The organism is Blastococcus sp. SYSU DS1021, from assembly GCF_054050995.1.
The window spans coordinates 1-45346 of the sequence record NZ_JBJHAL010000034.1; the positions used below are offsets into that span (position 1 = coordinate 1).

The 45346-nt window shown below is 74.0% G+C and carries 45 protein-coding genes; 17 read left to right on the top strand and 28 right to left on the bottom strand.

Annotated features, from left to right (window positions below):
* Window positions 1-187: hypothetical protein (locus ACI8AP_RS19430; protein ID WP_456591014.1), on the top strand; the 187-nt coding region annotated here is incomplete at its 5' end.
* 158 nt (window positions 188-345) lie between these two features.
* Here ACI8AP_RS19430 and tyrS read toward each other — a convergent pair.
* Genes tyrS through argC form a run of 9 tightly spaced genes read right to left on the bottom strand, consistent with a single transcriptional unit; the run spans window position 346 to window position 9657 of the window.
* Entirely contained in the window at window positions 346-1638 is a 1293-nt protein-coding gene (gene tyrS / locus ACI8AP_RS19435; protein WP_456591015.1) for a tyrosine--tRNA ligase, read from the bottom strand.
* On the bottom strand, window positions 1635-2300 hold the full coding sequence (locus ACI8AP_RS19440; protein ID WP_456591016.1) for a DNA-3-methyladenine glycosylase: 666 nt from the start codon (window positions 2298-2300) through the stop codon (window positions 1635-1637). Before ACI8AP_RS19440 ends, tyrS begins: the two co-directional genes overlap by 4 nt.
* Window positions 2301-2302: 2 nt before the next feature.
* Window positions 2303-3745, bottom strand: a complete 1443-nt coding sequence (argH, locus tag ACI8AP_RS19445) for an argininosuccinate lyase (protein WP_456591017.1) — start codon at window positions 3743-3745, stop codon at window positions 2303-2305.
* Window positions 3742-4281 carry an arginine repressor gene (locus ACI8AP_RS19450; protein WP_456591018.1) on the bottom strand — a complete coding sequence of 180 codons (540 nt, stop codon included), beginning with the start codon at window positions 4279-4281 and terminating at the stop codon, window positions 3742-3744. The genes argH and ACI8AP_RS19450 overlap by 4 nt, the downstream gene beginning before the upstream one ends.
* A gap of 28 nt (window positions 4282-4309) precedes the next feature.
* Entirely contained in the window at window positions 4310-5254 is a 945-nt protein-coding gene (argF, locus tag ACI8AP_RS19455) for an ornithine carbamoyltransferase (RefSeq protein ID WP_456591019.1), read from the bottom strand.
* Entirely contained in the window at window positions 5251-6441 is a 1191-nt protein-coding gene (locus tag ACI8AP_RS19460; protein WP_456591020.1) for an acetylornithine transaminase, read from the bottom strand. Before ACI8AP_RS19460 ends, argF begins: the two co-directional genes overlap by 4 nt.
* On the bottom strand, window positions 6438-7409 hold the full coding sequence (gene argB / locus ACI8AP_RS19465; RefSeq protein WP_456591021.1) for an acetylglutamate kinase: 972 nt from the start codon (window positions 7407-7409) through the stop codon (window positions 6438-6440). Before argB ends, ACI8AP_RS19460 begins: the two co-directional genes overlap by 4 nt.
* Window positions 7410-7468: 59 nt before the next feature.
* Window positions 7469-8620 (bottom strand): bifunctional glutamate N-acetyltransferase/amino-acid acetyltransferase ArgJ, encoded by a 1152-nt coding sequence (gene argJ / locus ACI8AP_RS19470; protein ID WP_456591022.1) that lies wholly within the window; start codon window positions 8618-8620, stop codon window positions 7469-7471.
* A complete protein-coding gene (argC, locus tag ACI8AP_RS19475) occupies window positions 8617-9657 on the bottom strand; it encodes an N-acetyl-gamma-glutamyl-phosphate reductase (protein ID WP_456591023.1) in 1041 nt (346 codons plus the stop codon). The genes argJ and argC overlap by 4 nt, the downstream gene beginning before the upstream one ends.
* 124 nt (window positions 9658-9781) lie before the next feature.
* Between argC and ACI8AP_RS19480 the strand changes: the two genes are divergently transcribed.
* Genes ACI8AP_RS19480 through ACI8AP_RS19490 form a run of 3 tightly spaced genes read left to right on the top strand, consistent with a single transcriptional unit; the run spans window position 9782 to window position 12980 of the window.
* Window positions 9782-10906, top strand: a complete 1125-nt coding sequence (locus ACI8AP_RS19480; RefSeq protein ID WP_456591024.1) for an SIR2 family NAD-dependent protein deacylase — start codon at window positions 9782-9784, stop codon at window positions 10904-10906.
* On the top strand, window positions 10903-12762 hold the full coding sequence (locus ACI8AP_RS19485; protein ID WP_456591025.1) for an ATP-binding protein: 1860 nt from the start codon (window positions 10903-10905) through the stop codon (window positions 12760-12762). Before ACI8AP_RS19480 ends, ACI8AP_RS19485 begins: the two co-directional genes overlap by 4 nt.
* 8 nt (window positions 12763-12770) lie before the next feature.
* Window positions 12771-12980 carry a KTSC domain-containing protein gene (locus tag ACI8AP_RS19490; protein ID WP_456591026.1) on the top strand — a complete coding sequence of 70 codons (210 nt, stop codon included), beginning with the start codon at window positions 12771-12773 and terminating at the stop codon, window positions 12978-12980.
* Window positions 12981-13178: 198 nt separating this feature from the next.
* Here ACI8AP_RS19490 and ACI8AP_RS19495 read toward each other — a convergent pair whose 3' ends face one another.
* The 3 genes from ACI8AP_RS19495 to ACI8AP_RS19505 all read right to left on the bottom strand — a co-directional run bounded on the left by ACI8AP_RS19495 (window position 13179) and on the right by ACI8AP_RS19505 (window position 14782).
* Complete coding sequence (locus ACI8AP_RS19495) at window positions 13179-13331, bottom strand: hypothetical protein (protein ID WP_456591027.1); 153 nt, start codon at window positions 13329-13331, stop codon at window positions 13179-13181.
* Between the two features lie 388 nt (window positions 13332-13719).
* Window positions 13720-13971, bottom strand: coding sequence for a hypothetical protein (locus ACI8AP_RS19500; protein WP_456591028.1), 252 nt, complete (start codon window positions 13969-13971; stop codon window positions 13720-13722).
* A gap of 25 nt (window positions 13972-13996) precedes the next feature.
* Window positions 13997-14782: an alpha/beta hydrolase gene (locus ACI8AP_RS19505; protein ID WP_456591029.1), complete on the bottom strand. Its 786-nt coding sequence runs from the start codon at window positions 14780-14782 to the stop codon at window positions 13997-13999.
* 55 nt (window positions 14783-14837) lie between these two features.
* Here ACI8AP_RS19505 and ACI8AP_RS19510 point away from each other — a divergent pair, with 55 nt between their 5' ends.
* Window positions 14838-15686 (top strand): tryptophan 2,3-dioxygenase, encoded by an 849-nt coding sequence (locus ACI8AP_RS19510; protein WP_456591030.1) that lies wholly within the window; start codon window positions 14838-14840, stop codon window positions 15684-15686.
* 4 nt (window positions 15687-15690) lie between these two features.
* Complete coding sequence (locus ACI8AP_RS19515) at window positions 15691-16968, top strand: kynureninase (protein ID WP_456591031.1); 1278 nt, start codon at window positions 15691-15693, stop codon at window positions 16966-16968.
* Between the two features lie 89 nt (window positions 16969-17057).
* On the opposite strand, the gene ACI8AP_RS19520 is transcribed toward ACI8AP_RS19515, so the two are convergent.
* From ACI8AP_RS19520 to pheS, 4 genes are all read right to left on the bottom strand, one after another.
* Window positions 17058-17402 (bottom strand): hypothetical protein, encoded by a 345-nt coding sequence (locus ACI8AP_RS19520; RefSeq protein ID WP_456591032.1) that lies wholly within the window; start codon window positions 17400-17402, stop codon window positions 17058-17060.
* 104 nt (window positions 17403-17506) lie between these two features.
* A complete protein-coding gene (locus ACI8AP_RS19525) occupies window positions 17507-18346 on the bottom strand; it encodes an SDR family NAD(P)-dependent oxidoreductase (protein WP_456591033.1) in 840 nt (279 codons plus the stop codon).
* Window positions 18339-20801: a phenylalanine--tRNA ligase subunit beta gene (pheT, locus tag ACI8AP_RS19530; protein WP_456591034.1), complete on the bottom strand. Its 2463-nt coding sequence runs from the start codon at window positions 20799-20801 to the stop codon at window positions 18339-18341. The genes ACI8AP_RS19525 and pheT overlap by 8 nt, the downstream gene beginning before the upstream one ends.
* Window positions 20798-21865, bottom strand: a complete 1068-nt coding sequence (gene pheS / locus ACI8AP_RS19535; RefSeq protein ID WP_456591035.1) for a phenylalanine--tRNA ligase subunit alpha — start codon at window positions 21863-21865, stop codon at window positions 20798-20800. Before pheS ends, pheT begins: the two co-directional genes overlap by 4 nt.
* A gap of 184 nt (window positions 21866-22049) precedes the next feature.
* Between pheS and ACI8AP_RS19540 the strand changes: the two genes are divergently transcribed.
* Together ACI8AP_RS19540 and ACI8AP_RS19545 are read left to right on the top strand one after the other, a co-directional pair.
* Window positions 22050-22892: an EamA family transporter gene (locus ACI8AP_RS19540; RefSeq protein WP_456591036.1), complete on the top strand. Its 843-nt coding sequence runs from the start codon at window positions 22050-22052 to the stop codon at window positions 22890-22892.
* Between the two features lie 69 nt (window positions 22893-22961).
* The gene (locus tag ACI8AP_RS19545; RefSeq protein ID WP_456591037.1) at window positions 22962-25211 is read left to right on the top strand and encodes an EAL domain-containing protein; all 2250 of its coding nucleotides are present in this window, start codon (window positions 22962-22964) and stop codon (window positions 25209-25211) included.
* A gap of 54 nt (window positions 25212-25265) precedes the next feature.
* Here the strand turns inward: ACI8AP_RS19545 and ACI8AP_RS19550 are convergent, their stop codons facing one another.
* The 6 genes from ACI8AP_RS19550 to ACI8AP_RS19575 all read right to left on the bottom strand — a co-directional run bounded on the left by ACI8AP_RS19550 (window position 25266) and on the right by ACI8AP_RS19575 (window position 29307).
* Window positions 25266-25925: a TetR/AcrR family transcriptional regulator gene (locus tag ACI8AP_RS19550; protein WP_456591038.1), complete on the bottom strand. Its 660-nt coding sequence runs from the start codon at window positions 25923-25925 to the stop codon at window positions 25266-25268.
* 160 nt (window positions 25926-26085) lie between these two features.
* Window positions 26086-26898 (bottom strand): TrmH family RNA methyltransferase, encoded by an 813-nt coding sequence (locus tag ACI8AP_RS19555; RefSeq protein ID WP_456591039.1) that lies wholly within the window; start codon window positions 26896-26898, stop codon window positions 26086-26088.
* A 214-nt stretch (window positions 26899-27112) separates the two neighbouring features.
* Complete coding sequence (gene rplT, locus ACI8AP_RS19560; protein ID WP_135097047.1) at window positions 27113-27502, bottom strand: 50S ribosomal protein L20; 390 nt, start codon at window positions 27500-27502, stop codon at window positions 27113-27115.
* Between the two features lie 41 nt (window positions 27503-27543).
* A complete protein-coding gene (gene rpmI, locus ACI8AP_RS19565; RefSeq protein ID WP_456591040.1) occupies window positions 27544-27738 on the bottom strand; it encodes a 50S ribosomal protein L35 in 195 nt (64 codons plus the stop codon).
* 88 nt (window positions 27739-27826) lie between these two features.
* Window positions 27827-28402: a translation initiation factor IF-3 gene (gene infC / locus ACI8AP_RS19570; protein WP_456562349.1), complete on the bottom strand. Its 576-nt coding sequence runs from the start codon at window positions 28400-28402 to the stop codon at window positions 27827-27829.
* A 413-nt stretch (window positions 28403-28815) separates the two neighbouring features.
* Window positions 28816-29307 (bottom strand): PH domain-containing protein, encoded by a 492-nt coding sequence (locus tag ACI8AP_RS19575; protein WP_456591041.1) that lies wholly within the window; start codon window positions 29305-29307, stop codon window positions 28816-28818.
* A gap of 52 nt (window positions 29308-29359) precedes the next feature.
* Between ACI8AP_RS19575 and ACI8AP_RS19580 the strand changes: the two genes are divergently transcribed.
* The 3 genes from ACI8AP_RS19580 to ACI8AP_RS19590 all read left to right on the top strand — a co-directional run bounded on the left by ACI8AP_RS19580 (window position 29360) and on the right by ACI8AP_RS19590 (window position 32164).
* A complete protein-coding gene (locus ACI8AP_RS19580) occupies window positions 29360-30409 on the top strand; it encodes an MBL fold metallo-hydrolase (RefSeq protein WP_456591042.1) in 1050 nt (349 codons plus the stop codon).
* A complete protein-coding gene (locus ACI8AP_RS19585; RefSeq protein WP_456591043.1) occupies window positions 30388-30951 on the top strand; it encodes a uridine kinase family protein in 564 nt (187 codons plus the stop codon). The genes ACI8AP_RS19580 and ACI8AP_RS19585 overlap by 22 nt, the downstream gene beginning before the upstream one ends.
* A 94-nt stretch (window positions 30952-31045) precedes the next feature.
* Window positions 31046-32164: a uroporphyrinogen-III synthase gene (locus tag ACI8AP_RS19590; RefSeq protein ID WP_456591044.1), complete on the top strand. Its 1119-nt coding sequence runs from the start codon at window positions 31046-31048 to the stop codon at window positions 32162-32164.
* Window positions 32165-32179: 15 nt separating this feature from the next.
* Here ACI8AP_RS19590 and ACI8AP_RS19595 read toward each other — a convergent pair whose 3' ends face one another.
* The gene (locus ACI8AP_RS19595) at window positions 32180-32755 is read right to left on the bottom strand and encodes a GNAT family N-acetyltransferase (RefSeq protein ID WP_456591045.1); all 576 of its coding nucleotides are present in this window, start codon (window positions 32753-32755) and stop codon (window positions 32180-32182) included.
* 186 nt (window positions 32756-32941) lie between these two features.
* Between ACI8AP_RS19595 and ACI8AP_RS19600 the strand changes: the two genes are divergently transcribed.
* From ACI8AP_RS19600 to ACI8AP_RS19610, 3 genes are all read left to right on the top strand, one after another.
* Window positions 32942-34378: an MFS transporter gene (locus ACI8AP_RS19600; RefSeq protein ID WP_456591046.1), complete on the top strand. Its 1437-nt coding sequence runs from the start codon at window positions 32942-32944 to the stop codon at window positions 34376-34378.
* Between the two features lie 127 nt (window positions 34379-34505).
* On the top strand, window positions 34506-35297 hold the full coding sequence (locus ACI8AP_RS19605) for a hypothetical protein (RefSeq protein WP_456591047.1): 792 nt from the start codon (window positions 34506-34508) through the stop codon (window positions 35295-35297).
* A gap of 96 nt (window positions 35298-35393) precedes the next feature.
* On the top strand, window positions 35394-35567 hold the full coding sequence (locus ACI8AP_RS19610; RefSeq protein ID WP_456591048.1) for a hypothetical protein: 174 nt from the start codon (window positions 35394-35396) through the stop codon (window positions 35565-35567).
* On the opposite strand, the gene ACI8AP_RS19615 is transcribed toward ACI8AP_RS19610, so the two are convergent.
* Window positions 35564-36190 carry a class I SAM-dependent methyltransferase gene (locus ACI8AP_RS19615; protein WP_456591049.1) on the bottom strand — a complete coding sequence of 209 codons (627 nt, stop codon included), beginning with the start codon at window positions 36188-36190 and terminating at the stop codon, window positions 35564-35566. The two genes, ACI8AP_RS19610 and ACI8AP_RS19615, sit on opposite strands and share 4 nt — an antisense overlap.
* Complete coding sequence (locus ACI8AP_RS19620; protein WP_456591050.1) at window positions 36187-37134, bottom strand: NAD(P)/FAD-dependent oxidoreductase; 948 nt, start codon at window positions 37132-37134, stop codon at window positions 36187-36189. The genes ACI8AP_RS19615 and ACI8AP_RS19620 overlap by 4 nt, the downstream gene beginning before the upstream one ends.
* A 68-nt stretch (window positions 37135-37202) precedes the next feature.
* Here ACI8AP_RS19620 and ACI8AP_RS19625 point away from each other — a divergent pair, with 68 nt between their 5' ends.
* Window positions 37203-37796 (top strand): helix-turn-helix domain-containing protein, encoded by a 594-nt coding sequence (locus ACI8AP_RS19625; protein ID WP_456591051.1) that lies wholly within the window; start codon window positions 37203-37205, stop codon window positions 37794-37796.
* Here ACI8AP_RS19625 and ACI8AP_RS19630 read toward each other — a convergent pair.
* From ACI8AP_RS19630 to ACI8AP_RS19640, 3 genes are read right to left on the bottom strand one after another with little or no spacing between them, the layout of a single operon-like run.
* A complete protein-coding gene (locus ACI8AP_RS19630) occupies window positions 37786-38220 on the bottom strand; it encodes a Rieske (2Fe-2S) protein (RefSeq protein WP_456591052.1) in 435 nt (144 codons plus the stop codon). The genes ACI8AP_RS19625 and ACI8AP_RS19630 overlap by 11 nt on opposite strands.
* The gene (gene nirB, locus ACI8AP_RS19635; RefSeq protein ID WP_456591053.1) at window positions 38217-40745 is read right to left on the bottom strand and encodes a nitrite reductase large subunit NirB; all 2529 of its coding nucleotides are present in this window, start codon (window positions 40743-40745) and stop codon (window positions 38217-38219) included. The genes ACI8AP_RS19630 and nirB overlap by 4 nt, the downstream gene beginning before the upstream one ends.
* A gap of 1 nt (window position 40746) precedes the next feature.
* Complete coding sequence (locus tag ACI8AP_RS19640) at window positions 40747-43350, bottom strand: molybdopterin oxidoreductase family protein (RefSeq protein ID WP_456591054.1); 2604 nt, start codon at window positions 43348-43350, stop codon at window positions 40747-40749.
* Between the two features lie 147 nt (window positions 43351-43497).
* On the opposite strand from ACI8AP_RS19640, the gene ACI8AP_RS19645 reads away from it, so the two are divergent.
* A complete protein-coding gene (locus ACI8AP_RS19645) occupies window positions 43498-44292 on the top strand; it encodes a TetR/AcrR family transcriptional regulator (protein WP_456591055.1) in 795 nt (264 codons plus the stop codon).
* 136 nt (window positions 44293-44428) lie between these two features.
* Window positions 44429-45214 carry a DUF2382 domain-containing protein gene (locus ACI8AP_RS19650; RefSeq protein ID WP_456591056.1) on the top strand — a complete coding sequence of 262 codons (786 nt, stop codon included), beginning with the start codon at window positions 44429-44431 and terminating at the stop codon, window positions 45212-45214.
* Window positions 45215-45346 lie beyond the last annotated feature (132 nt).

Below are 45346 nucleotides of genomic sequence, written 5' to 3' on the forward strand. Positions count from 1 at the left end.
TGACACTCGCGATATCAATCAACCAAAGGAATCCCAGCCCCAACCACACAGTGGCCAGGGCACGGGGTATTACTTGGCACTGACTTTCGGCACGCTGTTGAGTTCTCAAGGAGCGGACGCGCAAGAACTAGACCCTCGCGGGCTTCGTCCCTGGCTGGATGTCCAACTCTACGCCGGTTTCCAGTGACCCGCTACCCGGGCCCCGGTCCGGCGGCCCTTCCGGGCCGCGCGGCGCAAAGAGAAAGTTACACGGCGCCCAGGGGCGGGTCAAACCCGGGGTCCGTGACGCCCGACACGCTGCGGCCACGCCCCCGACATCGGCCGTTCACACGGGGCGCGGCGGCCTCAGCCGGCCCGGCGCACGCCCGCGATCGACCGCTTCCCCCTGCGAAGGACGAGCCACCCCCCGGGCAGCCAGGCCCCCTGCGCCGGCACGGCGTCGGCATCGGTGATCCGCTCGTTGTTGAGGTAGGCGCCGCCCTCCTTCACCGTGCGCCGCGCCTCGGACAGGCTGCCCACGAGCCCCGTCTGCTGCAGGAGCTGGGCGATCGTCGGCACGTCGCCGCCCACGGTGGTGCTCCCGGCCTCCTCCAGCGCGGCCGTCAGGGTGGCTGCGTCGAGGGAGGCGAGGTCGTCCCGGCCGAACAGCGCCCGCCCGGCTGCCTCGGCCTGGCGGAGCTGCTCGGGGCCGTGCACGAGGAGGGTCAGCTCCTCGGCCAGCGCCCGCTGCGCCGCCCTGGCTGCCGGCCGCTCGAGGCTCTCGGTCACCAGGGCCGCCACCTCCTCGGCGGGACGCTCGGAGTAGAGGGGCAGCCACGCGCGGGCGTCGGCGTCCTCGGCGTTCAGCCAGAACTGGAAGAAGGCGTACGGCGACGTGAGCTTCGGGTCCAGCCACACCGCCCCGCCTTCGGACTTCCCGAACTTGGTGCCGTCGGCCTTGGTCACCAGGGGGGTGCTCAGCGCGTGCACCCGCGCACCCTCGGTCCGCCGGACCAGGTCGATGCCCGCGGTGAGGTTGCCCCACTGGTCGGAGCCGCCGGTCTGCAGCGTGACCCCGTGCCGCCGGTGCAGCTCCCGGTAGTCGTTGGCCTGCAGGATCTGGTAGCTGAACTCGGTGTAGCTGATGCCCGCCTCCGAGTTCAGCCGGGCCGACACCGCCTCCTTGGCCAGCATCTGGCTGACCCGGAAGTGCTTGCCGAGCTCGCGGAGGAAGTCGATCGCCGACACCGGGGCGGTCCAGTCCAGGTTGTTCACGTAGATCGGGGGGCGCGCCCCCTCCGCCTCCGCAGGCAGCTCCAGGAAGGGTGCGACCTGCTCGCGGATGCGCTCCACCCACGTGGCGACCGTGTCGCGGTCGTTGAGCTGGCGCTCGGAGGACGGGCGCGGGTCACCGATCAGGCCGGTCGCCCCGCCCACGAGCACCACGGGCTGGTGCCCGGCCCGCTGGAGGGCGCGCAGGACCATGAACTGGAGCAGGTGCCCGACGTGCAGGCTCTGCGCGGTCGGGTCGAAGCCGGCGTAGTACGCGACCGGACCCTCGGCGAGATGGGCGCGCAGCGCGGCCTCGTCGGTGCTCTGGGCGATCAGCCCGCGGCGGTGCAGCTCGTCGATCACTCCGGGCTCGGTTGAGGGGGTCACGGGGGTCCATCCTGCCCGGCGCGCCTGCGCCGCGGCTTCCCACCCGCCCGGAACGGGCTCACCGACGGAGCGCCGGTCTCCCAGAAGCGCCACGGGAGCTCGGCGGCCACGCTGATGCCGACCCGCGGTCCGGCGGAGACGGCGGCCGGCGCCGACCCCCGGTGCAGCCGCACGGGCGAGCCCGGGTCCAGCAGGTCGGTGCCGAGATCGGCGCGCCCGATGCCCAACGCCTGGGTGAGCCGGGCGGGTCCACCGGCGAGGTCGCGCGGGGTGCGGGCGGCGGGTCGGCGCGCGCGGGCCAGCTCCTCCCCCACGACCACCTCACCGGCGCGCAGCAGCACCGCCTCGCCGTCGCCCTCGGGGCCCACCACGACATTGGCGCACCAGTGCACGCCGTAGGAGAAGTACACGTAGAGCCGCCCGGGTGGTCCGAACATGATCGCCGCCCGCGGCGTCGGGCCCCGGTGCGAGTGCGCCGCGGGATCGATCCCGGACCCCGAGTAGGCCTCGACCTCGGTCAGCCGTAGCGCGACCGTGCCCTCGGGGCGCTCGGTGACCACCCAGCAGCCGAGCAGCGAGCGGGCGACGACGTCGACCGGCCCGAGCAGGTCCTCCGCGCGGACGAGGGGGCCGGGCCCGGGCCGGGCGGGGTGGGCCGACACGCTCAGAGGGCCGGCGCCACCGGCGACGACGACGCCCAGCGCCCGTGCTCGGAGGCGAGGTCCTTCAGCGTCGCGAGCTGCTCGGCGACCCGCTCGGGCGCCGTCCCGCCCCGGGTGCTGCGGGCGGCCAGCGCGCCGCGGACCGACAGGACCGAACGCACGTCGGGGGTCAGCCGCTCGTCGATGCCGGCCAGCTGGTCGTCGTCGAGCTGGTCGAGCTCCAGGCCCGCCTCCTCGCAGAAGGCGACCATCGCACCGCTGATCTCGTGCGCCGAGCGGAACGGCACTCCCTGGCGCACCAGCCACTCCGCGACGTCGGTGGCGAGCGCGAAGCCCTGCGGTGCGGCGGCCTCGAGCACCTCGGGGCGGAGCGTGAGCGTCGCGATCATCCCGGTGACCGCGGGCAGCAGGAGGAGCAGCTGGTCCATGGAGTCGAAGACCGGCTCCTTGTCCTCCTGCAGGTCCCGGTCGTAGGCGAGCGGCAGACCCTTGAGCATGGTGAGGATGCCGGCCAGGTTGCCGACGAACCGGCCGGACTTGCCCCGCGCCAGCTCGGCGATGTCGGGGTTCTTCTTCTGCGGCATGATCGACGAGCCGGTGGCCCAGGCGTCGTCGAGCCGGGCCCAGCCGAACTCGGTCGACGTCCAGAGCACGACCTCCTCGCCCAGCCGGGAGAGGTGCACGCCGAGCAGCGCGGCGACGAAGCAGAACTCCGCGGCGAAGTCGCGGTCGCTCACGCCGTCGATGGAGTTGTCCGAGGCGCGGTCGAACCCGAGCTCGGCGGCGACGGCGTCGGGGTCCAGGGGCAGCGAGGAGCCGGCGAGGGCGCCGGAGCCGTAGGGGCTCACGGCCGCGCGCTTGTCCCAGTCGATCAGCCGGTCGACGTCGCGGGCGAAGGAGTGGGCGTGCGCGAGCAGCTGGTGGCTGATGAGCACCGGCTGGGCGTGCTGCAGGTGCGTCATCCCCGGGGCCGCGACGTCGCGGTACCGCTCGGCCAGGCCGAGCAGCGCGAACTCCAGGGAGGAGAGCTCGCCGACCAGCGCCCGCACGGTGTGACGCAGGTAGAGCCGCAGGTCGGTGGCGATCTGGTCGTTGCGGCTGCGGCCGGCGCGCAGCTTGCCGCCGAGCGCGCCGAGCTTCTCGGTGAGGCCGCGCTCCAGGGCCTCGTGCACGTCCTCGTCGCTCTCGATCGCGGTGAACGTGCCGGCCTCCACCTCGGCCGAGAGCTCGCGCAGTGCGCCGAGCATCTGCTCCAGCTCGTCGTCGGTGAGCAGACCGGCGCGGTGCAGCACGCGGGCGTGCGCGCGCGATCCGGCCAGGTCGAACGGAGCCAGCTGCCAGTCGAAGTGGGTCGACTTGGACAGCGCCGCCATCGCCGGCGACGGGCCACCGCCGAACCGTCCGCCCCAGAGGCGGGTCTGCGATCCAGGTGCCGTGCTGCTCACGTGCCGGGTTCCTCTTCCAGGTCGGCGCTCAGTTCGGGATAGACGGCCGGCGTGCGCTGCGCGAGCGCCCGCAGCCGGTCGGCCAGGGCCGGCCCCCCGTCGGGCGCGCGGGAGACGACCAGCAGAGTGTCGTCCCCCGCGATGGTGCCGAGCACGTCGGGGAGGCCGACCTTGTCCAGCGCGGAGGCCAGGAACTGCGCCGCGCCGGGCGGTGTCCGAAGGACCGCCAGGTTGGCGCTGCCCTCGGCTCCGGTCAGCAGGTCGGCGAGCAGGCGGGTGAGCCGGGCGGGCGCGGCCTGCGCCGGGCGCAGCGGCGCGTTCTCCGGCGGCAGCACGTAGGACGCCGGAGCGCCGTCGGAACCGCGCAGCTTCACCGCGCCGAGCTCCTCCAGGTCCCGCGAGAGCGTCGCCTGGGTGACCTCGATGCCCGACTCGGCCAGCAGCACGGCCAGCTGCGTCTGCGAGGTGATCGCCCGCGCCTCGATCAGCTCGCGGATCCGTGCCTGGCGCGCCGAGCGGGTGAGGGCGGAGGTCACGCGCGCCCTCCGGGACGGACGGGCCCGGTCACGACCGCTCCAGGAGCCACGCGAGCAGCGCCTTCTGGGCGTGCAGCCGGTTCTCCGCCTCGTCCCAGACCGCGCTCTGCGGGCCGTCGATCACCTCCGCGGCGATCTCCTTGCCGCGGTAGGCCGGGAGGCAGTGCAGGACGACGGCGTCGTCGGCGGCGCGGGCGAGGGCGGCGCCGTCCAGCGCATAGGGCAGGAACGGTGCGACGCGCGCGTCGTACTCGTCCTCCTGCCCCATCGACACCCAGGTGTCGGTGACCAGCACGTCGGCGCCCTCGGCGGCCTGCGCGGCGTCGGCGGTCCAGGCCACCGAGCCCCCGGTCCCCGCCGCGATCTTCGCTGCGCGGTCGAGGACCGCCGGGTCCGGCCGGAACGACTCCGGTGAGCCGATCCGCACGTGCATGCCGGCGGTGGCGCCGCCGAGCAGGTAGGAGTGCGCCATGTTGTTGGCGCCGTCACCGAGGTAGGTCATCGAGCGCCCGGCCAGCGAGCCCTTCCGCTCGATCACCGTCTGCAGGTCGGCCAGGATCTGGCAGGGGTGGTACTCGTCGGTGAGCGCGTTGACCACGGGCACCCGGCTCACCGACGCCATCGCCTCGATGCGGTCCTGGCCGAAGGTCCGCCAGACGATCGCGGCGGCCTGGCGGTCGAGCACCCGGGTGGTGTCCTCGATCGGCTCGCCGCGTCCCAGCTGGCTGCTGCCGGCGTCGATGACCAGCGGGTACCCGCCGAGCTCGGCGACGCCGACGGAGAACGACACCCGGGTGCGGGTGGAGGGCTTGTCGAACAGCACCGCCACGGCCCGGGGCACCCCGTTGGCCGCGCGCAGCGGGGTGGGCGCCTCGGCGGTGTGCCGGGTCGCCTTGAGCGAGGCGGCCAGGGCGAGCACCTCGGCCTGCTCGGCCGGGGTGAGGTCGTCGTCCTTGAGGAAGTGCCGGGTCACTGATGGTTCTCCATCGCGGTGTCGAGGGCGGCAGGGAGCGCGGCCACGAAGGCGTCCACCTGCTGGTCGGTCAGGACGAGCGGCGGCGCGAGCCGGAGCACGCCCGGCGCGACGGCGTTGGTCAGGAAGCCGGCGGCCCGCAGCGTGGTCTCCAGCGGCGCGGCGACGTCGGCGGTGAGGACGACGCCGAGCAGCGCGCCCCTCCCCCGGACCCCGCTGATGCCCGGGTGCCCGAGCGCCTCGATGCCGGCGGTGAACCGGTGCTCCAGCTCCTTGGCCCGCTCCAGCAGGCCCTCGTCGCGGATGGTGTCGAGGACGGCCAGAGCGGCGGCGGCGGCGATCGGGTTGCCGCCGAAGGTGGAGCCGTGCGAGCCGGCCGTCAGCAGGTCGGCCGCCTCGCCGAAGGCGAGCATCGCCCCGATCGGCAGCCCACCGCCGAGCGCCTTGGCCAGCGTGACGACGTCGGGGTGCAGGCCGTCGGCCTGGTGGGCGAACCACGAGCCGGTGCGGCCGATGCCGGTCTGCACCTCGTCGACGGCGAACAGCGCCCCGGCACCGGACGCCGCCGCGGCGGCGGCGGCGAGGTAGCCGGCGGGCGCGGGCAGCACGCCGCCCTCCCCCAGCATCGGCTCGAGCAGCACCATGGCGGTCTGCTCGGAGACCGCCGTGGCCAGCGCCGCCTCGTCGCCGTAGGGCACGTAGGAGACCCCGCCCGGGAGCGGCGCGAACGCGGCCGCCTTCGACGGCTGACCGGTGAGCGCCAGGGCCCCCATGGTCCGGCCGTGGAAGGCGCCCTCTGCGGTGATCACCTGCGAGCGGCCGGTGAGCCGGCTGAGCTTGAAGGCCGCCTCGTTGGCCTCGGCGCCGGAGTTGCAGAAGAACACCCGTCCGGGCCGGCCGGCGAGCTCCAGCAGCCGCTCGGCGAGCTGGATCCCGGGTTCGTGCATGGCCAGGTTGGAGACGTGGCCCAGCTTCGCCGCCTGCGTGGTGATCGCCTCGACCACCTTGGGGTGGGCGTGGCCGAGGATCGTCGTGGCGATGCCGCCGAGCAGGTCGGTGTACTCGCGGCCGTCGACGTCCCAGACCTGCGCTCCGGCGCCGTGGTCGAGCGCGACCGGCGGCGCCTTGTAGTTGTTCATCATCACGGCCGACCAGCGGCGGGCCAGCTCCTCGGTGTGCGTCGTCATGCTGTGCCCTCCTTCTGGTCCCTCGCCGGGACGACCATCGTCCCGGTGCCCTCGGTGGTGAACGTCTCCAGGAGCAGGGCGTGCGGCGTCCGGCCGTCGACGACGGTCGCCCGCTTCACCCCGCCCTCGACCGCGCGCAGGCAGGCGGCCATCTTCGGGATCATCCCGGCGTCCAGCGTGGGCAGGATCTCGGCCAGCTCGCGGGCGTCGATCTGCTGCACCAGCGACCCGCGGTCGGGCCAGTCGGCGTAGAGGCCCTCGACGTCGGTGAGCACGACGAGCTTGACCGCGCCCAGCGCCGCGGCCAGCGCCGCGGCCGCGGTGTCGGCGTTGACGTTGTGGACGACTCCGTCGGCGTCCGGCGCGACGCTCGCGACGACGGGGATGTGCCCGGCGTCCAGCAGCGCGGTGACCGGGGTGGTGTCGACCGCGGCGATGTCGCCGACGAGCCCGACGTCGACCGGCGCGCCGTCCACGACCGCCGTGGTCCGCCGGGCCGTGAACAGCCCGCCGTCCTCGCCGGAGAGGTGCACCGCCATCGGGCCGTGCTGGTTGATCAGCCCGACGATGTCGGGGCCCACCTGGCCGGTGAGCACCATGCGGACGACGTCGATGGTCTCCGGCGTGGTCACCCGCAGGCCCCCGCGGAACTCGCTGGTGATGCCGAGCTTGGCCAGCATGGCGTTGATCTGCGGCCCGCCGCCGTGCACGACGACGGGGAGGATGCCGCAGGTCCGCAGGAAGACCATGTCCTCGGCGAACGCCCGGCGGCAGGTGTCGTCGACCATGGCGTGCCCGCCGTACTTGATGACGACGACCTTGCCGTGGAACTCCTTGAGCCAGGGCAGCGCGCCGGTGAGCACGGCGACCTTCGCGGCGTCGCCCTCGGGGTCCTTGGTGCGCATGACCCGGCTGGTGCCGACCCGGCGGGGCAGCCTGGGCGGGGGCGCCGGCTCGTCGATCCGCACGTCCGGGGGCGTGGGGTCCTGAGGTGCAGCGTCCTGAGGTGCGGGGTCCTGGTGCTCGCTCATGTGGAGTAGGCCGAGTTCTCGTGCACGTAGGCGATGGACAGGTCGTTGGTCCAGATGGTGGCCTGCTCGGCGCCGGCGCGGAGGTCGACGTCGATGGTGATCTCCCGGCCGGTGAGGTCGACGCCCTCCCGCGGGTCGCCGATCGCGCCGCCCCGGCAGACGGTGACGCCGTTGATGGTGACGTCGACCTGGTCGGGCTCGAACGCGGCGTCGGTGGTGCCGATCGCCGCCAGCACCCGGCCCCAGTTCGGGTCGTTGCCGAACAGCGCGGTCTTGAGCAGGTTGTTGCGGGCGCAGGCCCGGCCGGCGGTGAGGGCGTCCTCGACGGTCGCGGCGTTGCGGACGGTGATGGCGATGTCCTTGGTCGAGCCCTCGGCATCGGCCAGCAGCTGCATCGCGAGGTCGGTGCAGGCGGCGGTGAGCGCCTCGGTGAGCTCCGCCTCCGTGGGGGCGGCGCCGCTCGCGCCGTTGGCCAGGGCGATGACGGTGTCGTTGGTGGACAGACAACCGTCGGAGTCCACGCGCTCGAAGCTGACGGCGGTCGCCGCCTTCAGCGCCCGCTGCAGGGCGTCGGGGTCGGCGGCGGCGTCGGTGGTCAGCACGACGAGCATCGTGGCCAGGCTCGGGGCGAGCATGCCGGCGCCCTTGGCCATCCCGCCGACGGTCCAGCCGCCCCGCTCCTGCGCCGTCGTCTTGGGCACGCTGTCGGTGGTCATGATCGCCCGGGCCGCGTCGGCCCCGCCGTCCTCGGTCAGCCCCTTCACCGCGGCGGTGACGCCGGCGGTCAGCCTGTCCATGGGCAGCCGGACCCCGATGAGGCCGGTGCTGGCGACCGCGACGTCGACCGCGCCGATGTCCAGCTGCGCGGCGGCGTGCTCGGCGGTGGCGTGGGTGTCCTGGAAGCCCTCCGGCCCGGTGCAGGCGTTGGCGCCGCCGGAGTTGAGGACGACGGCCCGGCAGCGCCCGCCGGCCAGCACCTGGCGGCTCCACAGCACCGGCGCGGCCGGGAAGCGGTTGGTCGTGAAGACGGCGGCCGCGGCGTCGTCCGGGCCGGTGTTGAGGACGACGGCGACGTCGCGGTCGCCGCTGGACTTCAGGCCGGCGGCCACGCCGGCGGCGGCGAAGCCCTTCGGTGCCGTGCACGTCATGGCGCTACTCCTACGACCGGCAGGCCGGTGGTCTCGGGCAGGCCCAGGGCGAGGTTGGCGCACTGGATCGCCGCTCCCCCGGTGCCCTTGGTCAGGTTGTCGACGGCCGCCACGACGACCAGCCGGTTCGCGTCGGCGTCCACGGCCAGCTGCAGGGCGACGGTGTTGGCGCCGAGCACCTGCGCCGTGGTGGGCCACTGCCCCTCGGGCAGCAGGTGGATGAACGGCTCGTCGGCGTAGGCCTGCTCGTACGCCGCGCGCGCGGCGGCCGCGTCGGTGCCGGGCGTCAGCGGGGCCGAGCAGGTGGCGAGGATGCCCCGGCTCATCGGCACCAGGGTCGGGGTGAAGCTGACGCCCACCGGTGCGCCGGCGGCCTGCGAGAGGCCCTGGATCATCTCCGGCGTGTGCCGGTGCACTCCCCCGACGCCGTAGGCGCTCGCCGCGCCCATGACCTCGCTGCCGAGCAGGTGCGGCTTGGGCGACTTGCCGGCGCCGCTGGTGCCGCTGGCGGCGACCACGACGACGTCGGGCTCGACCAGGCCGGCGGCCAGCGCCGGGGCCAGCGCGAGGGTGACCGAGGTCGGGTAGCAGCCCGGGACGGCGATCCGCGTCGCGCCGGTCAGCGCCTCGCGCTGCCCTGGCAGCTCGGGCAGGCCGTAGGGCCAGGTGCCGGCGTGCACGCCGCCGTACCAGCGCGCCCAGGCGGCGGGGTCGTTCAGCCGGTGGTCGGCGCCGCAGTCGATGACCAGGGTCTCCGCCGGGAGCTGGTCGGCGATGGCTGCGGACTCGCCGTGGGGCAGCGCCAGGACGACGACGTCGTAGCCGACGAGGCTCGCCGCGTCGCTGGGCTGGACGACCATGTCGGCGAAGGGCAGCAGGTGGGGTTGCAGCTCACCCAGGCGTCGGCCGGCGCTCGAGTTGGCGTGCACCCCGGCCAGCCGGAGTTTCGGGTGCCCGGCCAGCAGCCGGCACACCTCGCCCCCCGCGTACCCGGTGGCGCCGGTGACCCCGACCGTCCACGTCTGCACTGCGCTCACAATGCATGACCATACACGACCATGCATGACCGTTCACAGGGGCCGACGACTCGCCGTTGAGCCTTCTGGACTCTCTAGTCCCGTTACGGCACCGTACAGAAGCATCCATCCTGAAGGGACACGCGTGGAGCACGATCTAGACCGCCACAACGACTATCTAAGAGCCGCGCTCCAGCAAGATCGACGCCCCTTGGGCGTTTTTCTCGGCGCGGGCACACCCATGGCCGTACGGCCGAATGGCACCCCACTGATCCCTGATATAGCCGGACTCACGGCCTTGATTAAGTCGGAAGTCACCGGCACGTCGAAGACCGTCGTCGAAGAAGCCTTCGGACAACTTGGGTCGGCGTATGCGACTCCCACGCTCGAGAATCTCCTGGACTACCTCCGCCGTCTCGCGGCTATCCCCGGACCCGCCGCGGTGCGAGGCTTCGAGCGGAACGACATCGCACAAGCCGATGCCGAAGTCTGCCAGCTTGTGCGCAAGCACCTGGAGGCATCCCTACCCGCCGCCGATACGGCGTATCACGCCGTGGCACTGTGGGCCCAGGCCGCGAAGCGACATGCCCCACTTGAGGTCTTCACGACGAACTATGACCTCCTCCTCGAGCAGGCGCTTGAAGGGGCTGGGGTTCCCTACTTCGACGGGTTCGTTGGTTCCCACCGTCCGTCGTTCGACGTACACGCTGTCGAAGAGGACGAGCTCCCTAGTCGGTGGGTACGACTGTGGAAGATCCATGGATCCGTTAACTGGGCCATGGACCGTACCGGCAATGTGCTGAGGTGCCCCGCGAGCGACCCAGCGGACCGAGTGCTCATCTATCCCAGCCACCTGAAGTACGACCAGAGCAGGCGACTCCCCTATCTTGCCCTACTCGATCGGCTTCGCAGCTTTCTGCGGCAACCCAGCTCCGTGATTGTAAGTTCCGGGTTCTCTTACCGCGACGAACACATCAATGAGGTTATGGGGCAAGCTCTCCACGCGAACCCGACAGCATCAGTACTCGCCCTCCTGTACGGCGATCTTGCGCAGTACGACGAGGCCGTCGCTCTCGCTAAGCGCACACCCAATCTCTCACTACTCGCCCAAGATGCGGCTGTCGTCGGTGCGCAACTTGGCACCTGGGGACCCAGCGCCAACCACACAGACTTTCCTTACGGCGACTTCGCCTCCCTTGGCAATCTCCTTCGGGAGCTGATCGGAAGTTCCGCGACGAGTGGGGTCACTGACAGTGGAGAGGTCGCATGAGGGACCCCGAGCTCGTAGCCGTGGTACGCGACGTACGCGGCGACACCATCACCGCCGCCCTAACTGCCGAGGCGGTTCCTGGTCTGACCTTCTCGAAGGGACACGCGTATCAAGTCGGCCAAGTCGGCGCCTTTGTCCGAATCCCGATTGGCCTCGTAGACCTGTTCGGCACTGTCGTACAGGTGGGCGCAGCGCCGGCGAAAGGATCATCGGACGAAGATGACCGCGTCGCATGGGCGGCCCCCGGCGATGCTTGGATGCGCATCGAGCTGATCGCCGAAAGCCCAAAAAGCGGACTGGTACAGAGAGGGGTTTCCAGGTATCCAGCGATTGGTGATCCAGTACACCTGGTCACGGCTGACGATCTTGGAAGACTTTTCGGCACCGCAGGAGTGCTTCCAGCAACCCACATCAAGATCGGCCACATAGCTAACGCTCCACAGTTGCCAGCAACACTCAACATCAACACGCTACTGTCTCGACATTCCGCCGTCGTCGGTAGTACCGGGACGGGCAAGTCGAGTACCGTATCTAGCATCCTGCATCAGCTGGCCAACGTCGATCGATTTCCGAGCGCCCGTATCGTCGTAATCGATGTTCACGGGGAGTACGGTGGCGGCCTTAGAGACCTCGCCTCTGTGCATCGCGTACGCATTAGCGATTCCTCTTCAACCGAGGGCGAGACGCGAGGAAACCTACACCTTCCATATTGGGCGCTCAGTGTGGACGAGTTCGTCGGAATGGCGTTCGGCGGGCTGGACGACATCAGCGCAACTGCCGTACGCGACTGGGTACTTCAGGAAAAGCGCGCCTATGCGAGTCGCCATCCCGAGCTCAGCCTGCGTCAGATTGATATCACTGCCGACACGCCGCTACCCTTCAGCGTTCACAAGCTGTGGTACGAATTTCACGAGCGGGCGCACGCCACGCATACAGCCCAGCAGGACGCCCAAGCTCCAGGAACCCGCGCATACCAGAAAGATGACGCGGGCAACTTGATGCGCGGTGATGCAGCGAGAGTCATCGCTCCCACGTATCGGCCATTGATGAACTCAGGGACCGACCGGGTATTCATGAGTGCATCAGCGTTGAACATGCGTCGCCAGCTAGAGCACCTGGCCGGACGCTTACGTGACCCACGCTACGGGTTCCTTTTCACCCCTGGGCCATGGTCCACGGACCTTAACGGTGAAGCAGAGCGCGGCTTGGGAGACTTCCTGGCTCAGTGGCTCGGTGACTCGGCACCCATTAAGGTGGCTGACCTGTCCAACGTCCCGAGTGTGATCCTCCGCGACGTCGTAGGAGTTCTTCTTCGCGTCTTGTACGACGCGCTCGTTTGGGGACGTGACGAAGACGCTGGGGGACGGAAGCGGCCGCTCCTAGTGGTACTCGAAGAGGCCCATAGGTACCTCGGGGATGAAGGCGCAACGGCGGCCACAGTCGTCGATCGGATCGTCAAGGAAGGTCGAAAGTACGGCGTCGGGGTAATGCTCGTAAGCCAGCGCCCTAGCGAGATCCGAGCCACGGTCCTCAGTCAGGTCGGCACTTTCGTTGTGCTTCGCCTCTCGAATCAGGTGGATCGGGGACTAGTGCGATCAACGCTCCCCGACAGCCTCGGCGGGCTGTTTGACGTGGTACCGGTTCTCCGAACCGGCGAGGCGGTTCTGGTTGGTGAAAGCGTGCATCTTCCGTCGCGTGCGCTGATCGACGTTCCGCCTGCCCATAGGCCCGATAGCGCCGACCCTTGCGTGGTTACCGCTGACGGCTCCGCAGGATGGAACAGGTCACGGCGGGAACCGGACTTTGATAGTCTCGCCAAGGCATGGTGGCACAGTGGCGCAACGCGAAAGGAATAGGGAACGCCATGGACAGAACGCCGGTTAGTTCCTCGAACATCGCCGCAGTTGGCTATGACTTCGTGAGCTTAGTGCTGGAAGTGGAGTTCACGAACGGGCGTGTCTACCAGTACCTTGACGTCCCGTCCGGGCACTACCAAGCGATGACTGGAGCGGGAAGCGTTGGGACGTATTTCAACCAGAACGTCAAGCCGTACTACAGGTGCGTGCCCGCATAGCCCGAAAGTCGCACGGCCGTACCATCCGTTCCCCCGCACGCGGTCCGTTTTGGCCAGCGAGTAGCGGAGTACTCCGTCCGCACCCGCATGCTCATCCCCTGGCGATGTCACCACCCGCCCGCGGTTGCGCAGCACCATCCACGGCACGACGGTGTGCGCCAGCAGGCAGCCGCCCCTGATGTGGCTGGAGACCAGGTCTCACCACTGGTCGGGGTCGGCCTCCCAGGGCGGAACCTCGAACTCATCGACCAGCCTCGCGATCTTCACCAGCAAATCGACCGTCTCCAGCTGCTCACGGATCCGCGCGACCGCATCCTCGAGCGAAGCGCGGTCGGTGACGTTGGCGCCCACCGGCAGCGTGCGGCTCTGGTGGCCGCTGCAATCTCGGCCATCGCCGTCCGCAGCCGCTCCTCGCCCGGGGCCAGCCCGGCCACCGCCATTCCGCCGGCGGCCAGACGCTCGCCGAGCTGCCGCCAGGCCCGGTAGACGCCCCGGTCACCGCGGGCTACCCCGCCGAGCTCACATAGCCACGTCGCCGCCCTCCGCTCGGCCGCGGCGCGAGGGCGGCGTCCCGCACCGCGGTCGCCTCCTAGCTGGCGAGCGTTGAGACGGGAGCGCGCAGCCGCAGCGGTAGGCCAGCGACCGCGACCCCGTCGGCACCGGGGCCGACGGGGCACCGGGGCACCGGGGCAAAACGTCGAAGAGCCGCAGGCCTCCAGCAGCTCGACCGGGCCGGCCCTCAGCGCCGTGGCGACGTCGGCGGCGGGGACCTCGTCGGCGACCAGGAGCGCCAGGTCAGCAGCACCGGCGGGAACGAGGAGACCCGCGGCGTCACCGGCACGCCGGGGCCGACAGCGCGTCCCCCGCCGAGCTCCATCACCGACGTGCGCAGCGGCAGGCCGAGCGGCTCGCTGCCCGGGGGGTGCGGCTCGCCGACGTGTCCGATCACCGTGTCCCCGACCAGCAGCTCGCGCACCGGCCGGTGTGCCACGGCGCCCGCTTCCCCGCCCGCACAGTCAAGTCCCCCCGGCGACGTCGTCGAGCGCCCCCAGCACCGCCGGCCAGGCGGCGCTGCGCGGATCGACCACCGCGAAGTGGCCGGCCGGCACCGTGGTGAGCACCGCGGCCGGGTGGCGCCGGGCGTAGGACTCGGCGACCTCCCGCGGGACGATGCGGTCGCCCGTCCCGTGCACGATGCGCACCCGGCCCCGGGGCGCGGGCAGCCGGACGGGGTCCAGGTCGGGCCGCGCCACGGCGTCGTCCCCCAGGAAGGAGGCGACCGCGTCGCCGTCCAGGCCCAGGACCTGGGCCCGCTGCAGGTCCGCGACCGGCGCGAGCGCCACGACCCCGGCCGGGGTGTCCGGGGGCTGGACCGTGGCGGCAGCCAGCAGCGCGAGGTGCCCGCCGGCGGAGTGCCCGGTGAGCACGAGGCGCCGCCCGGGCCGGCCGGGGAGCTCCTCCGCCCGGGCCGCCCAGCGCACCGCCGCGTCCACGTCGCCGACGGTCAGGTCGGGGCGGCCGGGCACGCGCCGGTACTCGGGGGTCACCGTCGTCCACCCGGCGGCGGCCAGCGCCTCGGTCATCGGCCGCAGGTGCACGCGGTCGTACGCCGGCCGCCAGAACCCGCCGTGGAGCACGACCAGCAGCGGCCGGTCGCCCCGGGCGCACCGGCCGAAGCGGACGTCGGCCACCTGGTCCGGGCCCGGCCCGTAGGTCAGGACGGCGTCCGGCGCGGAGGCCGGCCGGGTCAGGACCGACCGGTCCTCACCTCCGGCGCCTGCCCGGCCGCGCAGACTGGTCATGCGGTAGTACTACCGGACCGCGGAACGCGTCACCGGATCCGGGAGGAGCGGCGCCATGGCGATCGAGGACGGGGTCCGGCCGCTCGAGGAGGGCGTGCAGACCGACTTCAGCGCACGGATGAGCTACGGGGGCTACCTCGGGCTGGACACCCTGCTGTCGGTGCAGCGCCCGATCAGCGACCACCACGACGAGCCACTGTTCATCATCCAGCACCAGACCACCGAGCTGTGGCTGAAGCTGGCGCTGCACGAGCTGCGCGCGGTCCGCGCGGACTTCGACCGCGACGACGTCCAGCACGCCCGCAAGGGCCTGGCGCGGGTCAAGCACATCCTGCGCACCATCACCGAGCAGTGGTCGGTCCTCGCGACCCTGACCCCCAGCGAGTACGCCGAGTTCCGCGGCGTGCTGGGCAACTCCTCGGGCTTCCAGTCCTACCAGTACCGGGCCGTGGAGTTCCTGCTCGGCAACAAGAACGAACGCATGCTGGCGGTCTTCGCCGCCGAGCCGGCCGCTCAGGAACTGCTCACCGAGCTGCTGGACTCGCCGACGGTCTACGACGCCTTCCTGCGGTTCCTGGACCGCCGAGGGCACCCCGTGCCGGAGGAGGTGCTGCACCGCGACGTCCGGCAGGCGTGGGTCGAGACCCCGGCGCTGCTGCCGGTGTACCGCACGATCTACGGGGACACCGAGGCGCACTGGGCGGAGTACGCCACCTGCGAGGACCTGGTGGACCTGGAGGACGGCGTCCAGCTGTGGCGGTTCCGGCACCTGCGCACGGTCCAGCGCACCATCGGGTTCGCCACGGGCACCGGGGGGAGCTCGGGGGTGGACTTCCTCCGGCGCGCCCTGGACCTGACCTTCTTCCCCGAGCTCTACACGGTCCGGTCCGGGATCGGTGCCTGATCCCGTGACCGCTGCCTCGATGGGTCGCGAGCCATCGCCCGACGTGCTGGACCTGCTCCCGGCCGGGGTCACCGAGCGGGCGGCCCAGCTCGACCGGCTCGACCCGCTGGCAGACCTCCGGGACGAGTTCGTCCTGCCCGAGGGCGTGGTCGCCTACCTCGACGGGAACTCGCTCGGCCGTCCGCTGAGGGTCACCCGCGACCGGCTCACCCGTTTCGTCGACGGCGAGTGGGGTGAGCGGCTCATCCGGGCGTGGGACGAGCACTGGATGGACCGCCCCACGGCCGTGGGCGATGCCATCGGCCGGGTCGTGCTCGGGGCGGCGCCGGGGCAGACGGTCGTCGGCGACTCGACCACGGTCATGCTCTACAAGCTGCTCCGGGCGGCGCTGGACGCCCGTCCCGACCGGGCGGAGATCGTCGCCGACACCGAGAACTTCCCGACCGACCGGTTCGTCCTCGACCGGGTCGCCGCGGAGACCGGCCGCACCGTCCGCTGGATCGAACCCGACCCGGCGACGGGCGTGCAGCCGGCGGAGGTGACCGGGCTGCTGAGCGACCGGACGGCGCTGGTGCTGCTCAGCCACGTCGCCTACAAGTCCGCCTACATCGCCGACGTCCCGGCCATCACGGCGGCCGCCCACGAGGCCGGGGCGCTGGTGCTGTGGGACCTCTCCCACTCCGCGGGCGCGGTCGACGTGCGGCTGGACGCCGACGAGGTCGACCTCGCCGTGGGCTGCAGCTACAAGTTCCTGAACGGCGGGCCGGGCGCCCCGGCCTTCGGCTACGTGGCCCGGCGGCTGCAGGAGGACCTGGTGCAGCCGATCACCGGGTGGATGGGCGCCGCGGACCCGTTCGCGATGGGGCCGGAGTACGTGCCGGCGGCCGGCATCCGCCGGTTCCTCAGCGGTACGCCGCCGATCCTCGGGATGATTCCGATCGAGGACATGCTGGCGTTGATCGACCGGGCGGGGATGCCGGCGGTCCGGGCCAAGTCGGTCGAGCTGACGGAGTTCGCGATCGCCGTGGCCGACGAGGTCCTGTCCCCGCTGGGCGTGACGGTCGCCTCCCCGCGGGATCCGGAGCGCCGGGGCGCGCACGTGACCCTGGAGCACGACGCGATGAAGACGGTCGTGGCGGAGCTGTGGCGGCGGGGCGTCATCCCGGACTTCCGGCGGCCACGCGGGCTGCGGGTCGGCCTCTCCCCGCTGAGCACGAGCTTCACCGAGGTCGCCACCGCGCTGGCGCACGTGCGGCAGATCCTGGCCGACCCGGCCGGCTGACGGGTCGGCGCCGGCCCCGACCCGGTCAGGCGGTTCTCACGGCCGGGCCCTGCGCCGGAGACGGCCGGCACCTCGCTGGGGACCGGAGGTCAGGTCGGGAGCGACCGCGCCCGGTGGGTCCACGAGGCCACCGCGGCGGCCAGCAGGAGCAGCGACGGCAGCAGGAGGGCCAGCCCGATCCCCAGGCCGTTCAGCAACGACCACCCGACGGACACGGCCGCCAGCACGACCAGGACCGCGGGCGCCCGCCGGGACGCCGTCGCGCTCTCCACCCACAGGGCGAGCGCCGCGCACGCCAGCGGGACGCCGAAGAGCAGGAACGCGAACGCCCCGCTGTCCGCCCACACCATCCGCCACAACCAGGCGGTCACCGCGACGAGGCACCCGAGCGAGAAACTGATCAGCATCCGCGCACCCGAGGAACCAGCGGTCATGACACATCTCCCGACCGGCCCGGGGTCGGCACCGTCGCGCCGGTACCGCACCGTGGCACTCCGGTGCGGCGCGGTCAACGGTCGTGTGCCCGCTCCGGGAGAGGTCAGGCCACCGGGTCGTCGTCGCCGTAGGGGCGCAGGCGGAGCTGGCGCGCGGCGTCCTCCGGGGTCACCGAGCCGACGACGTCGAGGTCGTCGGCGCCCACGCGCAGGAACCGGCCCGACCACTGGTCCAGCTCGCCGGCCGCGATCGCCGCGACCAGCTCGACCACCTTCTCGGGCGGCGTCCAGTCGGTGTAGCCCTCCCACATGCGCATCGACCGGGTCATCGGGGTGTCCACGACGCCCGGTGACAGGTCGAAGGCGCGCACGTCGGTGCCCTCCAGGGCGCCGGCCAGGGCCTCGGTCATCCGCATGAGACCGGTCTTGGCCACCGAGTAGGCGGAGTACTCCGGCCGCGCCCGCACGCTCATCCCGCTGGCGATGTCCACCACCCGACCGCGGTTGCGCAGCACCATCCACGGCACCACGGTCCGCGCCAGCAGGAAGCCGCCCTTGATGTGGCTGGTGACGACGTCCCACCACTGGTCGGGGTCGGCCTCCCAGAGCGGCACCTCGAGCTCGTCGATCAGCCCCGCGTTGTTGACCAGCAGCTCGACCGGGCCGAGCTCCTCGCGGACCCGGCCCACGGCTTCCTCCACCGAGGCCCGGTCGGTGACGTCGGCGGCGACGGCGAGGGTCCGGGCACCGGTGGCCTCGGCGACCTCGGCCATGGCGGTGCGCAGCCGGTCCTCGGTGCGTGCCAGCCCGGCCACAGCCATGCCGCGCGCGGCGAGGCCCTCGACCAGGTGCCGCCCGATCCCGGTGGACGCGCCCGTGACCAGTGCCACCGAACCCGACAGGACGGCCCCGTCGCGGGGAGGACGGGGTCCTTCGTCAGCCACGGAGCTGCGCTCCGTTCGCGACGACGGCGGCGGCGACCGCGGCGTCGAAGGCGACCCGCGCCTCATCGCTGGTCAGCGTCCGGTCCGGCGCGCGGAACGTCAGGGAGTACGCCAGCGACTTCTGCCCCTCGGGCACCGAGCTGCCGGTGTAGACGTCGAACAGCCGCAGGTCCTCCAGCAGCTCGCCCGCCCCGCTCCGCAGCACCGCCTGCACCCGGGCCTCGGGCTCCGTCTCCGGCACGAGCAGCGCGAGGTCCATGCGGACCGGCGGGAAGGTGGAGATCGACCGCGCCTGAGGCACAGGCGGCACGGGCAGCGCGTCGGCGTCGAGCTCCATCGCCGACGTGCGGGCCGGCAGCCCCAGCGCCTCGCAGACCTTGGGGTGCAGCTCGCCGGCGTACCCGACGACCCGGTCGGCGACGAGCAGCGCGGCGCACCGGCCCGGGTGCCAGGGCGCCCGCTCGGCCTGCTCGACGGTGAGCTCGGCGCCGGCTGCCTCGGCCACGGTGCGGGCGGCCTGCACGGCGTCGGCCCACTCGGCCGGCCGGCCCGACCCCCACCAGCCGCGGGGCTCGCGCTGCCCGGTGAGGACGACGGCGACGTGCCACGGCTGCGCCGGCACCGCACCCAGCAGGGCGGCCAGCGTCGCGTCGTCCGGGCGGCGGTCGGCGCCGGGCAGCGGGGCGGCGGCGCCGCTCCCGCCGGGGAAGACCGAGCCGTGCTCGAAGAGGGCGACGTCGCGGAGCCCGCGGGCCAGGTTGCGGCCCAGGGCGGCGAGCAGCCCGGGCAGCAGCGTGGTCCGCAGCGCCGGCGCCTCCTCCGACAGCGGGTTGCGGACGGTGATCACCCGGCGGCGGTCGTCGTCGGCGGGCAGGCCGAGCGCATCGAGCTGCGCGGTGCCCAGGAACGGGAAGGCGGGGGCCTCCACGTAGCCGGCGTCGGCCAGCGCCCGGCCGATGCTGCGCCGCCGCCGCTGCCGCTCGGTGAGCCCGCGGCCGGGCGGGGCGGTGGGCAGGATCGAGGGGATCTCGTCGAACCCGCGGAACCGCACGACCTCCTCGACGAGGTCGGCGGGCTCCTGCAGGTCGCCGCGCCACGATGGCGGGGTGACGCGCAGCGCGTCCCCGTCGCCGCTCACCTCGGCGCCGACGGCGGTGAGCACCTCGAGCACCTGGGCCCGGGTGTAGGGAACACCGGCGATCCGGCCGGGCAGCCCGGCATCCAGCGCGATCGCCGCGCGCGGCGCGCGGACGTCGACGTCCACCGGCGCGCCGACGACCCGCGCACCGCCGTGCTCGACGAGCAGCGCCGCCGCCCGGGCCAGGGCCACGACGGTGACCTCGGGATCGGTGCCGCGCTCGAAGCGCTTGCCGGCCTCGCTGGGCAGCCGGTGCCGGCGCACCCCGCGCGAGATGCCGTTCTGCTCCCAGTGCGCGGCCTCCAGCAGCACCGCGGTGGTGGCGTCCCCGATCTCGGTGGACGCCCCGCCCATGACGCCGGCCAGCCCGATCGGGCCGGACCCGTCGGTGATGAGCAGGTCGTCGTCGGTGAGCGCGCGGTCGGCGCCGTCCAGGGTGGTGAGCCGTTCCCCCGCCGTCGCCCGGCGGACCGTGATCGGGCCGGTGACGGCGGCGCCGTCGAAGGCGTGCATCGGCTGGCCGAGCTCGAGCATCACGTAGTTGGTGACGTCGACGGCGAGCGAGATGCTGCGGATCCCGCACTGCGCGAGCCGGCGGCGCAGCGGCCACGGGCTCGGCGCGGCCGGGTCGAGGTCCTCCAGGGCGAGCATGGAGAAGCGGTCGCAGCGGTCGGGGTCGGCGACGGTGACCTCCCACGCCGGGGCACCCGACCAGTCGGGCAGCGGCAGGTCGGCCGGATCACGCCAGGTCACGCCCAGCACGCCGGCCAGGTCGCGGGCGATCCCGCGCAGCGACATGGCGTAGCCGCGGTCCGGCGTCACCTCGAGGTCGAAGACGACGTCGTCCAGGCCGAGGACGTCGGCGGCGGGGGTGCCCGGCTCGTAGCCCTCCTGCCCCAGCACGAGGATCCCCGCGTGGTCCTCGCCGATGCCCAGCTCGCGGACCGAGCAGATCATCCCGTCGGAGACGTGGTCGTAGGTCTTCCGCGCGGCGATGGCGAAGTCCCCGGGCAGCACGGCGCCCGGGAGCGCGGCCACCACCAGGTCGCCGACGGCGAAGTTCCGGGCGCCGCAGACGATGCCCCTCGGCTCGCTCTCCCCCACCGCGACCTGGCAGTAGCGGATCGGCTTCTTGAAGCCGGTGAGCTCCTCGATCTCGAGCACCCGGCCGACCACGAGCGGGCCGGTGGTCACCGGCGGGCGGACGACGTCCTCGACCTCGAAGCCCAGCCGGACGAAGGCGTCGTCGAGCTCCTCGACGGTGATGCCCGCCGGGAGGTCGACGAGCTCGGACAGCCAGCTGACGGGGACCTTCACTGCTCAACTCCGAACGGCAGGGTGAAGCGGACGTCGGCCTCGGCGATGTCGTGCATGTCCGACACCGCGGAGCGGAACTGCAGGGCCCGCTCGATGCCCATGCCGAACGCGAACCCGGTGTACTCGTCGGGGTCGACCCCGCAGGCCCGCAGCACGCGGGGGTTCACCATCCCGCAGCCGCCCCACTCGACCCACTGCGGGCCGTCGCGGTGCTCGGGGAACCACACGTCGAACTCCGCCGAGGGCTCGGTGAACGGGAAGAAGTGCGGCCGCCACCGGGTGCGCGCGTCCGGGCCGAGCAGCTGGCGGGCCAGGTGGTCCAGGGTGCCGCGCAGGTGGGCCATGGTGAGCCCGCGGTCGACGGCCAGGCCCTCGACCTGGTGGAAGACGGGCAGGTGCGTCGCGTCCAGCTCGTCGGTGCGGTAGACCCGGCCCGGGGCGACGACGTAGATCGGCGGCTGCCGGTCGAGCATGGTGCGCGCCTGGACGGGGCTGGTGTGCGTGCGCAGCACCAGGCCGGAGTCCTCGGGCGCGACGAAGAACGTGTCCGACAGCCACCGGGCCGGATGGTCGGGGCCGAAGTTCAGCGCGTCGAAGTTCAGCCACTCGGCCTCGAGCTCCGGGCCGTCGGCGACCTCGTACCCCATCCCGACGAAGATGTCGGCGATCCGGTCCATGAGGGTGGTGAGCGGGTGCCGTGCGCCGCGGGGGTTGCGGTCCCAGGGCAGAGTGACGTCGACCTGCTCCTCGGCCAGCACGCGGGCGTCGCGCTCGGCCTCGAGCTCGGCCTTCCGCGCCTCGTAGGCCTCGGTCACCGCGACCCGGGCGGCGTTCACCCGCTTGCCGGCGTCGCTGCGCGCGGCCGGGGGCAGCGCGCCCAGCTCGCGGCGGGCGAGCAGCACGGGAGCGCGGTCGCCGAGGTGCGCCGGGCGGGCGGCGGCCAGCGCCTCCAGGTCCGCGGCCGCCGCGAAGGCCCCGAGCGCGGCCCGCACCGCCTCGTCGAGGGCCTCGGGCGAGAGGGCGGCGACCTGCTTGGGGTCGTAGGGATCGTTGGCGCCAGACACGGGGAGCCATTCTGCCCGCCCACCGCCTGCGCCCGCGCCTGGGTTCCGGTGCGAGGATGCCGGACGTCGCCGGAACCGGCGTCCAGGCTCACCCCGGCCCCGTCCAGAGGCTCGTGCCGAGCGGGCGAGGCGCGAGGGGGACGGGGTCCTTCCACTGATCACGAGGGAGCTTCCGGAGGTGGGCGTGGCCGTCGTGCTCGCGCTGGCGTCCGCCGTCGTCTACGGCGCCGCCGACTTCCTGGGCGGGCTCGCCAGCCGCCGGGCGTCGGTCTCCGCAGTCGTCGCGGTGTCCCAGGCCGCCGGGCTGCTGGCGCTGGTGGCGCTGCTGCCCTGGCTCGGCGGGCCGGTCACCGCGGCGGACCTGGCCTGGGGCGCCGCCGCCGGGCTGGCCGGTGCCGGCGGCCTGCTGGTCTTCTTCCGCGCGCTGGCCGGCGGGGTGATGAGCGTCATCGCCCCGGTCACCGCGCTCACCGCCGCCGCCGTGCCGGTGCTGGTCGGCGTGCTGGACGGCGAGCGCATCGGCACCTGGGCGACGGCGGGCATCGTGCTCGCCCTGGCCGCAGTGGTCCTGGTCTCGGCCGAGAGCGGGCTGCGGGCGCTGCGCGCCGCCCGCCCCGCCAGCCTTGGGCCCGCGCTGGTCGCCGGAACGGCGTTCGGCCTGTTCTTCGTGCTGCTGGACCGCACCTCCGCCGACGCCGGCCTCACCCCGCTCGTCGCCGCCCGGCTCGCCTCGGTGGTGCTGGTGGTCGGGGTCGCGCTGGCCACCCGGCAGTCGCTGCAGCCGGGGCGCGCGGCGCTCCCGCTGGTGCTGGTCTCCGGATTGGGCGACATGACGGCCAACGCGCTGTTCCTCCTGGCCACGCAGCAGGGCGGCCCGCTGGCGATCACCGGCGTCCTCGCCTCGCTGTACCCGGTCAGCACCGTCGTGCTCGCCCAGCTCGTGCTGCGCGAGCGGCTCGTGCCGGCCCAGCTGACCGGGCTGGGGGCCGCCGCGGCCGCCGTCGTCCTGATCACCCTGCCCGGCTGACTCCCCCCTTCGGGGGAGGGTGCGGGGACCCGGCTCCGGCCCCGGCACCCGCCGGCCGATCCCCCCTCCGTGGACCCCGTGCGCCCCGAGCTCGACGCTGCCCTCGCCGCGGCCCTGCGCCCCGGCGGGGTGCGCAGCGTCTTCCAGCCCATCGTGGAGCTCGACACCGGCGCGGTCGTCGCCTACGAGGCCCTCGCGCGCGGACCCGAGGGGCCGCTGCAGCGACCGGATCTGCTCTTCGCCGCCGCCCGCGAGGCGGGTGTGCTCGCCGAGCTGGACGCCGCCTGCCGCGTGGCCGCCTTCTCCGGCGCGGTCGGGCACGGGCTGCCGGCTCCGCTGGCCCTCTTCGTCAACGTGGAGCCCGAGGTCCTCGACACCGCCCCGCTGGACGAGCTGCTGGCGATCGCCGGCTCCGCCCCCGGCGGCCTCCGGGTGGTCCTGGAGATCACCGAGCGCGCGCTCGCCGCCCGTCCGGCCGAACTGCTGCGCACGGTCGCCCGCGTCCGCGAGCTGGGCTGGGGCGTCGCCCTGGACGACGTGGGCGCCGAGGCGATGTCGCTGGCGTTCATGCCGATCCTGCGTCCCGACGTGGTGAAGCTCGACCTGCGGCTGGTGCAGGAACGCCCCGGCCCGGCCATCGCCCAGATCATGAACGCGGTCAACGCCTACGCGCAGGCCACCGGGGCCGCGGTGCTGGCCGAGGGCATCGAGAACGACGCCCACCTGGCCATGGCCCGGGCGCTGGGCGCCACCCTCGGCCAGGGCTGGCTGTTCGGCCGCCCCAGCCCGGAGCCGGCCTGCGAGCGCCCCCTCGGATCACTGCCGGCGCCGGTCGCGCCCCCCGGCTCCGGCACCGAGCCCGGCTCACCGTTCGCCTGCCTGCCCGCGGGTACCGCGCTGCGCCGGGCCCCGAAGGCGCTGCTCATCGAGCTCAGCAAGCAGCTCGAACGGGAGGCGCTGCGCCTCGGCGAGACCTGCGTGGTCACCGCGACCTTCCAGGAGGCCCGGCACTTCACCCCGTCGACGACGCAGCGGTACCGCGACCTGGTGGAGCGCACCGGCTTCGTGGCCGCCCTCGGCGAAGGGCTCCCCACCGAGCCGCTGCCCGGTCTGCGCGGGACCGACCTGGCCGGGGACGACCCGGTGCGCGGCGAGTGGGACGTCGTCGTCCTGGCCCCGCACTTCGCCGTGGCGCTGCTGGCCCGCGACCTCGGGACGACCGGCCCGGACCTGCAGCGGGAGTTCGAGTACGCCCTGACCTACGACCGCGACGTCGCCGTCCGCGCCGCGGGCAGCCTGCTGGGCCGGGTCGCGCCCCGCGCCGGCCGGACGCTCCCCGCCGCACCCACCCGCTCCGCGGTACGGCCCGGCTCCCCGGCGCCCGCGGGGCTCGACCTGCTCGGCGACGCCGGTCTGGTGCGGCGCGCTCTGGAGGCGACGCCCAGCGGCGTGTGCCTCGTCGACGTCCGCCTGCCCGACCAGCCGCTCGTGTACGTGAACCCGGCCTTCGAGCGGCTCGCCGGGGTGCCGCGCGAGGAACTTCTCGGCCGCAACTGCCGCTTCCTGCAGGGCCCCGACACCGACCCCGGAGCGCTGGCCCGTATCCGCGCGGCGATCGCGGCCGGCGAGGAGTGCCGCGAGGTGCTGGTGAACCTCCGCGGCCCCGAGCGCACCCCCTGGTACAACGAGCTGCACCTGGCGCCCGTCACCGACGCGGCCGGCGCCGTGGTCCAGTACATCGGCGTCCAGGTCGACGTCACCGAGCAGGTGCTGGCACAGCGGGCACTGGAGCAGGAGCGCGACCGCGCCCGCGGATACCTGGCCCGGATCGAGGAGTTGTCGGTCACCGATCCGCTGACCGGGCTGGCGACCCGCCGGCACGTGCAGGAGCAGACGGAGACCGCGCTGTGGAACGCGCGCGGTGCGGGCGACGCCGTGGCGCTGATCGTCGTCGCCGTCGACGGGCTCGCCGCGATCGAGGACCGCTACGGGCCGGCCGCCGCCGAGGAGCTGCTGACCGCCACGGGGCAGCGGCTCCGCGGCCGGCTCCGGCGGGGAGACCTCGTGGCGCGCTGGGCCCGTGACTCCTTCGTGGTGGTGCTCCCCGGCCTCGCGGCCGACAGTGCCGTCCGGGAGGCGGCACGGATCCGCGCCGAGCTGGCAGAGGCGGCCGGCGGCCCGGTGGCGCTCGACGGCACGCCCGTGGTCGCCGGGGTCAGCACCGGTGCCGGCTGCTACCCCGCCGACGCCGACGACGTCGCCGGGCTGCTGTCGGTCGCCGAGCGCGCAGCCGGGCGGCTGCCGGTCGCGCGGCGCTGAGGCGGCGCACCATCCCTCTGCCCGCGACCGGGGCTGCCTTCTCGGCGGCGGCGCTCAGCCGCGCGGCGGGAGCAGCGTGCCCAGTCCGCCGTCGGCGAGCTCGGTGAGCTGGTCGACCAGGTCGGCGGCGGACACCGTGCGGGCCCCCGACCACCAGTGCGTGGCCAGCTGGACCATGCCCACGACGCCGTAGGCCCACGTCATCGCGCCGTCGACCGGGCGGCCGGCCTCGGTGAGCCGGGCAGCCAGCAGGCCGCCGAGCGCGGTGGCGACGGCGTGCTCGGTGGCCGCGACGAGATCCGCCCGCCCCGCGCGCCCGGCCTGGGCGTAGGCGAAGCGGTAGAGCGAGGGCTCGTCCTCGATCAGCGACACGAAGGCGGCGATCACCGTCCGGAGCTGGGCACGGTCGTCGGCGCGGCCGGCGGTCAGCTCGCCCAGCAAGCGGGGCAGCAGGATGGCCTGGGAGATGCGCTCCAGGACGGCGTCGATCAGCTCATCCTTGTCGCTGAAGTACCGGTAGATCACCGTCTTCGACACCCCGGCGCTGCGCGCGACGTCGTCGACGGAGAAGTCGGGACCGGCCAGGCGGACGGCCTCGACGGCTGCCCCGACGAGGTCCTCCCGGCGCGCCCGCCGGTGCTCGGTCCACCGCGAACGGCGTCCGTCCGTCGGAGGGATCGCCGGCGCATCGGCGACCTGGTGCACGTGTTCCACGGTGACAGCCACCTTCCCTCGCGGCCCTGCTCGACGTACCGGGGAGAGCCTGTCCGCAGCCATCATCCCTCCGTCCCGCGCCGCGGGGGGGGACGAGCACGTCCGGTCGACCGCGAGGCTCCGTCCACCCGGTGTTGCCCGGCTCCGCCGGCAGGTCCGCCTACGCGCCCGCGGTCGAGGCCGACTGCGCGAGCTGCGTGGTGTAGAGGCAGATCGCGGCGGCCGCGGCCAGGTTCAGGCTCTCGGCGCGACCCCGCATGGGGATGCGGACCCGCGCGTCGGCCAGTTCCGCGAGCGCGGCGGGCACGCCGCGGGCCTCGTTGCCGAACAGCCAGAGCACCGGCCCGCCCAGCCGGCCGTCGGCGACGAGCTCCGGCAGCTCCGCCTCTCCCCCGCCGTCGGCCGCCAGCACGGTCACGCCGGCGCCGCGGACCGCCGGCAGCAGCTCGCCCAGCGGTGCGCCGCGGACGACGTCGACGTGGAACAGGCTGCCCGCGCTCGACCGCACCGCCTTGCCGCCGTAGGGGTCGGCCGAGCCCGCGCCGAAGACCACCGCGCCCGCCCCGCAGGCGTCCGCCGTCCGCAGCACGGTGCCGGCGTTGCCGGGGTCGGCCAGCTCGGCGAGCGCGACCGCGAGTCGCGGCGGCGCCGTCGTCAGGGCCGCGGCGGGGACGTCGCGCAGCGCGCAGACCGCCACCAGCCCCTGCGGCGTCACCGTCTCCGACAGCCCCGCGGCCGCCTTCTCGGTGACCAGCCGCACCGGGACCGGCGCGGTGGCGAGCAGCTCGGCGTGCCCCTCGGCCGCGGCCTCGGTGGCGAACACCTCCCGCACGCCGGCCGGGTGGGCCAGCGCCTCGGCGACCGCCTGCCGCCCCTCGGCGAGGAAGAGGCCGGCGGCGTCGCGGCCGGCCCGACGGGTCAGCTTGCGCGCGGCGGCGATCCTCGCGGAGCGCTCGGTGAGCAGCTCGGTCACGCGGTCTCCTCCCGGTGCGAGATCTGCACAGTGGCCCTCATGGGGCGCTGATGGGGGCGAGTGTGCAGATCTCGCCCGGGACAGAGAACGACGCCGCCGGCGCCGGCCGCGGAGGGCCGGTCACCGACGGCGTCGGTTGGTGAGGTGCTGGAACGGCCATCCTGCAGGGTCCCGCGCCGAGCGTGCGAGGCGTGGGGGGCAGGGTGGTCCTTTCTCAGGCGGCCTGGGTGCCGGTCGCCTCGGGGTTCGCGGCGAGCGCGGCCCGCGAGCTCTCCACCAGGGCGGCGAAGGCGGCGGGCTCGTTCACGGCCAGCTCGGCGAGGACGCGGCGGTCCAGCTCGATACCGGCGAGCTTCAGCCCCTGCATGAACCGGTTGTAGGTCATGTCGTTGAGGCGGGCCGCCGCGTTGATCCGGGTGATCCACAGCTTGCGGAAGTCACCCTTGCGCGCCTTGCGGTCGCGGTAGCTGTAGGTCGCCGAGTGGAGGATCTGCTCCTTGGCCTTGCGGTACAGCCGCGACCGCTGGCCCCGGTAGCCGCTGGCCGCCTCGAGGGTCGTCCGGCGCTTCTTCTGGGCGTTGACCGCCCGCTTCACGCGTGCCACGGAAGTGCTCCTGTCTCTCTAAAGGTCGGTGGAGGGGACGCTCAGATGCCCAGGAGCTTCTTGAGGTTCTTGGCGTCGGCCGGGGAGACGACCTGGTCCTGGTCGAGCCGGCGCTTGCGGGTCCCGGACTTGTGCTCGAACTTGTGCTGGTTGTTCGCCTGCTCGCGCATGAGCTTCCCGGTGCCCGTGATGCGCACCCGCTTGGCGGTGCCCTTGTGGGTCTTCTGCTTCGGCATGTCCTCGGTCCCTGTCGTCTGGTGTCGGTGCGCGCGGCGGCACGGAGCCGCCGCGGCCACCGGCCGTCTTCGGTGGTGCTGGTGCCGGTCAGGCGCTGGGCGCCTGCTCCTCGGCCTGCTCGCCCTTCGGGCGGCGCTTCTCCTGCGCCGTCTGCGCGCCCTTGTGCGGGGCGATCACCATGACCATGTTCCGGCCGTCCTGCTTCGGGTTGGACTCGACGACGCCCAGCTCGCTGACGTCGGCGGCCAGCCGCTGCAGCAGGCGGTAGCCCATCTCCGGGCGCGACTGCTCGCGGCCTCGGAACATCACGGTGATCTTGACCTTGTCGCCGCCCTTGAGGAAGCGCTCGACGTGGCCCTTCTTGGTCTCGTAGTCGTGCGGGTCGATCTTCAGGCGCAGCCGCATCTCCTTGATGACGGTGAGCGCCTGGTTCCGCCGGGCCTCGCGGGCCTTCTGGGCGGACTCGTACTTGAACTTCCCGTAGTCCATGAGCTTGGCGACGGGCGGCCGGGCCATGGGTGCGACCTCGACCAGGTCGAGCTCGGAGTCCTGTGCCAGGCGCAGCGCCTCGCCGATCGACACGATGCCGACCTGCTCGCCCTCGGGGCCGACCAGGCGGACCTCGGGGACACGGATGCGGTCGTTGATGCGGGGCTCGGTGATGGCCTCTCCTTACGCTGCTGCGTGGGAGGAGTCGCTGGCCCATCCGGGCGCCGACGGACAGAAGGCCCCGTGAGCGTCTGCTCACGGGGCCCACTCGCCGGTGGCCCACGACCCGTGCAGGTCGTGCGCACGCGATCACCGACCGGTGGCCGGTGCTCGCGATCCGGGACCTGGGCGCCTGGAGGGCGTCAGGTGGGAGCGGGCTCCTCTTGGATCAGCGGCCCTGGGCAGGGCCGCCGGGTGGTTCGCGCGCCTCGATGTAGCGGGGAGGCACGCCCATGCTACAGCGTCCCGAGCCCCCCGGTCATTCCCCCCTGCGGCGACGTGCCGGACCAGCTGGCGACGTGCTGGAACGGCCCCGTCCCGAGGCTCGCCCCGAGCGGAGCGAGGGGTGAGGAGGACGGGGCCCTCTTTCAGTCGTCGTAGAGGAGGGGTGGCCGGACCGGGTCCTGCGCCCGGGCCGCGGCGTGCAGGGCGCGCAGCCCCTCGACAGCGCGGACTGCCCGCTCCCCGTCGGCGGCCTGCAGCGCGAGCAGGGAGACCTCGTCCCCGTTCTCCAGGAGGAGCGCTCCCCACGCCGACTTCCGCTCGAACCGGACCGCCCGCACCGCCGTCCACGGCAGCTCGTGGTGGACGACGACGTTGCGGACGCGCACGCCCGCGGCATCGGCGTCGACCCGCGACCGGCCCAGGAACACGATCCCCGCACCGAGGACGAGGCCCAGGCCGGCGATGGCCACCTGGTCGTCCAGGCCGTAGTCCACCACCGTGTTCTGGGTCGAGGGCAGGCCGAGCGCGACCAGCAGGGCCACCAGGACGACCACCCCCGCGACGGCGGTCAGCAGGAGCCGCAGCCGGCGGGGGGCGACCGAGACAGCAGGCAGGGGATCCGGGGAACCGCTCACCAGCCCATGGTGTCAGCCCGGGTGCCGGCGACGGCTGGCAGAGTGCGACGTCGTGGAGATCACCGGCACCGCCCAGCGCGCGGCGTGGGACGACCGCGCCATGCCCCCGGTCGAGCGGCTGCGCGGGGACCTGTGGTCGGTCCCGGTGCCGATCCCGCACAACCCGCTGCGCTACGTGAACGTCTACGTCCTCGCCCTCGACGGGGGCGGCCTGGGCCTGGTCGACACCGGGTGGGAGAGCGAGGCCGGCTGGTCGGCGCTGACCGAGGGGCTCGCCTCCCTCGGTGGCTCGATCGAGGACGTGCGGGGCGTGCTCGTCACCCACCTGCACTTCGACCACCTGGGGCTCGCCGCCCGCGTCCGGCAGGCCAGCGGCGCCTGGATCGCCATGCACCCCGCCGACGCCGACGCGGTCCGCCGGCTGACCGCCACCGACGCGCAGGCGGCCGTCGACGACGAGGTCGAGTTCCTCGTGCGCCTGGGCGCTCCGCGGGACGAGGCGGTGGGGGACGTCGGAGGCGCGGAGAACCTCTCCGGCTTCACCCGCATGGCCGTGCCCGACCGGCTGCTGGAGGACGGCGACCGCGCCGCCTTCCCCGGCTGGTCGCTGCGTGCGGTCCACACCCCGGGTCACACCCCCGGCCACCTCTGCTTCGCCGAGGAGCGCACCGGTCTGTTCTTCTCCGGGGACCACGTCCTGCCGCGCATCAGCCCGAACATCTCCAGCACCCGAGGCGGCTCCCCGGACCCGCTGCGGGACTACCTCGGCTCGCTGGCCGCCGTGCGGGAGCTCGACCCGTCCGAGGTGCTGCCCGGTCACGAGTGGCGGTTCCGCGGCCTGGCCGACCGCGCCGACGCGCTCACCGACCACCACGAGCGGCGGCTGACCGAGCTGCTCACCGCGATCGCCGAGCACCCCGGGGCCACCCCCTGGGACCTGGCCGCCCACCTGACCTGGTCCCGGCCGTGGGACCAGTACGCGCGACGGATGCGGATCTTCGCGGTGACCGAGACCGACGCCCACCTGCGGCTGCTGGCCAGCCGGGGCCTGGTCGTCGGGGACGGCGGTGCGGTGCCGACGTGGACCCTGCGCCCGCGCTGACCGCGGCCGCCCTGGCCGACCGGGTGCTCGGTATCGCCCCCCGGCTGGCCGCCACGCGGCTGGTCTGCGTGGACGGCCCGGCCGGCTCGGGCAAGACCACCCTCGCCGCTCGGCTGGCCGCCGTCCTCCCCGGGGTCGTCGTCACCGTCCACATGGACGACCTGTACGCGGGGTGGACGCTCACCGGCGCTCCGGCGCGGCTGTCCGCCGGCGTGCTGCGGCCGCTGGCCGAGGGGCGGCCGGGCAGCTACCACCGCTACGACTGGGCGGCCGGGCGCTTCGCCACCGGACCGACGCCGGTGCCCGTGCCGGCGGTGCTGGTCGTCGAGGGCTGCGGCAGCGGGGCACGGCCGGTCGACCCCTGGGCGAGCCTGCGGATCTGGGTGGAGGCCGACCCATCGATCCGGCTGGCCCGGGGCCTGGCCCGCGACGGTGCCCACCTCACGGGCGAGTGGCGGCGCTGGCAGCTGACCGAGGCGGCTCACTACGCCGCCGACGGCACGCGCGCCCGGGCCGACGTGGTGGTCGACGGCGGACGGTGACCCGGCTCACGTCCGACCGGGCGCGCCGGGTCGCGACACACATCGGTAACGCCGGACGGCGACCATGGAGACCGACCGCACGCGAGGGGGACACGTGACCGACACCGTCCGGGAACAGCCGACCGAGCTGCCGCTGGCCGGCTACACCGTCGCGGTGACCGCCGCCCGCCGCAAGGAGGAGCTGGGGGCGCTGCTGGACCGCCGCGGCGCCCGCGTCGTCTACGCCCCGGCGATCCGCATCGTCCCGCTCTCCGACGACACGGAGCTGGTCGCGGCGACGCGCCGGGTGCTGGCGGCCCCGGTTGACCTGGTGATCGCGACCACCGGGGTCGGCTTCCGCGGCTGGCTGGAGGCCGCCGAGGCCTGGGACCTGCCCCTGGTCGCGCACCTGTCGGGCTCGCGCGTGCTGGCCCGCGGCCCCAAGGCGCGCGGAGCCATCCGCGGGGGCGGCCTGGTCGACGCCTGGTCACCGGAGTCGGAGTCGTCCGCCGAGGTGCTCGCACACCTGCTGTCCGGGGCCGAGGGGCCGCTGGCCGGGCGGCGGATCGCCGTCCAGCTGCACGGTGATCCGCTGCCCGATCTGGTCGCCGGCCTGCGGGAGAGCGGCGCGGACGTGCTCACCGTCCCGGTGTACCGCTGGGTGCCGCCCGAGGACGTCACCCCGGTCCGCCGCCTGGTCGCCGGCATCGCCGCCGGTGCGGTCGACGCCGTCACGTTCACCAGCGCGCCGGCGGCGGCGAGCCTGCTGCAGGTGGCCGACGAGACCGGCCACCGGGAAGCGCTGGTGGCGGCCTTCAACGACCGCGTGCAGGCGGTCGCCGTCGGCCCCGTCACCGCCGCGCCGCTGGACGCGGCCGGGATCCCGTCCTTCCAGCCGGCCCGCGCGCGCCTGGGGGCGCTGGCCCGCGAGGTGGTGGCCCGGCTCCCCGAGCGGGACCCGGTGCTGCAGGTCGGGCCGCACACCCTGCAGGTCCGCGGGCACGCCGCCGTCGTCGACGGGCAGCTGGTCGAGCTGCCGCCGGGACCCCTGGCGGTGCTCCGGGAGCTGACCCGCCGGCCCGGCCACGTCCTCCCCCGGGCCGACCTGGTGGCCGCGCTCCCCGGCGGCGGGGACGGGCACGCGGTCGAGATGGCGGTGACCCGGCTGCGCGCGGCGCTCGGCGCGCCGCTGGTGGAGACCGTCGTCAAGCGCGGCTACCGCCTGCGGGTGTGAGACGCCGGCGCAGCCTCAGCGCAGGTCGAGGCGCATCAGCACGCGCGGGAAGCCGTTGACGACGGAGCCGGTGTCGGCGGCCTTTTCGAACCCGGCGCGCTCGAACAGCGCGCGCGTGCCCACGTAGGCCATGGTGAGGTCGACCCGCTGCCCGTCGTTGTCCACGGGGTACGCCTCGACCGCAGGTGCCCCGTGCGCGCGGGCGAACTCCACGGCGCCCGCGACGAGGTGGTGGGCCAGCCCCCTCCCCCGGTGGCCGGGGCGCACCCGGACGCACCACAGCGACCAGACGTCGAGGTCGTCGACCCGCGGGATCCTGCGGTTGCGGGCGAAGCTCGTGTCGGAGCGCGGGTGGATCGCCGCCCAGCCCACCACCTCGCCGTCGTCGTACGCGAGCACCCCCGGTGGCGGGTCCTCCCGCACCAGCTGCCGCACCCGCTCGCCGCGCGCGGGCCCGACCAGCTCGCGGTTCTCCTTCGACGTCGGGAGCCGGTAGCTCAGGCACCAGCACACGTTCGCGTCCGGCCGCTTCGGGCCGACCATCGTCGCCACGTCGGCGAAGCGGACGGCCGGCCGCACCTCGATCGCCATGCGGCGATGGTGGCACGGCCCACCGACCACCCGGCCGGCCGCGTGCTCACACCGCGCGATCGGCGCGGTGAGGGGGTCGTTCCCGAGAGGTCACACGAGCGCGGCCACGCGGAAACGGCCGGTTCCTAGCGTCGGACGCCACGAGGAGCCGCCCGTCGGGCGGCCGGGGAACCGAGGGATGCGCCCATGACCACCACCCCCACCGCCCGCCCCACCGGCGAGCTGGCCGCACCGGCCTCCGCCCCTCCCGCCGCGGCCCGGCGCGGCCCCCGCTGGATCGACGACTACGACCCGGAGGACCCGCGCTTCTGGGCCTCGCCGCAGGGCCGCCCGGTGGCCCGGCGCAACCTGGCGTGGTCGGTGCTCGCCGAGAACATCGGGTTCAGCGTCTGGCAGATGTTCAGCGTCGCCACCGCGGTGCTGGCCTCGATCGGCTACGGGTTCACCAGCGACCAGCTGTTCTGGCTGGTCGCCACCGCCGGCCTGGTGGGCGCGATCATGCGGGTGCCCTACACCTTCATGCCGGCGCTGGTCGGCGGCCGGAACTGGACCGTGGTCAGCGCCGCCCTGCTCTTCGTCCCGGTCACCCTCCTCACGATCGCCGCGACCACCGGGCAGCCGTACTGGTTCTGGGTGCTCACGGCCATCACCTGCGGCTTCGGCGGGGGGAACTTCGCCTCGTCGATGGCGAACATCTCCTTCTTCTACCCGGACAAGGAGAAGGGCTTCGCGCTCGGGCTCAACGCCGCCGGCGGCAACATCGGCGTCGCGATCATCCAGCTCGTGGGCCCACTGGCGGTCACCCTCGGCGCGCTCGCCGTCGTGGGCGGCAGCACCGGGACGACCGACGGCGGTGAGGCCCGGTACGTGCAGAACGTCGCGCTGATCTGGGTGCCGTTCATCCTGCTGGCGGTCGCCGGCGCGTGGTTCGGCATGAACAACCTGTCCGGCGCGAAGGCGAACGTCGCCGACCAGGCGGCGATCGCACGCCGGAAGCAGACCTGGGTGATGTCGTTCCTGTACATCGGCGCGTTCGGCTCGTTCATCGGCTTCTCCGGCGCCTTCCCCCTGGTGCTGGCCAACGAGTTCGCCGCCGACACCTACCGCTACGCCTTCCTCGGCCCGCTCGTCGGCTCGCTGTCGCGGCCGTTCGGCGGCTGGCTCGCCGACCGGGTGGGCGGGGCGCGGATCACCGTCGTCACCTTCGTCGGGCAGGCGGTGGCCATCGGCGCGGCGATCGCGTTCCTGCGCGCCGGGAGCTTCGGCGGCTTCCTCGCCAGCTTCCTCGTGCTCTTCGCCGTCGTCGGCATGACCAACGGCTCGACCTACCGGATGATCCCGATCATCTACCGGGCCGAGGCGGCCGCCGGGTACCCCGGCGACAGCCCGGCGGAGGTCCTCTACCGCGCCCGGCGCGACACCGCCGCCGCGGTCGGCATCATCTCCGCGGTGGGCGCGCTGGGCGCCGTCTTCATCCCCCGGGTGGTCTCGGAGTCCTACGGCGCCACCGGCGGCGTCGAGACGGCTCTGCTCAGCTTCTGCGGCTTCTACGTCGTGTGCGTCGCGGTGACCTGGTTCGTCTACCTCCGGCGCGGCACGCTGATGCAGCGCGCCGGCGTCTGACGAACGGGCCGGCGCACCGCCGGGTCCGCCCTCCGGGGCCGGGCCCGGCGGTGGGCCGTGGCCCCAGCGGGTGAGCCCGCCCCGTCCCGGGGTGCAGCGACACCGCCGCAGCGACGAAGATCGCCGGGTGACCGCAGCCGAGGAGACCAGCACCGGGCGCACCCTCATCGAGGCCGGGAGCCCCGTCGCCGGGTCGATGAGCGGGGCAGCGGCGACGGTCGTCTTCGAGCCCGCGGCGGCGCGGGTGCAGGTGGACGACCGGTTCGCCGCTGTGCTGCGCACGACCGCGGAGGACGCCGCCGGCGTCTCCGGAGCGCGGGAACGGGTGCGGGCCGGTGCTGCGCTGGCGTTCGCGGTGGAGCACGCGGTGACCGTCCACCGCGCCGGCCGGGCGATGCGGACCGACGGCTTCTTCACCGCCCGCCCGGGCAACCGCCCGGTCGCCGACGAGCTGGCCGAGGCCGTCCTGCTCGCCGCCCGCTCGTCCACCGACGAGCGGCGGGTGCGCCACCTCGGCTACCTCCTGGCCGAGGTCGCCGTCTCCCCCGACATCGACGCCGAGCTCGTCGGCCGCGCGCTGCGGCTGATCGGGACGCTGGGCTGGCGGCAGCTCGCGCTGCTCGCCGCCGTCGGCCGGCGGGATCGGGTGCCGCTGCCCATGACGCCGCTGGACGACGACCCCCGGGGGTGGGTGGCGTGGGGCGCGCGGGAGGACGTGGCCGCCCTGCAGCGCGCCGGCCTCCTCGACCCGCCGCCCGCCCGGCCGCGTCCCGGCGGTGCGGCGCTGCCCCGGCTGCGGATGGCCGACCTGCGGCTGACCCGTCGGGGTGTGCTGGTGCACCGGCTGCTCGTGCTGGAGGTGCTGCGCGAGGAAGCCGTGGCCGCCGCCCTCGCCGAGCTGGGCCTGCCCCGCAGCTGACCCGCGGCGCATCGTTGCCGAGTCGTTACCGGATCCGGTGGTCCGTTCCACTTCCCTGACGCGTCTACAGGGCAGAGGGACGGAAGGGAGGCCGCGATGCCCGGGAAGCACGACCAGCGACCGGAGAGCGCCGCGCTGATCGCCGCGCGCCAGCTGGCCGAGGAGGCGCGTCACCGCCGGGCGGGGGGCGACCTGCGCCGGCGGCGGCAGCCGGCAGCGGTGGCGGCGGCTGGAGCGGCATCCCGCGGACGGGCACCGGGAGCGCACTAGCCTCGCCGTCGCGCGACGAGCACCGTGTCCGGAACGGGGTTGCCGGTCCGCTCCGCCGCCCCGGGGTCCCGGTCCCGGGTCTCGGTGACGACGTCCGCCCACTCCACCGGGTCGAGCGCCGCCGCGACGTCCTCGGCCGTGTAGAGCACGCCGGGGTCGTGCGTGTGGGTGTGCCCGTGACCCCACCCCTGACCGTGGAGGTGGCCGACGACCAGGAGGGTGCCGCCCGGCGCGACGGCGGCCGCGAGGCGTCGGAACACGCCCTCCCGGTCGGTCCAGCTCGCGTGCAGGTAGTGCGCCGTCACCAGGTCGAACCGGCGCTCCGGCGGTGCCCACCCGTCCAGGTCGGCGTGCAGCCACTCGATCCGGCCGTCCAGGCCGCGGGCGCGGGCAGCCTTACCGCCGCGCTCCAGCGCGACGGGCGAGAAGTCGACCGCCGTCACCCGCCAGCCCCGCTCGGCGAGCCAGAGGGCGTCGCCGCCCTCGCCGCTGCCGGCGTCCAGCGCGGTCCCGGGCGCCAGCCCGGCCGCCTCGACCACGAGCTGCCGGTTGGGGCGACCGCTCCACACCGCCGGCGCCGAGCGGTACAGCTCGTCGTAGGACTCCCGGTCGACGGCGCTCATGCGGCCACGCTCCGCTTCGCGGCCACCGCAGCCGCGGTGTCCTCCTCGATCAGGTCCGCGTTGATCATCGCGCCGGCCCGCAGCCCCTGCGCCGCCGCGACGATCACCTGCGCGCTCAGGTCGCCGGCGTTGCCCGCCACCCACACGCCGGGCACGTCGGTGCGCCCGGTCGGGTCGGCGGGCAGGTGGGTGCCCAGCACCGTTCCGTGCATCTCCATCGGCACCGGCACGGCCCCCAGGTCGGCGACCAGCTCGGCGTTGGCGACGAAGCGCGGCGCGACGACGACGGCGTCGCGCTCGACGACCTCCCCGGAGGCGAGCCGCACGTCCGCTGCCCCCTCCAGACCGGCGACCTCGCCCCGCACGATCCGGACGCCGCGGGCCGCCAGCCGCTCGAGCTCTTGGTCCGTCGGCTCCGCGCCGGTGTGCACGAAGAGGGTGACGTCTTCTGTCCACTGCCGCCACAGGTTCGCCGCGTAGGCGCCCATGGGGCCGGTGCTGAGGATGCCGACCGCGCGGTCGCGCACCTCCCAGCCGTGGCAGTAGGGGCAGTGCAGCACCGTGCTCCCCCACCGCTCGGCCACCCCGGGGATCTCCGGCAGGTCGTCGGTCAGCCCGGTGGCCAGCAGCACCCGCCGGGCGCGCACCCCCGCGTCGCCCTCCAGATCGAGGGCGAACCGGTCGTCCTCGCGGCGGACCGAGACGACGCGGCCGGAGACGATCTCCCCGCCGTAGCCCTCCACCTCCCCGCGACCGACCGCGTACAGCTCGGCCGGCGGGGTGCCCTCCCGGCCGAGGTAGTTGTGCACGTGCCCGGCCGGTGCGTTACGGGGCTCCCCCGCGTCCACGACCAGCACGCTGCGCCGGGCGCGGGCCAGGGTGAGCGCTCCGCTCAGCCCTGCCGCGCCGCCTCCGATGACCACCACGTCGTATCGCTCGTCCATGCCCGCCACTCTGGACCGGAGTGAGTCCCTGTGGCAACGAAGCTTGCTACAATGGCAAACTGCACGCCATGACGGACGACGACGTGCTGCAGAACGTGGGCCCACGGCTGCGCGCGCTGCGCAGCGAGCACGGCCGGACGCTGGCCGAGGTCGCCGAGGACACCGGCATCTCGGTGAGCACGCTGTCGCGGCTGGAGTCGGGCGGCCGCCGGCCCACCCTGGAGCTGCTGCTCCCCCTGGCGCGCGCGTACGGCGTGGCCCTCGACGCCCTGGTGGACGTGCCGGCCCCGGCCGATCCGCGGGTGCACGGGCGCCCCATCCAGCACGCGGGCGCGACGATGGTGCCGTTGACCCGGCAGACCGGTGGGCTGCAGGCCTACAAGCAGGTCATGCCGCCGCGCTGGCAGGCCGACAACACCGAGCAGGAGGTGCACGACGGCTACGAGTGGCTCTACGTGCTCTCCGGACGCATCAGGCTGCGGCTCGGCCCCCGCGACTTCGTGCTGGAGCCCGGGGAGGTCGTCGAGTTCGACACCCGCGTACCGCACGCCTTCTCCAACCCGTTCCCCGAGCCGGCCGAGGCGCTCACCCTCTTCGGCCCCCAGGGCGAGCGCATGCACGTCCGCGCCCGCCCTGCGGCGTCCGCTGAGCTCACACGGTGACGACCACGTTGCCGTCCTGCTCGCGCACGGGGTGGACGCGGATCGGTGCGGCTCCCGACGTCGAGGCGCCGTCGTCCCAGCGGTAGGCGAACAGGTGCAGCGGGCAGACCAGCACGTCGACGTCGGTCTGCCCGTCGGCGAGCGGTCCGCCGGCGTGCGGGCAGGCCGCCTGGGTGGCGTGCAGCGAGCCGTCGCGCAGCCGGAAGACCGCCACCTGCACACCGCCGGCGACGAACGCCCGGCCTTCGCCGAACGGGATGTCGGCCACCCGGCCCACCACGTGCTCGCGACCCTGGATCGGCGCGGCCGGCCCGGGCGTGCTGACGCCCGTGGCAGGGCTGCCGGTTTCCGTGCCGGGCGTGGTCGGGCGGGCCGGCTCGCGCGTGTGGTCGAGCCGGGCGGCGGCGGGGCTGCTCAGGCTCATCGGACCGGCACCTTCGGCAGCGGGATCAGCGGGAGCGACGGGCGGAACTGCCCGGGCGTGGCCGGTTCCCTGCCGTCCTGCCCCCAGGGATCGGTGTAGGCGTCGACCGACTTCTGCATGTTCGCGTCGAGGTCGGCGACGATTCCCTCGCTGTCCTCGAGCAGCACGGCCTTGATCTTCTCCAGCCCGATCCTCGGCACGAAGTCGTAGGTCCGCTCGAGCCAGTTGGCGTTCTCCCGGTAGTACTGCATGAAGCGCCCGGCCAGGGTGATGACCTCCTCCGGGGAGCCGACCGTGGCCAGCAGGTCGCCCTTGCGGATGGTGGCCCCGGCGGCGCCGCCGACGTAGACCTCCCACTTCCCGTTGCCGATGGCCACGACCCCGACGTCCTTCACGTAGGCCTCGGCGCAGTTCCGCGGGCACCCGACGACGGCGAGCTTCATCTTCGCCGGGCTCTCGATGCCCTGGAATCGCGTCTCCAGGTCGATCCCCAGTTGCGTCGAGTCGCCGAGCCCGAAGCGGCAGAAGTCGCTGCCCACGCACGTCTTGACCGTGCGGAAGCTCTTGCCGTACGCGTAGCCGCTGGGCATGCCCAGGTCGGCCCACATCGCCGGCAGGTCCTCCTTGCGGACACCGAGCAGGTCGATCCGCTGGCCGCCGGTCACCTTGACCATGGGCACCTCGTACTTCTCGGCGACGTCGGCGATCTTGCGCAGCTGCGCAGGTGTGGTGACCCCGCCCTTCATCTGCGGGACGACCGAGAAGGTGCCGTCGCGCTGGATGTTGGCGTGCACCCGGTCGTTGATGAACTCGCCGTCCTTCTCGGGGACGAAGTCGTGGCCCCAGATCATCTTCAGCAGCGAGGTGAGCCCCATCTTCGACTTCGCGTCCTCCTTCCCGCCGGGCGCGAGCGTCGCGAAGACCGCGGACACGCTCCGCAGGTCGTGCTCCCGGATGGCCCGCATCAGCTCGGGCTTGGGCATGGGGACGCCCGGCACGTACCAGGACGCCGCGGGGTCCTCGGCGAGATCGCCGTCGGCGGCCCACTCGACGATCTGCTTCACCAGCGACTTGCACGAGCCGCAGCCCTTGCCGGCGCGGGTGCGGTCCATGACCTCGCCGACGCTGCCGCAGCCACCGCTGACCGCACCGCAGATGTCGCCCTTGGTGACGCCGTTGCAGTTGCACACCTGGCTGTCGTGCGGCATGTCGGCGACGCCCACCTCCTCCGCCCCGTCGGAGAGGTCGACCAGCAACCGGATCCGCTCCTCCGGCAGCGGGGCGCCCCGGTCGAACGCCTGGGTGAGGAAGGCGACCTTGCGGGTGTCACCCAGCAGCGTCGCGCCGACCAGCTTGTCGTCGCGGATCACCACCGACAGGTGCACGCCACGCTTGGGCTCGGAGATGACCAGGAACTCGTCGTCGTCCCGCTCGGGGGTGCTGATCCCCATCACGGCGACGTCGACGCCGGCGACCTTGAGCTTCGTGGCGGTCCGGCTGCCGTGGTACTCGGCGCCGGGGTCCGTGCCGGTGAGCACGTCGGCCAGCACCTTCGCGTGCTCCCAGGCCGGCGCGACGAGACCGTAGACCTCACCGCGGTGCTGGGCGCACTCGCCGATGGCGTAGACATCGGGGTCGTCGGTGCGCAGCTGGTCGTCGACGACGATGCCGCGCTCCACCTCCAGCCCGGAGCGCAGCGCGATGTCGGCGTGCGGCCGCACGCCCGCGGCGACCACGAGCAGGTCGCAGTCCAGCCGCCGGCCGTCCTTCAGCAGCACCCCCTCCACGTGCCCGTTCCCGAGCACCTCGGTGGCCAGGACGTCGAGGTGCACGGTGATGCCGAGGGACTCGACGCTCTTCTTGAGGATCGCGCCGGCCTCGGCGTCGAGCTGGGCGTTCATCAGCCACGGCATGGCGTGCACGAGCTCGACCTGCAGACCGTGGCCCTGCAGCGCCCGCGCCGCCTCGAGGCCCAGCAGCCCGCCGCCCATGACCACGGCGCGCCGGCAGCGGCCGGTGGCCTCGAGCATGGCCCGGGTCTCGTCGATGGTGCGGAAGCCGTACACGCCGGGCAGCAGGGCGCCGTCGTCGGTCCGCACGCCGGCCATCGGAGGGATGAAGGAGTAGCTGCCGGTGGCCAGGACCAGGTGGTCGTAGGGCGTGACGCTGCCGTCGGCGGCGTGCACCTGCTTGGCCGCGGTGTCGATCCGCTCGACCCGGACGCCGGCGCGCAGGTCGACGCCGTTGTCGGCGTACCAGTCGTGGGAGTTGAGGACGATGTCGTCCTCGTGCGACTCCCCGGCCAGCACCGGCGAGAGCATGATCCGGTTGTAGTTGCCGTGCGGCTCGTCGCCGAAGACGGTGATGCGGAACTGCTCGCCGCCGCCGCGCTCGAGCACCTCCTCGACGAAGCGGGCACCGGCCATGCCGTTGCCCACCACGACCAGCCGGCCGCGGGGATCGGGGTCGTCGTCCAGGTGCAGCGTCGTGGCGGCGGTGAGGCGCGCGCCCAGGATCGTCGTCATCTCAGACCTCCACCAGTCCCAGGTCGACCACGATCTCGCCCGTGACGCCCTCGGGGGCCGCCGCGTGCAGCTCGACGACGGAGCCGCCCACCAGGTCCTCGACGACGCGCAGCGGCACGTGGGTGTCGGCCTTCGCCCCGATCGGGAACCAGCGCATCGGCTCGCCGTCGCGCACCAGCAGCACGTAGACCAGCTCGGTGGTCGCGTTCCCGCCGCGGAAGTACAGGGCCTGGGCGCTGCATCCGGGGGGCACGGTGTAGCGCAGCGCCGGGTCGACGGGGCCGGGCTTGGCCAGCCCCTCACCGGTGATCGGGAAGACGCCTTGCAGGAAGCGGGGGGTGCTCTTCACGGGGGTTCTCCTGATCGTCGCGGAGCGGGACGTCGTCGAGCGGGACGGCGGGTGCGGAACGGGCGCGGGGGCGGGCCGGTGGCCGGCCGGTCGGGGCTGGGTGGCCGCGGGCGGGGGCGGGATCTGCTCCTCGGGACCGGCGACGCGGGCGACGGCGACCGCGCAGACCTTGAAGGGCGGCATCTTCGACGCCGGGTCGAGCGCACCGGCGTCGGTGAGGGCGTTCGCGCCGGCCCAGTGGAACGGCACGAAGACGACGTCCGGCCGGATCGTGTCGGTGACCTGGGCGTGGAACCGCGCGCGGCCGCGGCGGGTGGTGAGCTCCACGACGTCGTCCTGCGCGATGCCGAGCCGGCGGGCGAGGTCGGGGTGCAGCTCCGCCCGCGGACTCGGCGCGACCAGCTGGAGGCTGCGCGTGCGGCGGGTCTGGGTGCCCGACTGGTACTGGGCCAGGACCCGGCCGGTGGTGAGCACGTAGGGGTGGTCGGCGTCGGGGAGTTCGTGGGCGTCGGCGTGCTCGACCCGGAGGAACCGGGCCCGGCCGTCGGGGGTGGCGAACCGCTCGGTGAACAGCCGCGGCGTGCCGGGGTGCTCCGGGGCGGGGCAGGGCCAGAAGACGCCGCGCTCCTCGTCGATGCGCCGGTAGCTGATGCCCGCGTAGTCGGCCGCTCCCCCGGCGCTCGCGCGTCGCAGCTCCTCGAACACCGTCTCCGGGTCGCCGCTGAACTTCTCGCCGACCCCGAGGCGGCCGGCCAGCTCGGCGAGCAGCTGGAGGTCGTCGCGGACGCCGTCGGGCGGGTCGAGTGCCCGGCGGCGCCGGATCACCCGGCCCTCGACGTTCGTCATCGTCCCGGCCTCCTCCGCCCACATGGCGCTGGGCAGCACGACGTCGGCCAGCTCGGCGGTCTCGGAGAGGAAGAAGTCGCTGACGACGAGGAAGTCCAGGTCGCCGAGCCGGCTGATGACCCGGCGCGCGTCGGGCGCGCTGACCGCGACGTTGCTGGCCAGCACCAGCAGGGTGCGCACGCCGCCGTCGCTGCCGAGCGCGTCGAGCAGCTCGAACGCCGACCTCCCCGGCTGCGGGAGGTCGTCGGGGTCGACGCCCCAGACGGCGGCGACGTGCGCGCGGGCGGCGGGGTCGGCGAGCGAGCGGTAGCCGGGCAGCTGGTCGGCCTTCTGCCCGTGCTCGCGGCCGCCCTGCCCGTTGCCCTGGCCGGTGATGGTGCCCCAGCCGCTGCCCGGCCGGCCCGGCAGGCCCAGGGCGAGGGCGAGGTTGATCCACGCCTGGGCGGTGTCGGTGCCGTTGCGGTGCTGCTCGGCGCCGCGCGCGGTGAGGATCATCGCCTTCTCCGCCCGGGCCAGGGCGAAGACGGTGCGCCGCTGGTCGGGAACGGGCACGCCGGTGAGCCGCTCCACCCGGTCGGGCCAGTACGCGCCGACGCCGGCCCGCACGTCCTCGAACCCGGTGGTGCGGGCGGCGACGTACTCCTCGTCGACCAGCCCCTCGGCGAGCGCGATGTGCAGCAGCCCGTTGGCCAGCGCCAGGTCGGTGCCGGGCAGGGGCTGCAGGTGCAGGGCGGCGTTCCGGGCGGTGGCCGTCCGCCGGGGGTCGACGACGACGTGCTGCGCGCCCCGCTCGCGGCCGGCGTCGAACCACTGCATGGCCGGCGGCATGGTGTCGGCCGGGTTGCTGCCCACGAGGACGACGACGTCGGCCTCGGCGATGTCCGACAGCGGGAAGGGCAGCCCGCGGTCGATGCCGAACGCGCGGTTGGCCGCGCCCGCCGCCGAGGACATGCAGAACCGGCCGTTGTAGTCGATCGCACTGGTGCGCAGCGCGATCCGGGCGAACTTGCCGAACTGGTAGGCCTGCTCGTTGGTCAGTGATCCCCCGCCGAAGCAGCCGACGGCGTCGCGCCCGTGCTCGCCCTGGGTGCGCTCGATCGCGGCGACCACCCGGTCCAGCGCCTCGTCCCAGCTCGACTCCACCAGCGGGCTGGTGCGGTCGCCGGGCACCGCGCGGACCAGCGGGCGGGTGAGCCGCTCGGGGTGGTCGAGCAGCTCGGTCGACGACCAGCCCTTGGAGCAGAGACCACCGCGGTTCGTCGGGAAGTCCAGCGGGACGAGCGTGGCCGGGCGGTCGCCGGCGGTGACGGCCATGCCGCACTGCAGGGAGCAGTAGGGGCAGTGCGTGTTCGTGGTACGGGAGGTGCGCATGCCCTCGATCGCGGCGGCGGGAGACACGGAGGCGGGCACGGGAGCCAGCCTCGGGGGCGGGCGTTTCCCTTCGTGGACCTCGGCGTCAACGCTGGGTTCCGTCGGCCTCACACCAGGGTGCCCGGCGCTGTGCGGCCGCCACCCAGCATGATCACCGGCAGATCTCACCGACCGAGGGAGAGACCGATGACCGAGCCGGACCCGGCCGCCGACCCCGACAGCCCCGAAGGCCGTGGTGGAGCAGCCGCGGCGGTGCCGGCCGCTCCACCCGGCGCCGGCCGCGCCGGGCTCGACCGGCGCCGCATCCTCGGCGCGGCCATCGAGTTCATCGACGCCAACGGCCTCGCCGCGCTGACCATGCGCCGGCTCGGGGCCCACCTCGGCGTGGAGGCCATGGCGCTGTACCGCTACGTGCCCGGCCGCGAGCAGCTGCTCGACGGGGTCGTGGAGTCGGTCGTGGACGAGCTCTACGGCGACCCGGACGTGCACCTGAGCGCCTCCCACGGCTGGCAGGACTACCTGCAGCGGCTGGCGCACGGGGTCCGGCGGATCGCCCTGGCCCACCCGGAGGTCTTCCCCCTGGTCGCCACGCGTCCCCCCGCCGCCCCGTGGGTCCGGCCGCCGCTGCGCAGCCTCCGCTGGGTCGAGTCCTTCCTCGACGCCCTGATCGACAGCGGCTTCACCGAGGCCGCCGCGGTCGCGGCGTACCGGGCGTACTCCAGTTTCCTGCTGGGCCACCTCCTCCTGGAGGTGTCCCAGAAGGGGGTGAAGATCAGCCCGGAGGACCAGCCCGAGGGGGTGCCCGACGCCGCGGCCGGCACGGACCTGGACGCCTACCCGACCGTCGTCCGCCTCGAGCCCCTGCTGTCGCTCGACGAGTCGGCTGCCGAGTTCGAGGAGGCGCTGGAGAACCTGCTCGGTCGCCTGGAGACCGTGCTGACCGAGGGGCGCGCCCCTCGCCGCGGGGACCCGCGCACCTGATCCCGGGTGTACCGCGAGCCGCGCCGCGGGATGCGTTTACGTCGTAAATGCACGGGCACCGGAGGGGCTGTCCCCGTCTGCGCGCGATGCGGCGGGCCGGGGCATCCCTCCCCCTCGTCCCCCAGGAGTTCCGCGCATGATCACCGAGCACCAGCTGAGCGACGTCATCGGCAGCACCGCCGTCGGCCCCGACGGCGAGCTGGGCACCGTCGGCGAGGTCTACCTCGACGACGAGACCGGCCGCCCGGAGTGGGCCACCGTCCGCACCGGGATGTTCGGCACCAAGGAGACCTTCGTGCCTCTGGCCGACGCCGACATCTCCGGCACGGAGCTGCGCGTGCCCTACGCCAAGGACAAGGTGAAGAACGCCCCGAACATCGACGCCGAGGGCCACCTGTCCCCCGCGGAGGAGACCGAGCTCTACCGGTACTACGGCCTGGCCACCGCCGGGACCGACACCACCCGCACCGACACCACCGACACCACCGGCACCGACACCACCCGCGGGGCCGTCGGTCACGACACCTCCGGGCCCACGACCGACGACGCGATGACCCGCTCGGAGGAGCGGCTGCACGTCGGGACCCAGCGGGTGGAGGCCGGTTCCGCCCGGCTGCGCAAGTACGTCGTCTCGGAGAACGTCTCGCAGACCGTGCCGGTGTCGCGCGAGGAGATCCGCGTCGAGCGCGAGCCCATCACCGACGCCAACGTCGGCGACGCCCTCGACGGCCCGACCATCTCCGAGGAGGAGCACGAGGTGGTGCTGCACGCCGAGCGCCCGGTCGTCGAGAAGGAGGCCGTGCCGGTCGAGCGCGTGCGCCTGGACACCCAGACCGTCACCGAGCAGGAGACGGTCACCGGAGAGGTCCGCAAGGAGCAGGTGGAGCTGGACGTCGAGGACACCGACGGCACCCGCCGCTGACCCCGGCCCCCCGCAGTGGGGGGGGGGGGGGGGGGGGGGGGGGGGGGGGGGGGGCGGGCGGGGGGGCGGGGCGGGGGGGGGGGGGGGGGGCGGGGGCGGGGGGGGGGGGGGGGGGGGGGGGTCGGGGGCTCC

What these genes read in the sequence shown, in the direction of transcription:
- ACI8AP_RS19460 (WP_456591020.1), bottom strand. Translation starts at nt 6,441, where the DNA reads ATGACGACGCACACCGAGGAGCTGGCCCGCCGCTGGTCGGCCGTGATG.
- argJ (WP_456591022.1), bottom strand. Translation starts at nt 8,620, where the DNA reads ATGACGTGCACGGCACCGAAGGGCTTCGCCGCCGCCGGCGTGGCCGCC.
- ACI8AP_RS19485 (WP_456591025.1), top strand. Translation starts at nt 10,903, where the DNA reads ATGAGGGACCCCGAGCTCGTAGCCGTGGTACGCGACGTACGCGGCGAC.
- ACI8AP_RS19490 (WP_456591026.1), top strand. Translation starts at nt 12,771, where the DNA reads ATGGACAGAACGCCGGTTAGTTCCTCGAACATCGCCGCAGTTGGCTAT.
- ACI8AP_RS19505 (WP_456591029.1), bottom strand. Translation starts at nt 14,782, where the DNA reads ATGACCAGTCTGCGCGGCCGGGCAGGCGCCGGAGGTGAGGACCGGTCG.
- ACI8AP_RS19510 (WP_456591030.1), top strand. Translation starts at nt 14,838, where the DNA reads ATGGCGATCGAGGACGGGGTCCGGCCGCTCGAGGAGGGCGTGCAGACC.
- ACI8AP_RS19520 (WP_456591032.1), bottom strand. Translation starts at nt 17,402, where the DNA reads ATGACCGCTGGTTCCTCGGGTGCGCGGATGCTGATCAGTTTCTCGCTC.
- rpmI (WP_456591040.1), bottom strand. Translation starts at nt 27,738, where the DNA reads ATGCCGAAGCAGAAGACCCACAAGGGCACCGCCAAGCGGGTGCGCATC.
- ACI8AP_RS19595 (WP_456591045.1), bottom strand. Translation starts at nt 32,755, where the DNA reads ATGGCGATCGAGGTGCGGCCGGCCGTCCGCTTCGCCGACGTGGCGACG.
- ACI8AP_RS19600 (WP_456591046.1), top strand. Translation starts at nt 32,942, where the DNA reads ATGACCACCACCCCCACCGCCCGCCCCACCGGCGAGCTGGCCGCACCG.
- ACI8AP_RS19610 (WP_456591048.1), top strand. Translation starts at nt 35,394, where the DNA reads ATGCCCGGGAAGCACGACCAGCGACCGGAGAGCGCCGCGCTGATCGCC.
- ACI8AP_RS19615 (WP_456591049.1), bottom strand. Translation starts at nt 36,190, where the DNA reads ATGAGCGCCGTCGACCGGGAGTCCTACGACGAGCTGTACCGCTCGGCG.
- ACI8AP_RS19620 (WP_456591050.1), bottom strand. Translation starts at nt 37,134, where the DNA reads ATGGACGAGCGATACGACGTGGTGGTCATCGGAGGCGGCGCGGCAGGG.
- ACI8AP_RS19625 (WP_456591051.1), top strand. Translation starts at nt 37,203, where the DNA reads ATGACGGACGACGACGTGCTGCAGAACGTGGGCCCACGGCTGCGCGCG.
- ACI8AP_RS19630 (WP_456591052.1), bottom strand. Translation starts at nt 38,220, where the DNA reads ATGAGCCTGAGCAGCCCCGCCGCCGCCCGGCTCGACCACACGCGCGAG.
- nirB (WP_456591053.1), bottom strand. Translation starts at nt 40,745, where the DNA reads ATGACGACGATCCTGGGCGCGCGCCTCACCGCCGCCACGACGCTGCAC.
- ACI8AP_RS19645 (WP_456591055.1), top strand. Translation starts at nt 43,498, where the DNA reads ATGACCGAGCCGGACCCGGCCGCCGACCCCGACAGCCCCGAAGGCCGT.
- ACI8AP_RS19650 (WP_456591056.1), top strand. Translation starts at nt 44,429, where the DNA reads ATGATCACCGAGCACCAGCTGAGCGACGTCATCGGCAGCACCGCCGTC.